The organism is Streptomyces sp. D2-8 (genome assembly GCF_023184515.1).
Classification (GTDB): Bacteria; Actinomycetota; Actinomycetes; order Streptomycetales; family Streptomycetaceae; genus Streptomyces.
Genome location: NZ_JAAHBP010000021.1, coordinates 57,672 through 113,664 on the forward strand (window position 1 = coordinate 57,672; position 55,993 = coordinate 113,664).

A 55,993-nucleotide genomic window follows, 5' to 3' on the forward strand; every position below is an offset into this window, starting at 1 on the left:
GGCCGGGACGTGTCCGCAGCTCGCAACCGTGGAACCCGAGGTGGAGGCCCTGCTGGTGAACACCGTCCACGGCCTCGACGAGCACTGGATCGTGCCGGTCGACGACTGCTACCGGATGATCGCCGTCGTACGCCGGGAGTGGCGCGGCCTGTCCGGCGGCGGCCGGATCTGGCCCGCCCTCGAGCAGTTCTTCGAGGACCTCACCGAGCGGCCATAGCCACGTACTCCGCAGGTCGGAGGCGAGGAAGGAGAGCATCCCATGGGCAACATCAGAGTGGGCCGGCCCCAGGCGAAGCCCGACACTCCCGGGCACGTCGCGGGCATGCACCAGGGCAACAAGGGACCGCGCGAGCAGCAGAAGGGGCACCACGAGGACGGCACCGCCGACGCGCGCCGCTCCACGGGGATCCACTGGAAGCGGCATGACGCCCTCGCGGAGACCATGCCGAACATCTCGCCGGGATGAACACCGTGATGAGGACGAGCAGGGAGTCGCCGTGATGAAACGAGCATGCAGACCCGCCGCGCGCAGGCGAGGCGGGGTGAGCGGACAGCGGGTGCTGAAGGCCGAGGCCGTCCTGGTGGGCGGTGTGGTGCTGGCCCTGCTGTGCTGGGAGTGGCCCAGCCTGAGGCGCGAGGTGCGGATCTGGCGGATGTCCGGCGGATTTCGCGCCGGCCACCGCTACCCGTGAGCCGGCCGTGCACGAACTGTCGATCGCGACCGCGATCATCGAGCGGGCCGACGAGCTGGCCCGGGCGGACGGGACGGACGCCGTCTCGAAGGTGACCGTCCGGGTCGGCGAGCTGGCGGGCGTCGTCCCCGACGCCCTCGGTTTCGCCTTCGAGGTGGCCCGCGACGGCACCGCCCTCGCGGGGGCGGACCTCGTCGTCGAGCAGATCCCCGCGCAGGCCTGGTGCGGCCCGTGCGCCGAGGAGTTCCCGGTGGGCATGCCCCCGTTCTTCTGGTGCCCGCGCTGCGACCAGCCCTCCAACGACCTGCGCAGCGGCCGCGAGCTGGAGATCACCGGGATCGAGCCGGTACCGGCATAGCGAACGAGCGAGGGGCCCCGCCGATCCGTCGGCGGGGCCGCTCGTCCTGTCCTGCGGTCAGCAGATGCGCGGCAGCTGCTCCCCGAGCGGCAGATCCACCACCCGCGTCCCGCCCAGCCCGGTGGCGACCACCACCATCCCGGGATGCTCGGCGACGCACTCGCCGATCAGCGTGGCCCCGGCACCCTGCGGATGGCCCCGCATCGCCGCCAGGACCTCCTCCGCCCGCGACGGGGGCACGAAGGCGACCAGCCGCCCCTCGTTGGCGACGTAGAGCGGGTCGAGCCCGAGGAACCCGCAGGCGTTCGCCACCGCGTCCGGCACGGGAATGGCACGCTCCTGCAACCGGACACCGGTCCCGGAGGCACGGGCGATCTCGTTCAGCGACGCGCCCAGGCCGCCCCTGGTGGGGTCGCGCAGCACATGGATGTCCGGGGTGACGGCCAGCACGGCCGCCACCAGATCCGCCAGCGGCGCGGTGTCGCTGGCGATCTCCACCCCGAACTCCAGCCCTTCCCGGACGCTCATGATCGCCACCCCGTGCAGCCCGATCGGGCCGCTGACGAGGACCGCGTCGCCGGGCCGTGCACGCTGGGGCCGGATGTCCACCCCGTCGGGCACGAGCCCCACACCGGCGGTGGTGACGTACACCCCGTCGCCGTGCCCGGACTCCACCACCTTGGTGTCACCCGTGGCGATCGTGACCCCGGCGGCCTCGGCGGCCGCCCCCATCGAGCGCGCGATCCGCTCGACGACCGTCAGCTCCACGCCCTCCTCCAGGACGAAGGCGGCGGAGAGGTAGGCGGGTTTCGCTCCGCTCATCGCGAGGTCGTTGACGGTGCCGTTGACCGCGAGGTCGCCGAGGCAGCCACCGGGGAAGAACAGCGGCCGGACCACGTAGGAGTCGGTGGAGAAGGCCAGCCGCGCGCCGCCCAGTTCGAGGACGGCGGAGTCGGCGAGACCGGCCAGCGTGGCGTTGCCGTAGGCAGGGGTGAAGATCTGCTCCATCAGCTCGGCCGACAGCGCACCCCCTCCGCCGTGCCCCATGACCACCACCCCCTGGTCGCGCAGCGGGGCGGGGCAGGTCCAGTTGGCCGGGTCGACCACGTCGGCGAGTTGTTCAGGCAACGGGAGCCACCTCCTGCGGTGCGGCCGTGCCGGCCTGCGGCGCCGCGGTGTTCATCCGGCGGTAGAGGTAATAGGCCGCGCAGGCGCCCTCGCTGGAGACCATGGTGGCGCCGAGCGGGGTGCGCGGGGTGCAGGTGGTGCCGAACGCGGCGCACTCGGTCGGCTTGATCAGGCCCTGGAGCACCTCGCCGGCACGGCACTCGGCGGGCTCCTCGGTACGGATCCCGCTGACGTCGAAGCGGTGCTCGGCGTCGTACGCGCGGAAGGCGTCGGTCAGCCGCCAGCCGCTGGAAGGGATCCGCCCGATGCCGCGCCAGGACCGGTCGGTGACCTCGAAGACCTCCTCGATCATCCGCATCGCGGCCGGGTTGCCCTCCTCACGCACCGCGCGCGGGTAGGCGTTCTCCACCCGGTGCTCGCCGCGCTCCAGTTGGCGGACCGCCAGGCGGATGCCCTCCAGGATGTCCAGCGGCTCGAAGCCGGTCACCACCAACGGCACGCGGAACCGCTCGGCCAGCTCCGGGTACTCGGCCATCCCCATCACGCTGCACACGTGCCCGGCGGCGAGGAAGCCCTGCACCCGGCACTCGGGCGCCGTCATGATCGCCTCGACGGCCGGGGGCACCCGCACATGCGACACCAGCAGGCTGAAGTTGGACAGTCCCAGCCGGCGCGCCTGGTGCACGGCCATCGCGTTGGCCGGGGCGGTGGTCTCGAAGCCGATCGCGAAGAACACCACCTCCCGGTCCGGGTTGCGGCGGGCCAGCTCCAGGGCGTCGAGCGGCGAGTACACCACCCGGACGTCGCCGCCCTCTCCCTTGACCCGGAACAGGTCGCGGTCGGTGCCCGGCACCCGGAGCATGTCGCCGAAGGAGCAGAAGATCACCCCGGGCCGCGAGGCGATCTCCAGCGCCTTGTCGATGACCTCCAGCGGCGTGACACAGACCGGACAGCCCGGTCCGTGGATCAACTCGACCTGCTCGGGCAGCAGCTGGTCGATGCCGTGCCGGATGATCGAGTGGGTCTGCCCGCCGCACACCTCCATCAGGGCCCAGGGCCGGGTGGCGGTGGCGCGGATCTCGTCCAGCAGGCGTCGTGCCAGGCGGGGGTCGTTGAACTCGTCGATGTACTTCACCGGGCCTCACTCCCGCCGTCCTGGGGCCCCGCCACCGCGGCGCCGCCCGCCTCCTTGGCCGCCTGCTCCCAGGCGTCCCCGAACTCCTCCTCCAGCAGCCCCAGTTCCTCGAACAGCTTCAGGGAGGCCAGGGCCGACTCCTCGTCCAGGCGCTGGAGCGCGAAGCCGACGTGCACGATGACGTACTCACCCACCTTGACGTCGGACACGTACTCCAGGCACGCCTGTTTCTGCACGCCGCCGAAGTCGATCAGCCCGGTGAGCGGATCGGCACTGTCGTCGATGGCCACGACCTTGCCGGGCACTGCCAAACACATGGGTCACTCCTCCTGTCGTAGGTGCGCCGCGACCACCAGCTGGCCGAGGGCCAGCCCGCCGTCGTTCGGCGGGACTTCGCCGTGACGGAGCACCGCGAAGCCGTCTTCGGCCAGTAGCTGCGCGCACTCCTCCTCCAGCAGCGCGTTGGCGAACACACCGCCGCTGAGGGCGACGGTGGCCAGGCCGGTGTCCTGACGCGCCCGCCGGCAGATCTCCGCCACGGCCCGCGCCACCGCATGGTGGAAACGGGCCGCGAGCACGGCGGCCGGGGTGCCGCGCCGCAGATCGGCGACCAGCGCACTCAGCACGGGCGCCGGGTCGAGCCCGCCGGCGAAGGCGTACGCCGACGTGTCGGCGCCCCAGGCCGTGGCGGCCGCCGCCTCCAGCTCCAGCGCGGCCTGCGCCTCGTACCCGGCGCGATGGCACACGCCCACCAGCGACGACACGGCGTCGAAGAGGCGGCCCATGCTGGAGGTCGCCGCACAGGCCAGACCGCGGGCCAACTGCCGTTCAAGAACGGCCAGTTCGTCCGGGACGCAGGCGGAAACGCACGGCAGGTCCGCGTCCCACGGCAGTCCAGCCGCCCACAGCCGGGCCAGGGCCAGACGACACGGGTTGGCCACGCCCGCGTCGCCGCCGGGCAGCGGGGCGGGGGACAGGTGGGCGTAGCGCCGGAAGCCGCTGTAGCCGGCGAGAAGGATCTCGCCGCCCCAGACGGTGCCGTCGTCTCCGTAGCCCGTGCCGTCGAACGCGACGCCGATCACGGGGGTGGTGCCGTCGAGGCCGTGCTCGGCCATCGCGGAGGCGATGTGCGCGTGGTGGTGCTGGACCAGCACGGGGGCGCGCCCGGCCAGCCGGGCGGCCCATCGCGTCGAGTGGTACCCGGGGTGCCGGTCGGCGGCGATCAGTTCGGGGCTCACACCGGTCAGGCCCCGCAGGTGTGTGTCCGCCCGCCGGGCCGCCTCCAGGGTGGCCAGGTCGCCCATGTCGCCGATGTGCGGGCCGAACCAGGCCTGGTCGCCCTCGCCGAGGCACAGGGCGTTCTTGAGATCGCCGCCCACGGCGAGAGCGGGCCGCACCGGGACCGGCAGCCGCAGCGGGCGGGGCACATACCCCCGGGACCGGCGCAGCACCTGCTCGGTGCCGTCGGGCCGCACCCGCAGCAGGGAGTCGTCGCAGGGCGAGGCGATGGGCCGGTCGTGGGCGAGCCAGGCGTCGGCCAGCCCGGCGAGCCGGGTGAGCGCCTCGTCGTCGTCCGTGACGATCGGTTCCCCGGAGCGGTTGCCGCTCGTCATGACCAGCATGCGCGGGCCGGGCGGATCACCGGGCAGGCCGAACAGCAGGGTGTGTACGGGCGTGTAGGGCAGCATCACGCCGAGGTGCGGGCTGCCGGGGCAGACGCCGGGTGCGAGGCCGTTCGCCTCCGGGCGCCGGCGCAGCAGGACGATGGGGCGCCGGGAGCCGGTGAGGGCAGCCCGTGCGGACGTGGAGAGCTCGGCGATCCGCCGTACGTCGTCGAGGTCCGCGCACATCACCGCGAACGGCTTGCCGCCGCGTGCCTTGCGGGTGCGCAGGGCCTCCACGGCCCGGGCGTCGGTGGCGTCGCAGGCCAGGTGGTAGCCGCCGAGCCCTTTGACGGCGACGATCCGCCCGGCGGCCAGCAGCGCCCGCGCCGATGCCAGGGCCTCGGCGTCCCGGGCCGGCCGGACCCCGCTCCCGGACGCCGGCACCAGGCGCAGCCGAGGGCCGCAGCCCGGGCAGGCCACGGGCTGGGCGTGGAAGCGGCGGTCGAGGGGATCGCCGTACTCCCGGGCGCACTCGGCGCACATCGGGAAGCCGGTCATGGTCGTGACCGCCCGGTCGTACGGCATGCCCGTGGCGATGGTGAAGCGGGGACCGCAGTGCGTGCAGGTGACGAACGGGTGCCGGTACCGGCGGTCGGCCGGATCGCCCAGCTCCCGCAGGCAGTCCGGGCAGGTCGCCGTGTCGGGCGGGAGCAGGGTGCTGCCGGGGGAGTGGTCGGTGGAGCGGATGCCGAAGGCGTCGCCGGCGCCGGTGGCGGGCAGGTCCTCGAACCCGACGCCGGTGACGGTGGCCAGCGGCGGAGGCTCCTTGGCCAGCCGGTCGCAGAAGTCGGCGACCCCGTCCGGCGGCCCCTCCACCTCGATGAGGACACCACCGGCCGTGTTGCTCACGAAGCCCCCGAGCGCGAGGTCGGTGGCGAGGCGGTGCACGAAGGGACGGAAGCCCACGCCCTGCACGGTGCCGCGCACGGTGACGCGACGGCGCACCGCCCGGGTGGCGGGCGCTGTCACGGGACGAGGCCGGCTTCGGCGCCCTCGTGCGTGTGCGTGTGGGTGTGCGGGCGGGGCGCCAACGGCGGCCGGTGGACGGGGGCCCCGTCCCGGACGGCGAGCACCCGTTCCAGCAGGGCGTCGACGCCGGCGCCGGTACGGGCGCAGGACCGCACCACCTCCACCCCCGGGTTGACCCGCTGGACGTTCGCCTCGAAGGCCGCCTCGTCGAACCCGGCCGGCCCGGCCAGATCCGTCTTGGTCAGCACCACCAGATGGGCGGACCCGAAGGCCGTGGGGTACTTCAGCGGCTTGTCCTCGCCCTCCGTCACCGCCATGAGCACGATCCGCAGGCTCTCGCCGAGGTCGTAGGACGCGGGGCAGACGAGGTTGCCGACGTTCTCCACGAACAGCAGCGACGTGCCCTCGGGCAGCCAGCTCTCCACGTGGCCGCGCAGCTGCCGCGCCTCCAGGTGGCACAGCCCGTCCGTCAGCAGCTGCTTCACCGGGGCTCCCGACCGGGCCAGCCGGTCGGCGTCGTTCTCGGTGGCCAGGTCGGCGGTGAGCGCGGCCACCGGCAGGCTCCGCTCCACCGCCCTGGCCAGCACCCGCCCGAGCAGTTCCGTCTTGCCGCTGCCCGGGCTGGACAGCAGGTTGACCACGCTCACCGCGCGCCGGGCCAACTCGTCACGCAGGTCCGCGGCCAGTCCGTCGTTCTTCGCCAGGACGGCCTGAGTGACCTCGTCCACGGAATCGCACATGGGCGCCGCTCCTCGCGGGTCGGTAGGGAAATCGTTCCGCTACCGATCCTCCGCGCCGCCGCTCACGGTGCCCGGCAGCCCGGCCGACGACAGGGCTGCGGATTCGTCCGGGCGGCTCAACGGGGGCGTGGCCGCGGGGTCGGTGAGCAGCACCGGCACCATGGTGTGCAGCGCCGCGGCGGCTCGCCCGACCGCCTCGCGCACCGTCGCGCTGATGCCCGGGGCGATGTCCTCGTCGGCGGGTGCCCGCAGCTCCGGCTCACAGGCCAGGACCAGGACGCGGGGGAGCGGCTCGTCGCCCAGGTGGGCGGCCAGGGCGAGGACCTTCGCCGGATCCATGCCGTGCGCCTCGGGCGGCGCGCCCGCCGTGGAGCCGTCGGGCATGTCCGGCTCGATCAGCGACAGTGTCCCGGGCTCGTGCCCGCGTACGGCCGCGTCGACCAGGACGGCCGTGTCGTAGCCGTCGAGCAGCTCGTACGCCAGGTCCATGCCGCGGATGCCGAAGTCCCGCACCCGCACCTCCGGCGGCAGCGGGTGCCGGTCCAGGGCGCGGATCACCTCGGGGCCGAAGGCGTCGTCCGCGAGGAAGATGTTGCCGACGCCCGCCACGAGCAGTCGCGCGCTCATCGAGCGTCTCCGGGGGCCAGCGGCCGGGAGGAGCCGGTCGGGAGCTTGCGGACGAAGGCGGAGCGCAGCGTGTGATAGGGCGCCCCGGGGTCGAAGAAGACGGCGCGCATACGGGCGAGTTCGGCCCGCCGGTATTCGGCGAGGGGCCGCTGGAGCTCGTCCGCGTGACGGGACGTGGCCTTGGCGGTGATCCGGCGCGGGAGATCCGGATCGGCGGCCAGGTCGGCGGCCAGGCGCTCGACCTCGGTGCCGAACTCCTGCGCCGCAACCGGCACCAGACGGTCCACCAGCCCGATCCGCTCGGCCGTCGCGGCGCTCACCGGCAGCGCCTCGGTCGTCAGCCGCTCGGCCGTCTCGGCGCCCACCCGGCGGGGGAGCGAGTACGTCCAGTACTCCGACCCGTACAGGCCCATGTTCCGGTAGTGCGGGTTGAGGACGCTGCCCCTTCGGCACCAGACCTCGTCGGCCGCCAGGGCGAGCATGACACCGCCGGCCGCCGCGTTGCCGCCGAGGGCCGCCACGACCAGCCGGTCGGTGGTGCGCAGCACCGCCTCGACCACGTCGTTCATGGCGTTCAGGTTGGACCAGGACTCGCTCGCCGGGTCGCTCGACGCCTCGATGACGTTGAGGTGGATGCCGTTGGAGAAGAAGTCGCGGGCGCCGCCGAGCACCAGCACCGAGGTGGGGCGGGTGAGGGCGTAACGCCAGGCGGCGAGCAGCCTGCGGCAGTGGGTGGTGCTCATGGCCCCGCCGGGGAACGAGAAGGCCAGGAAGCCGATGTGACCGCGCTGCCGGTAGCGGATGTCGGTCCAGGTGGTGCGGTCCGGGGGCAGCTCGAGCGGGGCGGCGATCTCCGGCAGCCAGTACGGGCGGTCGTTCGAACCCGGCATGCCCGGGCTGCTGCCGGGCGGGGCCGGGAAGTGGGAGAGCACCGAGGCCGCCGGGCGGCGGAACGGCGCCGGGTCACCGGAGCTCTTGCGGGGGCGCAGCTCCGGGATCCACACCGCGCCGTCCCGGGTGGCCCGGCAGACCGCGCCGGCCCGGGTCGCGAGCAGTTCCCCGGGTTCCCCGCGCAGCCGGTCCTCGGGGTGCCCGCCGTGCAGGAACACCTCCCGGTCGCAGATCTCGTCCCGGACGCCCGGCTGCGAGTCGGCACCGCGGAGCTTGCGCAGCACCGTCGCCGTGCTGTCGTTCTCCCAGTCGATCCGCCGCTGCTCCTGGCGGAAGAAGTCCCGCCACACCACGTGGATCCCGGGTTCGCTCTGCGGGCGCGGTTTGTACGACCCGTCGGCGTAGCGCCGCACGGCCAGCAGCACGGCGGCCGTGGCGGCGTCCGCGACCTCGTTGCGGTACACGTCGCTCTTGCCCGCCGGCGGCACCGGGAAGGTGCCGTCCGCCCACACGTCCCCCGCGTCCATGGCCGCCTCGGCCTGGAGCACCGTCACGCCCCACTCGGGCGCCTCCTCGGCGATCGCCCAGTCCAGCGACGACGGGCCCCGGTCACCGGGTGGCCCCGGGTGCACGATCAGGCAGGTGTGCTCCCGCCACACGTCCTCCGGCAGGGCCGACTTGAGCATCGGGGCGACGATCAGCTCCGGGCACACCTCGCGTACGGCGGCCCGGACGGCGTCGGGGCCGTGCGAGGCGAGCACGACGTCCACGTGGTGCCCCTCGTCCGACAGTTCGGCGCACACACGCTGGGACAGGCTGTTGAACGCACTGGCGACGAGCAAGATGTCCATGACATGGCATCGTCGTCCGTCGGGGGAGGGCCGTGAAGGACCACGGCGGCGTTTCGCCGTCCTCATCCGCTTCCGGCCGAACGGATACGCGGACCCTGCGGGAAAGCCGATCGGCCGTTGCTCGCGAACGTATTCGATATTACGGTCCTGCGGTGATCACCCGGCGCACGCCGGAGCGGGCGTCACGAGGGGACCTCACATGCGCAACCGGCCGGCGGGTCTCGCACCCGGACCCGTCCGTCCTGCGCGTGGGGTTGGACTTCTACCTCGCGACGTCGGCGTTCGAGTGGTACCCGGGCGTACGCCTGCACCCACGGGTAGCGGCTGGGAGCCGTTCGGGCCCGCCCTGGACGCCACGGTCCTGTCCGACGAGCACGCCGAGCACATCGAGGACGGCCACATCCGCTCCCTCGGCTTCACGGGTGCGTTCGCCGGCCTGTGGGCCTGGGACCTCACCGGGGGCGGCCATCACGCGGACTTCGACGAGGTGACGTACCGGGCCGGGCACTGAGCGCACAGGGGGTGCCGTTCGAACCGCCCTCCACGGCCCCGCGTCCCTCCGGCCCCCCTTGCCCGGGACGCACGCCTGGCGCACGCTGTTCGTATGGGTGCCCAGGAAGGCCCTACGCTCATCAACTCCGTCCAGCGGGCCATGCGGCTGCTGGAGGCGGTGAGCGCGCACGAGAACGGCGCGCCGGCCAAGCAACTGGCGCGCGAGACGGGTCTGCCCCTGGCCACCGCCTACCACCTGCTGCGGACCCTGGTGCACGACGGGTACGTGCGCAAGCTGGACGACGGCGGCTTCGTCCTCGGCGACAAACTCCAGACCCTGCAGTCCACGGGACGTGCGCAGGCGCTGCTCAGCCGCGTCCGGCCCACCCTCGCCGCGCTGCGGGACGAGCTCGCGACCGCCGCCTACCTCACCTTCTACGAGGAGGGCGAGATCCGGGTCGCCGAGATCGTCGACAGCCCCGGTACCCCCCGCGTCGATCTCTGGGTGGGCTTCGAGGACGCGGGGCACGCCACCGCACTGGGCAAGGCCGTACTGCGGGAACTGGACGAAGGGGACCGCCAGGACTACCTCTCCCGCCACCACCTCGCCGACCTCACCCCGCGGACGATCACCAGCCTCCCGGAACTGCTCCGGCGGCTGGATACCCCGCCCCTGGCCCCGGCCATCACGGACCTGGAGGAGTACGCCCTCGGCACGGTCTGCGTCGCCGTCCCGGTCTACAGCGGGGACACGCTCGGCTCCCTCGGTGTCTCGCTGCCGTCGAACCGGCTCTCCCGGCTGCCGGAGATCCGCGAGCGGCTGCTCCCGACCGCGAGCCGGGTGACCAGGAGCCTCTCGCTCACTATCTGAAAATCCGCTTCTTGCCGGTGTCCCCGCTCACCCCGTTCTCTGGATAAAGCAGACATTTCAGGGACGTGCCCCGCGCACAGGTGAGGACTGATACACAAACATGAGCCAAGCCCGAGACCACGGCGTCGACCACCAGCCGGTACGGCCGTTCGGCAACCGAGTGGCCGGTTCCAGGGCCTCGGCCCTCAGACGCGCCGTCGCGCAGCCGGCCGTCGGCAGGCCCCTCCTGCCCGTCCTGGTCGTCGCCCTCGTCGTGTCCGCCGACCTCGCCGGCGGAGCGGGGATGATCTGGCTGCCCCTGCTCGCGGCCGGGCCCGCCCTGGCGGCCACGACCAACGGGCCGCTCGGGGTCCTCTGCGTCGGCTTCCTCGCCGCGGCGCTCGGTGTGACGCTCGGGATCCGGGACGGAGTGCCGCTCCGGGAACTGTCCGCCGTGCTGTCGGCCCTGGCCGCCGTCACTCTCGCGAGCGGTCTGGCCAGTACCCTGCGCGGGCGCCGGGAACGGGTGCTCGCCGCCGTCCGCTCGGTCGCGGAGACCGCCCAGCACGCACTGCTCAGGCCCGTGCCGTCGACCGTCGGGCCGTTCCAGGTGGCCGTCCGCTACAGCGCGGCGGCGGCCGAGGCCCGAATCGGAGGGGACCTGTACGCGCTGATACCCACCCCGCACGGGGTGCGGCTGATCGTCGGCGACGTGCGCGGCAAGGGGCTGCCGGCCGTCGGGACCGCGGCGCTGGTGCTCGGTGTCTTCCGCGAGGCCGCCCACGACGAAGCCGATCTCCTCGCCGTGGTCGACAGGATCGAGCGGAGCCTCGCCCGCAACCTCGGACACGACGACTTCGTCACCGCCGTGGTCGCCGGATACCCGCGGGCCGGGCATCTGGAGGTGGTGAACTGCGGGCACGCGCCCCCGCTGCTGGTGCGGGCCTCCGGCGGCATCACCGCGGTGGAGCCCACCCACCCGGCCCCGCCCCTCGGGCTGCGCGCCCTCACCGGCCATACCCCCGGGCTCCAGGCGCTCCCCTTCGCCGACGGCGACCAACTGCTGCTCTACACCGACGGGGTCACCGAAGCCCGTGACGGCGACCGCTCCTTCTACCCCCTGGCCGAGGGCCTGAAGCGCCATGTCTCCCACGAGCCGGCCGCCACGGTCGGCGCGCTCCACGACGAACTGCTGGCACACGTGGGCGGCCGGCTGCACGACGACGCGGCCCTGCTCCTCATCCGCAAGCCGGCCGCACGCCTCGCCGAAGCAGAGGCTCCCGGGGCGGGCGACCTCGGCCCGACCGCTCCCGCCCCGGTGCGCGAGGCGAGGTGCTGCTCGTGAGAGCGGCGGCGGCCTGGCCGGGTCACGCCTCGCGCAGGTCCTTGACCCGGCGGAGTTTGCCGAGGGAGCGCTCCAGGGGCTCCGGTTCGACGATCGTCACGTCGGCGCTGATGCCGATGCCGTCCTTGACGGCCTTCGCGATCGTCCCGGCCGCGGCTTCGCGCTGCTCGGGGCCGGTGCCGGGACGGCTCTCGACACGGACGGTCATGTGGTCCAGGCGGCCGCGCCGGGTGAGCTGGATCTGGAAGTGCGGGGCGACGCCGGGCGTGCGCAGCACGATCTCCTCGATCTGGCTGGGGAAGACGTTCACCCCGCGCAGGATGATCATGTCGTCGCAGCGGCCGGTGATCTTCTGGATGCGGCGGAACGCGGGCCGGGCCGTGCCGGGCAGCAGCCGGGTCAGATCGCGGGTGCGGTAGCGGATGATCGGCAGGGCCTCCTTGGTCAGGGACGTGAAGACCAGCTCGCCCTCCTCGCCCTCGGGCAGCACCTCACCCGTGATCGGGTCGACGACCTCGGGGTAGAAGTGGTCCTCCCACACGTGCAACCCGTCCTTGGTCTCCACGCACTCCTGGGCCACACCGGGGCCGATCACCTCGGACAGGCCGTATATGTCGACGGCGTGGATGTCCATCCGCTCCTCGATCTCGCGGCGCATCTCCTCCGTCCACGGCTCGGCACCGAAGACGCCCACCCGCAGACTGCTGTCGCGCGGGTCGAGGCCCTGACGCTCGAACTCGTCGAGCAGCGTGAGCATGTAGGACGGGGTGACCATGATGATCTCGGGCCCGAAGTCCTGGATGATCTGCACCTGGCGCGCGGTCATGCCCCCGGAGGCCGGGATCACCAGACAGCCGGCGCGCTCAGCGCCGTAGTGCGCGCCGAGGCCGCCGGTGAACAGTCCGTACCCGTAGGAGATGTGCACCTTGTGGCCCGGGCGCCCGCCGGCGGCGCGGATCGAGCGGGCGACGAGGTCCGCCCACATCGACAGGTCGTTCTCCGTGTAGCCGACCACCGTGGGGCGGCCGGTGGTGCCGCTGGAGGCGTGTACGCGCCGCACCTGGTCCATGGGGACGGCGAACATCCCGAACGGGTAGGTGTCCCTGAGGTCCGCCTTCGTGGTGAACGGGAACCGGGAAAGGTCCCCCAGCGAACGGCAGTCGTCGGGGGAGACCCCGGCCGCGTCGAACTTCTTCCGGTACGCCTCCACGTTCTCGTAGGCGTGCCGCAGGCTCCGGCGCAGACGGTCGAGCTGGAGCTCCCGCAGCTGCTCGCGCGTCAGGCGCTCACCGTCGTCGAGCAGGTCGTGGGGGAGGGGCTCGCCGCGCCGCTGCCCCGTCGGCTCCGGGGCCCGGGAGGCTGTCGTCTCACTGGTCATTCGGACTCCTCCGGCCTCGTGCTCCCGATGCTCCGGCTGCGGCCCCGGAACTCCGCTATCACCTCGTCGCCCCGCCGGACACTCACGTCGTAGAGGCCGCTGCGCCCGAACCGGGTGCGCTCCTCGGCCCGCGCGACCAGCTCGTCGCCCTGGTGCGCCGGGGCCACGAAGGTGATGTCCGCGCCCGCCGCGACGGTCACCGGGCCGCGGCTGTTGCAGGCGCAGGCGAAGGCGCTGTCGGCGAGCAGGAAGACGTAGCCGCCGTGGGCGATCCCGTGCCCGTTCACCATCGCCGGGGTCACGGTCATCCGGAGCACGGCGGTTCCTTCGCCCTGCTCCAGCAGTTCGATCCCGAGCCCGCGGGAGGCCTCGTCCGCGGCGAACATCGCCTCCGCGGGCGGCGTCGCATCAGCGGTATGGGTCACTTCTCGCACCACCTCATAGCCCGACCGAATATTCGGTTAGCTTCGGCGCAGCCCAGTAATCCAGCCTCTCCGGCGACTGTCAAGGGTCGCCGTGCGGTGCCTGCCGGGGAAACGGCACGGACCCCCTACCAAGCCGGGCGGGGCTGCCCTATCATGGACCGAACGAATGGTCGGTTGGGAAGTGGGACGGATGGATACGACACGCTCCAGCCCCGCGGGGACGGACGGCGCCGAGCCGGTTCTCCAGCAGCACTTCGACGCGACGATCGCGCGGGACCAGCGAATCGAGCCGCGCGACTGGATGCCGGAGGGCTACCGGAAGACACTGATCCGGCAGATCGCGCAGCACGCGCACTCGGAGATCATCGGCATGCAGCCGGAGGGCGAGTGGATCACCCGCGCCCCGTCGCTGCGCCGCAAGGCCATTCTGTTCGCGAAGGTCCAGGACGAGGCCGGGCACGGGCTGTACCTGTACTCGGCGGCGGAGACGCTGGGCGCCGACCGCGCGGATCTGACCGAGCGGCTGATCGAAGGCCGGCAGAAGTACTCGTCGATCTTCAACTACCCGACGCTGAGCTTCGCGGACGTCGGGGTGATCGGCTGGTTCGTGGACGGCGCCGCGATCTGCAACCAGGTGCCGCTGTGCCGCTCGTCCTACGGGCCGTACGCGCGCGCCATGGTGCGGATCTGCAAGGAGGAGTCGTTCCACCAGCGGCAGGGCTACGAGCTGCTGATGACGATGATGCGGGGCACCGACGCCCAGCGCGAGATGGTGCAGGACGCTGTGGACCGCTGGTGGTGGCCCTCGCTGATGATGTTCGGCCCGCCCGACGACGCCTCACCCAACTCGGCGCAGTCCATGGCCTGGAAGATCAAGCGGCACAGCAACGACGAGCTGCGCCGGCGCTTCGTCGACATGACCGTCCCGCAGGCCGAGAAGCTCGGCGTGACGCTCCCCGACCCGGAGCTCCGCTGGAACGAGGAGCAGGGTCACCACGACTTCGGCACGCCCGACTGGGACGAGCTGATGCGGGTCATCAAGGGCGACGGCCCGTGCAACGACCAGCGGATCGAACGGCGCCGCACGGCCCACGAGGAGGGCGCCTGGGTGCGCGAGGCGGCCACCGCCCACGCCGCCAAGCAGGCGGCCCGCGAGCGGAAGGGAGCGGTGGCATGACCGCCGACAAGCAGGACTGGCCGCTGTACGAGGTGTTCGTACGCGGCAAGCGCGGGCTGAACCACGTCCACGTGGGCTCACTGCACGCCGCCGACGACCGCATGGCGCTCACCCACGCCCGCGACCTGTACACCCGGCGCAACGAGGGCGTCTCGATCTGGGTCGTGCGCTCGGAGCACATCGCCGCCTCCACCCGCGACGAGAAGGACCCCTTCTTCGCACCCAGCGCCGACAAGGTCTACCGGCACCCGACCTTCTACGACATCCCCGAAGACGTCCCGCACATCTGAAGGAGAGGGCATGAGTGACGAGCACGTCTACATGACCCTCGCCGAGGGACACGAGGACGACACCCGCTGGGCCTACGGCACCGGCTTCGAGGACCCCCTGCACGGCGTCGACATCACGGTGCCCGACGGAGTGGACGCCGGTGAACTGGCCGCCCTCTGCGTCACCCTGGCCGACGACGCCCTCGTCTCGGCACAGCGGCTGGCCGAGTGGACCACCCGCGCCCCCGAGCTGGAGGAGGAGGTGGCGCTGGCCAACATCGGGCTCGACCTGCTCGGCCAGGCCCGCCTGCTCTACGCCCGCGCGGGCCAGGCCGACGGCACCGGCCGCGACGAGGACGCCTTCGCCTACTTCCGTGACGCCGACGACTTCCGCAACGTACGCCTGGCGGAACTCCCCAACGGGGACTTCGCGTTCTCGATCGTGCGGCTGCTGGTGTTCGCCAGCTGGCGCCTCGCGCACTTCGAGCGGCTCACGGCCCACCGCGACCCGGTCCTCGCGGCGATCGCCGCGAAGGGCGTGAAGGAGCTGGCGTACCACCGCCAGTACGCCGCCGAGTGGGCCGTGCGCCTCGGCGACGGCACCGAGGAGTCGCACCGCCGGATGCGCAGGGCGCAGGAGCAGGTGGCGCCCTACCTGGGCGAGCTGTTCACGGCGTTCGACGTACGGGACGAGGTCGTCGCCGTGCTGCGCCAGGTCACCGAGGCGGCCGGGCTGCCCATGCCCGTCTACCGGCCGCTGCCCGGCTCGGGCCGCAGCGGGGAGCACACCGAGCATCTCGCCCCGCTGCTGGCCGAGTTGCAGGGCGTGGCCCGCGCCCACCCGGAGGGGACATGGTGACGACAGCCCTGGACGCGCGGCGGGCCCGGCACATCGCCGAGCAGGTGCCCGACCCCGAACTGCCCATGCTCACCCTGGCCGACCTCGGAGTGCTGCGCGAGGTGTCCCTGACCCCGGACGGCACGGTGATCGCGACCCTGACGCCCACCTACTCGGGCTGCCCGGCGATGGCGGAGATGCGCGCCGGCGTGGCAGCCCGGCTGCGGGACGCCGGGTACGCGCGCGTGGAGATCCGCACGGTCCTCGACCCGCCCTGGAGCAGCGACTGGATCACGGCGGCCGGCCGCCGCAAGCTCGCCGAGCACGGCATCGCCCCGCCCGGGGCCGCGCCCGCGCGAGCGGCCGGCCCGGTCCCGCTCGTGCTGTCGCCGACCCGCCGCTCGGTGCCCTGCCCCCGCTGCGGCCATCCCGACACCGAGGAGACCTCCCGCTTCGGCGCCACGTCCTGCAAGTCCCTGTGGCGCTGCCTCGCCTGCCGCGAGCCGTTCGAGTACGTCAAGGAGATCTGATGGAGGACCTGATCGAGCCGGCCCACGCCCCGGCGGCACGCCCGCGTGCGCGCCGACGTCCGGTCTTCCACCCCCTGCGGGTCGCGGCCGTGCAGCCGCTGTGCGAGGACGCGGCAGCCGTGAGTTTCGACATCCCGGCCGAGCTGACCGAGGAGTTCACCTTCGCGCCCGGCCAGTCGCTCACCCTGCGCCGCGACATCGACGGCCGCGACGAACGCCGCTCGTACTCGATCTGCGCCCCCGCCGGCACAGCGCCGCGCATCGGCGTCCGCGTGGTGCCGGGCGGCCTGTTCTCCTCCTGGCTGGTGCACGACGTGCGCCCCGGCGACACCGTCGAGGTGATGGCGCCCACCGGTGCCTTCACCCCCGACCTGACCACCCACGGCCACCACGTCCTGATCGCGGCCGGCTCCGGCATCACGCCCATGGTCTCCATCGCCGAGTCCGTCCTGGCCGCCGATTCCCGCTCGAACGTCACCCTCCTCTACGGCAACCGCCGCACCGGCACGGTGATGTTCGCCGACGAACTCGCCGACCTGAAGGACCTCTACCCGACGCGGTTCCAGATCGCCCACGTCCTCTCCCGCGAGCCCCGCGAGGCCGAGGTGCTCTCCGGCCGCCTCGACGCCGAGCGGCTCTCCGCGCTCGTCGACGCGCTGGTCGACGTGGAGTCCGCCGACCACTGGTGGCTGTGCGGCCCGCACGGCATGGTCCGCGCCGCCCAGCAGGTCCTGACCGGCCTCGGCGTGCCCGCCGACCGCGTCCACCAGGAGCTCTTCTACGCCGACGACGAGCCCGTACGCGAGGTCCACCACGCCGAGACCGGCCCCTCCGGCCCGGTCAGCCAGGTCACCGTCACCCTCGACGGCCGGTCGACCACCTCCGCTCTGCCCCGCGAGCGGTCCCTCCTCGAAGGCGCCCAGCAGACCCGCCCCGACCTGCCCTTCGCCTGCAAGGGCGGTGTCTGCGGCACCTGCCGCGCCCTGGTCACCGACGGCAAGGCCGACATGCGCCGCAACTTCGCCCTGGAACCGTCCGAGGTCGACGCGGGCTACGTCCTCACATGCCAGTCCTACCCGGTGTCCGAGGCACTGACGGTGGACTTCGACACCTGATCCCCCGACCGGTGCGCAGGCCTGCGGCCCCAGGCCTGCTCACCGTGGCGCTCCAGCGCGTACGCGCTGGAGTCGGCCGGCGAACCGGGCACCACCACCGTGCGGTGGTTGTAGGTGTGCAGGAAGTCATGCAGCCCTGGCTCGCCCTCGGTCCGCCAGCGACCCGGCCAGCTGTGGGCCGTGGCTCGCGGGATGCCCATCTCGGCTGCGACATGCGCAACCGGGCGCCCCGCGCTCGCGATCGATACACCTAGTCGGCGCGCAGGACCCGCAACGCCGTGAGGGCCACGTGGAGTTCGGTGCGGCGGTCGCCGGACTCGAGGTCGGTGTCGAGGAGGCGTTCGATGGTGCGCAGGCGCTGGTACATGGTCTCCCTGGACAGGCCGCCGCGACGGGCCGCCGTGGTCTTGTTGCCGGCGGCGTCGAGGTAGTGGCCCAGGGTCGTCAGCAGGTCGGTGCCGTGCCGGGTGTCGTGGTCGATGAGCCGGCCCAGCCGGCGTTCCGTGTAGTCCTGGATCCGGGTGTCCTCGCGCAGCGCGTACAGCAGCCGGCGCAGGTCGATGTCCGGCAGCTCGTGGAAGGAACGGTCCGCGGGCAGGGCCTGGCCGGGCGGGGTGGCCTCTATGACCCGGGCCGCCTCCCGGAAGGTGCGTGCGGTGTCGGCGAGGTCCGTCACCTCCGAACCGACGCCGACGATCGCCTCCGGGGCCAGCGTCAGCGCGGTGCGGCTCAGCCGTTCGGCCACGGGCCGCCAGGGCTGGGCGGGGCGCAGGGCGAGCAGGACGCCGAGGCGGCCGGGGGAGAGTTCGCCGACCAGGGCCGGGACGCCGGCCGACCTCAGCTCCCGGTGCAGCCGGGTCTCCGGCTCGGCGCCTTCCCCGCCGGGGCCCAGGTCCACGAGGATCGCCAGGAAGACACCGGCCTCCGTGGGCAGGCCCAGCGCGGCGCAGCGGGCGCGGACGTCCTCGGCGGAGTGGTGGCGCTGCTCCGCCAGCTCCCGCAGGGCGTTGCGGTGGGCCGTGTGCTCCCACGGCGTGGAGTGGATGAGCCGGGCCACGGTCAGGGCCATCGCCGTGCGCTCCAGGACGGTGATGTGCTCCGGCCCGAAGGCCGGCCCGTCGGCGGGCAGCATGGCCAGACGCCCCCAGCGTTCGCCCTGGTAGGAGACGGGGGCGGTGAGCCAGCTCTCCGGGCCGCCCACCTCGGTGTGGTCGCCGGGCACGGTCGCCCGGGAGCGCCGCTCCCAGTCCCCGAGTGCCTCCTCCACCGTGCTCCCCGAGGGCTCGCAGATCAGCGCCTGGTGCACCAGGTTCTCCAGCACGACCGTCCGGCCGCTCATCTCCGCCGCCGCGCGCACCACGTCCTCCGGCCCCGCCCCGCGCAACGTCAGGGCCGTGAACGCCTCGTGGATCCGCTGGGTACGCCGCATCGCGTCGGCCTGGTTGCCGAGGATCAGCGCGTGCACGACCTGGGTGACCTCCAGGAAGTTGACGTCCCGGGCGAGGGTGACCAGCGGCAGACCCCGGGCCCGGCAGGCCTGTACGAGGGCGTCGGGCGGCCGGTGGTAGCGCCGTACGAGTTCGATGACCAGGGCGGCCGCCCCCACCTCGGTCAGTTCGTCGACGTACCGCCGGACGCCCGCTGCGTCCTCGGGCAGGGGCATGCCCGTGGTCAGGACCAGCTCGCCGCCCTTGAGGAAGGAGGCCGGGTCCGTCAGCTCGGTGATGTGCACCCAGCGCACCGGCCGGTCCAGCCGGGCCAGTCCCGTGACGACCTGGGGCTGTCCGGCGGCCAGGACGGGCAGGGCGAGGACATCGGCGAGGGTCGGTGCGCGACCGGCCGGGGCGTGGCCGCGGTCGGTCGTCGGCGGGTGATCGTCCACGGTGCCTCCCTGCATGTCCGGTCACTCTGACAACTGGCACTGACCTGCGCAAGAGCTGTCAACGCGAGGGGCAAGCGGTACCCGGGGGGTTCGGCGGCTGACACAACGTCCGAACACGGGGTTCCGGCTGGACAGATCACGCGTTGTCGCCTTTCGCGGCGGCTTGGATGCTCGGATACCGGAGCTGAGCCAAGCAACCAGACCTCGACGTACGGCCGGGAGACCACATGACCGCACTGTCGCCGCACCTTCGCCAGGCCACGCCCGTCGTGGCGGCCCGGGGCGAGGGCGTCCACCTCTACGGTGAGGACGGCCGCCGCTACCTCGACTTCACCGCCGGCATCGGCGTCACCAGCACCGGGCACTGCCACCCCAAGGTCGTGGCGGCGGCGCAGGAGCAGGTGGGCACGCTGATCCACGGCCAGTACACGACCGTCATGCACCAGCCGCTGCGCCGCCTCGTCGACAAGCTGGGCGAGGTACTGCCGTCCGGCCTGGACAGCCTGTTCTTCACCAACTCCGGCAGCGAGGCCGTAGAGGCGGCGCTGCGGCTGGCCCGCCAGGCCACCGGACGGCCCAACGTCATCGTCTGCCACGGCGGCTTCCACGGCCGTACGGTCGCCGCCGCCTCCATGACGACCTCCGGCATCCGCTTCCGGTCCGGGTTCTCGCCGCTGATGAGCGGCGTGGTCGTCACCCCGTTCCCGACGGCCTTCCGGTACGGCTGGGACGAGGAGACCGCCACCCGATTCGCCCTGCGGGAACTCGACTACACCCTCCAGACGATCTCCTCACCCGCCGACACGGCAGCGATCATCGTCGAGCCGGTCCTCGGCGAGGGCGGCTACGTCCCCGCGAACCGCGCCTTCATGGAAGGGCTGCGGGAGCGGGCGGACCGGCACGGCTTCCTGCTGATCCTCGACGAGGTGCAGACCGGCGTCGGCCGCACCGGCCGCTTCTGGGGCCACGACCACTTCGGCGTCACCCCCGACATCCTCGTCACCGCCAAGGGCCTGGCCAGCGGCTTCCCCCTCTCCGGCATCGCCGCCTCGGAGGAACTGATGACGAAGGCCTGGCCCGGCTCGCAGGGCGGCACGTACGGCGCGAACGCCGTCGCCTGCGCCGCCGCCTGCGCGACGCTGGACGTCGTACGCGACGAGATGCTCGTCGAGAACGCCGAAGCGATGGGCAAGCGGCTCCGCCAGGGCCTGGAGGCCGTGGCCGACCGGGCCCCGGGCATCGGCGACGTCCGCGGCCTCGGCCTCATGCTCGCCACCGAGTTCGTCACCGAGGACGGCGGTCCCGACCCGGAGACGGCCGCCCGCGTCCAGCGCGCGGCCATCGACGAGGGGCTGCTCCTGTTGCTGTGCGGCGCCTGGAACCAGGTCGTCCGCATGATCCCGGCACTCGTGATCGACGAGACGGGCGTCGACGAGGGCCTCCAGGCCTGGGCGAACGCGGTCGAGGCCGGCACATCGGGAGCCGGGGACCGATGACCACCGCCACCCGCGACCTGGCGGGTCTCGCGGCCCGTATCGCCGAGCTCGCGCCCGGTCTGCGGGTGGAGACCGGCCCGGGGGCCACCGGCCCGTACGCCTACGACGCCTCCAACTACCGCGTGCTGCCCCGGGCGGTGGCCTTCCCGCGCACCGCCGACGACGTGGTCGCGGTGCTGCGGGCCTGCCGTGCGGCGGGCGTGCCGGTCACGGCCCGGGGCGGCGGCACGAGCATGGCGGGCAATGCCGTCGGGCTCGGCGTGGTCCTGGACTTCTCCCGGTACATGAACCGGATCCTGGACATCGACGCCGAGGCGCGTACCGCCCGCGTCGAGGCGGGGGTGGTGCTGGACGCGCTGCGCAGTGAGACCGCCCTGCGGGGGCTGGACTTCGGGCCTGATCCGTCCTCGCACAGCCGGTGCACGCTGGGCGGGATGATCGGCAACGACGCGTGCGGGAACCGGTCGGTGCGCGACGGGCGGACCAGCGGGCATGTCGTGGAGCTGGAGATCGTGACGGCTGACGGCGTGCGGGCCGTGGCCGACCACGCCGGGCTGCACGCGCTGGACCCGGCCGACGCCGGTGCTGTCGCCCGGCTGGAAGCCGACCTCAAGCGTCTGGTCGGTGAGAACCTGGCGTTGATCCGGACCGAGCTGGGGCGCATCCCGCGTCAGGTCTCGGGCTATCAGTTGCAGCATCTGCTGCCGGAGAACGGCTTCGACCTGGCCCGTGCTCTGGTGGGCACCGAAGGCACCTGTGCGGTCGTCACCGCCGCGACGGTCCGCCTGGTGGCGACCGCACAGGCATCCACACTCCTCACGCTCGGCTACGGCGATGTGGTCGAGGCGGCCGAGGACGTGCCGGAGATCCTGCGCTTCGCGCCCAGCGCGGTGGAGGGCATGGACGAGGCGATCGTCGCGACCATGCGCGCCCGCCGCGGCCCCGACTCCGTCACCGGCCTGCCCGAGGGCCGGGCGTGGCTGTACGTCGAACTCGAAGGCGACGACCAGGCCACCGTGAACGCCCGGGCCGAAGAGCTGCTCGATGCGCTCAAGGCCCTGGGACGGCTGACCGGTGGCCGGGTCGTGGAGAGCCCGGCCGAGCGGCGTTCGCTGTGGCGGGTGCGGGAGGACGGGGCCGGACTGGCGGCCCGGCTCGTCGACGGCGGGGAGTCCTGGCCCGGCTGGGAGGACGCGGCCGTCGCCCCGGCGGACTTGGCCGCCTACCTGCGCGGCTTCCGCAAGCTGCTCGCCGCGCACGAGCTGACCGGTGTGCTGTACGGGCACTTCGGCGCCGGATGCGTCCATGTGCGGATCGACTTCGACATGGCCACGGACGCAGGCCGGACGGTCATGCGCCGGTTCCTGTCGGAGGCCGCCGCGTTGGTCGTCGAGCACGGCGGCACGCTGTCGGGTGAGCACGGTGACGGACGGGCCCGCAGCGAACTGCTGAAGGTCATGTACAGCCACCGCATGATCGCCGCGTTCGGCGCCTTCAAGAAGGCATTCGACCCCGAAGGGCTGCTCAACCCCGGTGTCATCATCGACCCGGCTCCGCTGGACACCGACCTCGCACTGCGCGAACTGCCGCTCGTGGACACGACGTTCGGCTTCCCGCACGACGAGGACGGCTTCGCCGGTGCCGTGCGTCGCTGTGTCGGGGTCGGCCGCTGCCGCAGTGACGCGGGCGGGGTGATGTGCCCGAGCTACCGGGCCACGGGCGAGGAGAACGACTCCACCCGCGGCCGGGCCCGCATGCTCCAGGAGATGGTCCGCGGCGAAGCCGTCAGCGACGGCTGGCGCTCCACCGAGGTCAAGGACGCCCTCGATCTGTGCCTGTCCTGCAAGGCCTGCTCCAGCGACTGCCCGGTCGGTGTCGATATGGCCACCTACAAGGCGGAGTTCCTCCACCAGCACTACAAGGGCCGCCTGCGGCCCCGCTCCCACTACTCCCTCGGCTGGCTGCCCCGGACCTCCGCCCTGGCCGGGTACGCGGCCCGCCCGGTCAACCTGCTGCTGCGCGGACCGCTCGGCAAGCTCCTGGCCCGCCTGGGCGGCGTCACCACCAAGCGCAGAATCCCCGCCTTCGCCTCCCGCCGCACCCTGCGCAAGACCCTCCGCGCTGCGAAGACCACCGAACCGGCCAAGGCCATCCTCTTCGTCGACAGCTTCACCCGCGCCTTCCGCCCGCAGGTGGCGGCGTCGGCGAGCCGCGTGCTCGCCGACGCCGGCATCCCCTGCACACCGCAGGACGGCCTGTGCTGCGGACTGACCTGGGTGAGCACCGGCCAGCTGTCCACGGCCCGCAGAGTCGTGGCCCGCACGGTCGCCGCCCTGGACAACGGCGACGACCGGCCCGTGATCGTGGCCGAACCCAGCTGCGCCGCCGCCCTCAAACGCGACGTACCCGAACTCCTCGGCACCGAGGCCGCCCGGCGCGTCGCCGCCCGCGTCCACACGTTCACCGGGGCACTGAGCGACCTGGCCGACCAGGGCTGGACCCCGCCGCCGCTGCCCGAGAACGTCGTGCTCCAGACCCACTGCCACGAGTACGCCACCTTCAAGGGCCGCCACCCCGCCGGCCTCCTGCGCCGCCTCGGCGTACGGAAGGTCGACGAGGCCGAGGGCTGCTGCGGACTCGCCGGCAACTTCGGCTTCGAAGCCCAGCACTACGACACCTCCATCGCCGTCGCCGATCTCGCCCTCACACCGCGCCTCGACGCACTCGACGGACGACCCGTCATCGCCGACGGCTTCAGCTGCGCCACCCAGATCGACCACCTCGCCGGTGACCGGGACGTCCGCGCCCTGCACCTTGCCGAACTCCTCGACCCCGCCGCCGATCAACCAGGAGAGACGACATGACCGAGGTACTGACTCAGCTGTTCATCGGCGGTGCCTGGGTGGACGCCGCGGACGGTGCCACCATGCCCGTCGACGACCCCGCCACCGGCGAGATGCTCTGCCACGTCGCCGACGCCGGCCCGAAGGACGCCCGGCTCGCCGAGGAGGCGGCCGTCCAGGCCCAGCAGGACTGGGCCCGCACCGCACCCCGGGCACGCAGCGAGATCCTGCGCCGCGCCTACGAGCTCATCCTGGAGCGCACCGACGAGCTCGCCCACCTGATGACGTCCGAGATGGGCAAGCCGCTGACCGAGGCCAGGGGAGAGGTGGCGTACGCCGCGGAGTTCCTCCGCTGGTTCTCCGAGGAGGCCGTCCGTATCGACGGCGGCTGCGGCACCCTGCCCGACGGCCGCAACCGCATGCTGCTCTCCCGCCGCCCGGTCGGCCCCTGCCTGCTGATCACGCCGTGGAACTTCCCGCTGGCCATGGGCACCCGCAAGATCGGCCCCGCCATCGCGGCGGGCTGCACGATGATCCTCAAGCCCGCCCCGCAGACCCCCCTGTCCAGCCTCGCGCTGGCCGGGATCCTCGAAGAGGCAGGCCTGCCGGACGGTGTGCTGAACGTCGTCACCACCTCCCGCGCCGGCGAGGTGTGCGAGCCGCTGCTGCGCGGCGGCCGGATCCGCAAACTGTCCTTCACCGGCTCCACCGCCGTCGGCCGGCTGCTGCTCGCGCAGTGCGCCGACACCGTCGTACGCACCTCGATGGAGCTGGGCGGGAACGCGCCCTTCATCGTCTTCGACGACGCCGACCTGGACGTGGCCGTGGACGGGGCGATGGTCGCCAAGATGCGGAACATGGGCGAGGCCTGCACGGCGGCGAACCGCTTCTTCGTGCACCGGTCGGTGGCGGACGAGTTCGGCCGGCGGCTCGCCGAGCGGATGGGCGCCCTCGTGGTGGGCCCCGGCACCCGCAACGGCGTCGACGTCGGCCCTCTGATCGACAGCACCGGACGCGCCAAGGTGGAGGAACTGGTCGCCGACGCGGTGGAGCGCGGCGCCCAGGTGCTCGCCGGCGGACGCACGCCGGAAGGGCCCGGCTTCTTCTACCCGCCGACCGTGCTGGCCGGCGTCGACCCCGGCAGCCGTCTGATGGACACGGAGATCTTCGGCCCGGTCGCCGCGATCCTCACCTTCGACGACGAGGACGAGGTCCTGCGCCGCGCCAACGACACGCCCTGGGGCCTCGTCGGCTACGTCTTCACCCAGGGACTGGACCGCGGCCTGCGCGTCAGCGAGGGACTGGAGGTGGGCATGGTCGGGCTGAACACCGGCCTCGTCTCCAACCCGGCGGCCCCGTTCGGCGGGGTCAAGCAGTCCGGGCTCGGGCGGGAAGGCGGCCGGGTCGGGATCGACGAGTTTTTGGAGTACCAGTACGTGGCCGTGCCCGTGCGATGACGCCGTCCCCGCCCCACTGACGGGCGATGACCGTTGGGGATTACCGATGGGGAATGAAGACATGAATCAGTCTTCATGTGTTCCTGTATGGTGGGTGGCCACGCGCTCCCCGCCAGAAGGACCCCTGATGACCTCCACGCTCACGCCTCAGCCGGTCGAACGGGCGAAGCCCGCACGTACCGGGGCGGTGGCCCGGCGGCGTACCCGCGTCCTCGCGCTCCCCGAGGCGCGCTGGGCCGCCGCGGCCACCGCCTTCTTCCTGCTCGCCCTGCCCTTGCAGTTGACCGGCGCCCCCGCCTGGACCTGGGGAACGCTGTACGCCTTGTCGTACGTCACGGGCGGCTGGGAGCCGGGGTGGGAGGGGCTCAAGGCGTTGAAGGACCGCACCCTCGACGTCGACCTGCTGATGGTCGTCGCCGCCCTGGGCGCGGCCGCGATCGGGCAGGTCATGGACGGCGCCCTGCTCATCGTCATCTTCGCCACCTCGGGCGCGCTGGAGGCCCTGGCCACGGCCCGCACCGCCGACTCCGTCCGCGGCCTGCTCGACCTGGCCCCCGCCACGGCCACCCGGCTGAGCCCCGACGGAGGTGAACAGACCGTCTCCGTCGAGGAGCTGACGGTCGGCGACACCGTCCTCGTACGCCCCGGGGAGCGCGTCGGCGCCGACGGCCGGGTGCGCGACGGGGCGAGCGAGGTGGACCAGGCGACCATCACCGGCGAGCCGCTGCCCGTGCCGAAGGAGCGGGGCGACGACGTCTTCGCGGGCACCCTCAACGGCACCGGCGCGCTGCGGATCCGGGTCGAGCGCGACGCGTCCGACTCGGTGATCGCCCGGATCGTCCGCATGGTGCAGGAGGCGTCCGAGACGAAGGCGCCCACGCAGCTGTTCATCGAGAAGGTCGAACAGCGCTACTCGCTGGGCATGGTGGCCGCGACCCTGGCCGTCTTCCTGGTGCCGCTCGCCTTCGGCGCGCAGCTCACCGACGCGCTGCTGCGCGCCATGACGTTCATGATCGTGGCCTCCCCGTGCGCGGTCGTGCTGGCCACCATGCCGCCCCTGCTGTCGGCCATCGCCAACGCCGGACGGCACGGCGTTCTCGTGAAGTCGGCCGTGGTGATGGAACGGCTCGGCCAGGTGGACGCGGTCGCCCTGGACAAGACCGGCACGCTCACCGAGGGCAGCCCGCGAGTCACCGACATCCGGCCGCTGCCCGGATCCGGCCTGGACGAAGGCGAGTTGCTGACGCTGGCGGCCGCCGCCGAGCGGCCCAGTGAACACCCGCTGGCCCGGGCGGTGGTGGACGCGGCCCACGAGCGCGGCCTCGACCTGCCCGATGCGGAGGACTTCACCTCCGCGCCCGGCGTGGGAGTCACCGCCGTCGTCGGCGGCCGCACGGTCGCGGTGGGCGCCCCGGCCCGGCTGCTGGACGACGCCGTGGGCACGGCCGTGGAGCTGGAGGAGTCCGGCCGGACCGCCGTCCTGGTCGTCGTCGACGGCACCCCGGCCGGACTGCTCGGCATCGCCGACCGGCTGCGCCCGGACGCCGCCGCCACGGTCGCCTCCCTCGCCCGGCTCACCGGCACCGCCCCGGTCCTCCTCACCGGCGACAACGCCGGCGCCGCCGCACACCTCGGCGCCGAGGCCGGCATCGACGACGTGCGCGCCGGGCTGCTGCCGCAGGACAAGCTGGCCGCCGTCCAGGAGATGGAGAGCGCCGGCCGCAAGGTGCTGGTCCTCGGGGACGGCGTCAACGACGCGCCCGCCCTGGCCGCCGCGCACACCGGGATCGCCATGGGCCGGGCCGGCTCCGACCTGGCCCTGGAGACCGCGGACGCCGTCATCGTGCGCGACGAACTCGCCGCGGTCCCCGCCACCGTCGCCCTGTCCCGCCGCGCCCGCAGGCTGGTCGTGCAGAACCTCGTGATCGCCGGGGTGTTCATCGCCGGACTGGTCGTCTGGGACCTGGCCGGTGACCTGCCGTTGCCGCTGGGCGTCGCGGGCCACGAGGGCTCCACGGTCCTGGTCGGCCTGAACGGGCTGCGGCTGCTGCGGGAGGGTGCCTGGCAGCGGGCCGCCGCCGAGGGAAGCGGCTGAGCGGCGCCGGTCAGCCGGCCGGCGGAGGGCCGCTGCTGGCCCGCACCACCAGGTCCACGGAAACGAGGGTGTCGACGCCGGTCCGCTCGCCCGGGCCGTCGATCCGGTCGAGGAGAAGCCGCAGCGAGCGGGTGCCGATCTCCGCGAAGTCGGTGCGGACGGTGGTCAGCGGCGGCAGGAAGTGCGCGGCCTCGGGGATGTCGTCGTAGCCGACGACGCTGACCTCCCCGGGGACGGACCGCCCGGACTCGTGCAGGGCGTGCAGCAAGCCGAGCGCCATCTGGTCGTTGGAGGCGAACACCGCCGTCACCTCCGGACGCCGGGCCAGCCGACGGCCCAGGTCGTAGCCGGAGTCGGCGCTCCAGTCCCCGACGAGAGGAGCCGGAACGGCGGCACCGGCGGCCCGGAGCGTCGACTGCCAGCTCGCCAGCCGGTGATCGGCGGAGGTCCAGCCGCTCGGGCCCGCGATGTGCCCGACGGTGGCGTGCCCGAGGCCGAGGAGGTGCTCGGTGGCCTTGCGGGCGCCGGTGCGCGAATCGCCGGTGACCAGGGGGGTGGCGTCGTCGAGCGCGTTCTCCAGCACCACCAGGGGAGTGCCCAGACCGGTCGTCTCCGCGAGGGCCTTGCCCACCCACAGCTGGGGCGCGATCGCGATCACACCGTCCGCCCCCTCCGCCGACAGCCGGTCCACGGCCTCGACGACGGTGCCGTGGTCGGCCGTGTCGAGGGCGATGGAGCTGACGAGGTAACCGGCCTCCTGGGCAGCCGTGTTGATCGCGGTCAGAATCGAGGCGGGCCCGTACCGGGCGGCGTCGAAGGAGATGACCCCGAGCATCCGGGTCCTGCCACTGGCCAGGGACCGCGCACTGCGGCTGGGCCGGTAGCCGAGCGTGCGCATGGCCTCCAGGACCGCCTCGCGCGTCTCGGGACGGACGGCCGGATGATCGTTGAGCACCCGCGACACGGTCTGCTTGGAAACCCCTGCCATCCGGGCCACGTCGGCCATCACCGGCCGCGCCCCCGCGAAGTTGCGCCTGCTACGGCCCTTGGGAACAGGACCGTCGGGGGCGCTCGGTGTCATGGCGGATGAATCCTCGATGTCGGTACGGCGGCCCTGAACCCGCCCGGCAGGAGCACAGCATAGGCCGGGCGGCGCCCGGAAGCCCCTCAGCCGGACCGGACCGTCCAGCGGCGCGTGACCACCCACTCCGCGTCCAGCACCCGAGCCTCCCGCCAGGCGTCACCACGCTGCCCCGGCACATGCACGGGCGCGTTCGCGGCCAGCGGCAGCACCCTCAGCCGCAGTCCGTCCGTGAGCGGCGCCCCGACCGGCAGCCGGTCCAGCCCGATGTCCCAGGCCCGGCCCGAGTAGAACTGGTCGGCGACCAGCACGTCTCCCACGTAGGCCCGCGCCAGGTCCCCCGTCCAGCGCAGCCGCAGCAGCACACCCGAGGGGTCCCGCAGCAGGTCCTGCGGTACGTCGACCCGGTACTCGGCGGCGGCCGCCGCCACGTCCTTCTCGGACGGCACACTCGCCCGGCCCCGCACGCCGGTCACCGGCTCGGGCGCCGGGCCGCCGGGCCTGACGGACGTGACGGTCGCGGCAGTGCCCGCGAGAGGTCCGGCCTCGATCGTGAAGCGCGAGAACACACCGTCCGCCGACTCCCGGACGGAGGCACCCGCCACCACCGGGGCGGCATCCGGTGCGGGCAGCACCGCGAACGACGGCTCGGCGGCCGGAGTGTGCAGCCGCACCGCGCGACGCCGCTCGTCGAAGACGACACCGTCCCCGCACAGCACCAGCCGCTCGGCACCCCATGCCGGACCCCGGTAGACGGTGCGGGCCGTCACCGCGTCCAGGACCAGCAGGCCCACGCGCGAACCGTCGGCCGCCTCCACCTCGACCAGGGCGTCGGTGCCGGGCCGCACCCCGCTGACCAGGAGCCGGCCGGCGAGCGGCGTGATCTCCCCGGACGGCGCGGCGACGGACGTCACCGTGTCGGCGTCCAGGGCGAGTTCGGGCGCGATGCCGTCGGTCGCGGCCAGCACCAGGACCGTACGACCGTCCGCCTCGACGGTGCACACGGGCTGCGCCGTGGCCCACTCCAGCCGCAGCCCGGCCACGTCCAGCCGGAGCGGCCAGCAGAAGTACGCGCCGGAGGGGACCGTGACGGGAGTGCTCGGCAGCGTCAGCGAGGGCGCGAGCGGGAAGTCGATCGTGAAGGCCGTGTCCGGGTGGTTCGGCAGCGGCTCGTGCGGCTGGTGGTTGGTCACGAACAGGAAGCCCGAGGTGCCGTCGGTCCGCACCGCCCAGCGCAGGGTGTCCCGGTCGTGCTGCCCGGTCGGCGACTGCTCGGGCAGCACGGACCGCATGGGCGCGATCCGGTGCCCGAAGCCGGCCAGCAGCAGGTGCTGGAGGCGCAGTTCGTGGTACGAGGGCCGCACCTGTCCGTACTCGCCGAGCGGGGCCTGGAAGTCGTAGGTCAGGACGGGCAGGTCATTGGGGTAGCCGGTGGCGTGCGACTCCTGCAGGGAGGTCAGCTCGCCGGCCGGGTTCGTGCCGCCGTGGAACATGTAGTAGCCCTGCCACACCGAGCCGCAGCCGATCTTCGTGAGCCCGAGGGCACCGACATCGGCGGCCTCCACCCGGGGCCGCCGGTGATAGGCCACCGCCATGCCGCCGCCCAACTCGCAGGTGGCCCAGGGAAATCGCTCGGTCGACGTGGCGGCGTCCGGCGTGCCCGTGGGCCGCAGATCGGCGCCGATGCCCTCGTCGTCGCGCTCGTGGGTGAAGAAGAAGTGCTTGCGGCAGGGGTCGGGCCAGCCGCCGTCCGCCTCCGTCCAGAACGCCTCGGGATAGCCGCCGTACAGCGGAAGCAGGTCCTCGCCCGGGAGCCGGACCCCGCCCCAGGCGGTCGACGTCCACAACGGCGCGCTCAGCCCGGCCTCCTGGGCCAGCCGCTTCAGCGTGCGCAGATGGCCGGGCCGGTCGTGGAGCTCGTTCTCGATCTGGATCGCGACGACCGGGCCGCCGCTCGCCCGCTCAAGGCCCCTCAGCTGCTCCGCGATCTCCGTGAACCAGGCGCGCACGGGCTCCAGATAGGCCGGGTCGTCGGTGCGTGGTGCGCGGGTCCGGCCCAGGAGCCAGTCGGGCAGGCCGCCGTTGCGTACCTCCGCGTGCGACCAGGGGCCGATGCGGGGGACGAAGTCCAGGCCGTGGCGGGCGCACAGCGTGGCGAAGCGCCTGAGATCGCGGTCACCGTCGAAGCGGACCCGGCCCTCGGCCTCCTCGTGGTGGATCCAGATGACGTAGGAGGCGACGGCGGTCACCCCGCCCGCCCTCATCTTCAGCAGCTCCTCCTCCCATTCCCCGTTCGGGTAGCGGGAATAGTGGAACTCGCCCGAGACCGGGAACCAGGGGCGGCCGCCCCGGGTGAGCCAGCCGCTGGTGACCTCGATCGGGTCGGGCACGCCGGGCGCGTCCGTGAAGGGCAGACGACCGGTCGGCGGGGGAGCGGCGGGCGGGGGAACGCGCAGGAGATGTGTCACCAGGTGTTCTCCGGGCCGAGGTCGGGGGTGTCGGTGAGCAGCGCGCGGGTGGCGGTGCTGCCGTGCAGCTCCAGCAGGAGGAGTGCGTTGGAGCCCGGACGCAGCACCGGCGCGGGAACGTACAGCGTGCGCTGCGGGCCGCGGTTCCAGTAGCGACCCAGGTGGAAGCCGTTGACCCAGGCCTGGCCCTTCGACCAGCCGGGCAGGGAGAGGAAGGCGTCCGCGGGGGTGTCGACGCCGAAGGTGCCGCGGTGGAAGGCCGGCACGGTGATCGCCGCCTCTCCGGCCGGGGCGAACGGCACGGTGTCCAGGTCGTCCAGCGGCAGCGGGCGGCAGTCCCAGCCCGTCAGGTCCGTGCCGTTGAGGGAGACGGGTCCGAGCAGGCCCTTGGGTGCGCCGATCCGGGGGCCGTAGTTGACGCCGCCCATGTTCTCGACGAGGACCTCCAGCGTCGCCCCGGGACGTGGCACGCGCACGGGCAGCGACGCGTCGTGGCGTTCGCTCTCCAGCACGCCGACGGGCGCGCCGTCGACGAAGACCTGGGCACGGTCACCGACCCCGCGGGCGAAGTGCAGCAGGCCGTCGCCGTCGGCCGGGAGGGTGGTGCGGTAGAGCGCGTAGCCGGTGCGCTGCCCGAGCTCGTCCATGGTCACGGGCGCGTCGGTGTGCACGGGCGCGGCGAGCGAGCGGGCGAGCGGCAGGAGATCAGACCTGTCGCTCAACTCCACGACAGTGGGCGGAAGTTTGGGGCTCGGCACCGGGGCGGGCTCGTCGGGAACGCCGGCATGGCGCGCGATGACCTCGCGGAACGCGTGGTACTTCGGGCCCGGGTCGCCGCACTCGGTGAGGGCGGCGTCGTAGTCGTAGGACGTGACGGTGGGCGTGTAGGCGTGCTTGTGGTTGGCGCCGTTGGCGAAGCCGAAGTTGGTTCCGCCGTGGAACATGTAGATGTTGACGGACGCCCCGGCCGACAGCAGCCGGTCCAGGTCGGCGGCGGCGTCGGCCGCGTCCCGGACATGGTGGGGGCCGCCCCAGTGGTCGAACCAGCCGATCCAGAACTCGGCGCAGAACAGCGGGCCTTCGGGCCGGTGCTCGCGCAGTCGTCCCAGCGACTGCTCGACGCGGCTGCCGAAGGTGCCGGTGGTCAGGACGCCGGGCAGACTTCCGGTGGCCAGCTGCCCGGGGTCGGCCTGGTCGCAGGTGAACAGCAGCTCCTCGACGCCGCGGGAGCGGAACGCGTCGGCGAGGTGCTTCAGGTAGGTGCTGTCGTCGCCGTAGGCCCCGTACTCGTTCTCGACCTGAACGGCGATGACGGGACCGCCCGCCGCCGCCAGGTGCGGTCCGAGCGCGGGCAGCAGCAGGTCGAGGTAGCGGTCGAAGGCTCCGGTGAAGCGGGGGTCGTTGGTGCGCAGCCGGATGTCCGGGTCGGAGGTCAGCCAGTCGGGCAGGCCGCCGCCGTCCCACTCGGCGCAGATGAACGGCCCCGGGCGCAGCAGCACCCGCAGCCCTTCGTCCCGGGCGAGCCGGAGGAACCGGGGCAGGTCGAGGAAGCCGTCGAGGACGAGGGGGCCCTCGGGGCCGGGCTGGTGGTGGTTCCACGGGATGTACGTCTCCACCGTGTTGAGGCCCATCAGCCGCGCCTTGCGCAGCCGGTCGGACCACAGACCGGGATGGACGCGGAAGTAGTGCAGCGCGCCGGAGATGATCCGGAACGGCTCGCCGTTCAGCAGGAATCCGTCGGACGTCGTCGTCAGGGCGGGCATGCGGAAGCTTCCCTTCTGTATGGGGGAGGGGAGTCAGCGGGAGCGGGTGCCGCGGATCAGCCAGAGCGTGGCGGCCAGGCAGAGCGCCGAGACACCGCACAGCAGGAGCGGCACGGCGCGGACCCCGGACCACTCGATGGCCTTGCCCAGCGCCGGCCCCGCGGCGACACCGCCGACCATCGAGGCCGCGATGACCAGGGCACCGGCCCGGCGGGCCCGCGGGGCGGCGCGGTTCAGCCAGGGCAGGCCGGTGGGGAAGACCGGCGCGATGAACAGACCGACACCGGCGTACGCGTAGGGCGCGAGAGCCGGGACGGTCGCGGCCAGCAGACACACCGTCATGCCCGCGCACGAGACGGTGATGATGGCCTGGGCGGAGAAGCGCAGCGCGAGCGGGGCGACCAGGAAGCGGCCGACGGTCATCATCAGCCAGTACACGGAGGTGGCGGTGGCGGCGACACCGGCGCTGTAGCCGACGGTCTCCAGGTGGGTGGGCTCCCAGCCGCCGACCCCGGCCTCGACGCCGACGTGCAGGACGTAGAGGACGACGAAGACGGCGAGCACGGAGCCGAGGCTCCGCCCGAGGACGGCTCCGCCGCCGGCCCGTTCCCCGGCCGGGGCGGGCACGTGGCTCTGCACGCCCCCCAGACACAGCAGCAACGGCAGGTTGGCGAGGGCGAAGGCGAGGAAGACGGCCGGGTAGTGCTCGGAGCCGACCGCGCCGATCACGGCGGGGCCGAGGATGGCGCCGATGCCGAAGTGCGCGTTGAGGATGTTCAGCATCGCGGTCGAACGGTGGCCGAACCCCACGGCGAACAGCTGGTTGAGGCCGTAGTCGATACCGCCGAAGCCGAACCCGGCGAGGAGGGCCGCCGCCAGGGCGGTGGGCCAGTCGGGCGCCAGCGCGAAGCCGCCCGCGCCGACGGCCATCAGCAGATACGAACTGCCGAGGATCCGCCGGTTGCCGACCCGCCCGTAGAGCCGGTCGAACAGCAGCACCCCGGCCACACCACCGACGAAGTGAGCGCTCAGCCCCAGCCCCGCGGCGGAGGGCGACAGCCCGAACTCCGCACGGAAGGCCGGGATCGCGGGCCCGTACAGGGCCTGCAACGCCCCGATGAGCACGAAGCCGGCACAGGAGGCCACGACGGCGGCCCTGCTGAAGACGGGGCCGGGCGGTGCGGGGGAGAGACGGGCAACGCGCTCTTCGATCACGCGGACTCCGGGGGACGGGCCACCGTGTGGGTGGGTGGAGGGCACAGTCGCGTACGTCGGGATCAGACGAGCGATGTTACCGGTAACATTTCCCTCGTCAACACCCCTCGGCAGCCCGGGCGTTCCCCTGCCCCCCACAAGATCTCCTCCGGGCCCCCGCGAACCCCGAAGATCCACCAGGATTGCCCCGTTCCCGTTCGGGTACGCGACCAGGACCGTGCCCGGGGCGGATCCTGCCCCGGGTGGGCCGCACGACCGCCGCTATCAGGGAATCTGCCATGGAGACACCCGCAAACGACCCCACGCCCACGCCCGCCCAGCGGGCTCTGGACGTCCTCGCCGAGAACACCGAGGACACGGCGGCTCTGGACGCGCTCGCCAGCAGCGACGTGCTCATCCCCGTGCCCGACGACGCAGGCGACGCCGACGCCGCCAATCCCTCGGCGGTGGCGCTGCCGGTGCTGGAGCAGCCGGGCGGCGAACCGGTGGTGCCCGTGTTCACCTCAGAGATGGAGATGGCCGGGCTGCTGCCGTTCGTCTCCCGCTACCGCCTGGTGCCCCTCGGCGCCCTCGCCGCGCAGTGGCCGGCCGACGACCTGTCGCTCACCATCGACGGCAGCTCGGAGCACCGCCTGACCCTGACCTCGGAGGGAGTCCGCACCCTGCTGGCCCGCTAGGGCTGGCCTGTCGTTTGGATCAGACCGCAGACGCGGGGTCTGGCACGCGCCTCTGCCGCGTTGTCGTCGGTTGCCGACGCTCCGCGTCGACGCCCTCCTCCGCCTTGCAGAGACACGCACCAGACCCCGCTCACCGGCGTTGAGAAGCACCGTCGCTTTCCTGCGACCTGATCCAAACGACAGGCCCTAGTAGGGCGACCGACCCGATCCGGGCCTGGGCGGCCCTCCGCCCAGCGTCCGGGCCAGCGCTGCCCGCTGCAAGGGCAGCACCTCCGCGTGCAGGTCACGGCCCTTGGACGTCAGGGCGACCCACACGCCCCGCCGGTCCTCCTTGCACACGGACCGCGCCACAAGACCGTCCTTCTCCAGCCGGGCGATCAGCCGCGACAGCGCGCTCTGGCTGAGATGGACCCTGCCTGCGAGGTTCTGCACCCGGCACTGCTCGCCCTCCTCGGGCGCCGCGGTGGCGAGCAGGTCCAGCACCTCGAAATCGGACGCGCCGAGACCGTGCGGATGCAGCGCACGGTCGATCTCGCACATCGTGCGCGCGTGCGCCGACAGGATGTCCCGCCACCGGTCCTCGAGCTGCCCACCAGCCGTTTTCACCGCCATATGGGAACGGTACACCGGTGCAGGGTTCAATGACCGTGCATGGACCACGCCTCCCCGGAGGCGCTACGTGGACTCCCGCTTCACCAGCTCCGTCGGCAGGATCACCGCCGCCGGATCCTCGCCCCCGATCTGCGCGAGCAACACCCGCACCATCTCGGAGCTGATGCGGTCCCAGGGCTGCCGGATGGTCGTCAGCTCGGGGCTGGAGGCCACGGCGGCCGGCGAGTCGTCGAAGCCGCCGACCGCCACGTCCTGCGGCACCCGCCGCCCGGCCCGGTGGAGGGCCGTGAGCACTCCCTGCGCCATGAGGTCGGAGGCCACGAACACCGCGCCGACGTCCGGGGCCTGCGCCAGCAGCCGCTCGGCACCCGCCTCGCCGCTGGCCCGGCTGTAGTCGCCGGAGACGACCAGCCGCTCGTCGTACTCCAGGCCCGCCTGCGCGAGCACCTCCTGGTAGCCGGCGAGGCGTTCGACCCCGCCGGGCGTGTCCAGCGGGCCGGTCACCATGCCCACCCGGCGCCGCCCGAGCGACAGAAGGTGGCGCACCATGTCGCGGGCCCCGTCCCGGTCGTCGGCGGCCACGTAACTCACCTTGGAAGCCACCCCGATCGGCTTCCCGCACGCCACCAGCGGCACCCCCGCCTCGCGCAGCTGCTCGGCGACGGGATCACCGGAGTGGCTGGAGACCAGCAGCACCCCGTCGACGTGCCCGGCCGTGATGTACCGCGTGATGCGCCGCCGTTCGTCCTCGGTGCCCGCCAGCATCAGCAGCAGCGGCACGTCGTGCGCGGCGAGCGCCTGGGTGCAGCCGCGCAGCAGGACGTTGAAGTTGGGGTCCTCGAAGAACCGCTCCTGCGGCTCCGTGAGCAGGAAACCGATCGAGTCGGACCGACCGGTGATCAGGGAGCGGGCGTGCCGGTTGACCACGTAACCCGTTCTGCGGATGGCCGCATTGACCGCCTCCTGGGCGGCCGGGCTGACGTAGTGGCCGCCGTTGAGGACGCGTGAGACGGTGCCGCGCGAGACCCCCGCCTCGCGCGCCACGTCGTGGATCGTGGGCGGCCTGCGCCTGCCTCCCGTAGCGTTCACGGTCATGACTTTACGGCTCCGGAGAGCAGATCCAGACTCCAGAACCGCTGGATGACCAGGAAGAGGGCGACCAGCGGAAGCACCGCGAGGAACGCGCCCGTGATCACCAGCGTGTACAGCGCCGGGGTGTTGGCGCCCTGCTCCAGCAACGTGAACAGGCCGAGCGTGATCGGGAACTTCTCGTCGTCGCTGAGCATGATGTACGGGAGCAGGAAGTTGTTCCAGATGGCCACGAACTGGAACAGGAACACCGTCACCATCCCGGGGATCATCATCGGCAGCGCGATGCGCGTGAAGATCCGCCACTCGCCCGCCCCGTCCATCCGCCCCGCCTCGACCACGTCGGCGGGCACCGCGGCGGCGGCGTAGATCCGCGCGAGGTAGACGCCGTACGGCGAGAGGATCTGCGGCAGCAGGACGGACAGGTAGGAGTCGGTGAGGTCGGTCTCGGCCAGCAGCAGGTACTGCGGGATGGCCAGGATCACCGGCGGCATCAGCACACCCGCGAGCAGCACGTTGAAGATCGTCTCGCGGCCGCGGAAGCGGTACGTCGCGAGCGCGTAGCCGCTGAACGCCGAGACGCACGTCGACAGCAGGGCACCGAGGACGGCGTACAGGGCGGAGTTGCCCATCCACTGCCAGTAGACGCCGTCGCGGTAGGCGCTCAGATCCTGGACGTTGGCGGCGAAACCCGTGCCGGGCAGGAACGTGAACGTGGAGAACAGCTCACGGCCCGACTTGGTCGCGGCGATGACCACCCAGGCCACCGGCAGCAGACAGTAGACCGCCCCGAGCAGCAGGGTGACCGTGGGGATCAGGGCGATCCGGCGGCGCAGCGGCGGGCGGCCCCGGTCGGTGCCGGGCGTGCTGCCCGCCAGGGGCTCTGTCTGGGGGACGGCAACGGAGCTCATCGAGCGGCCTCCTGCTTCTGACGACGGTTCGCGGCTCGCAGGAAGCCGAAGGACAGGAGCAGCGTGGCGAAGGCGATGATCACGGCCTGCGCGGACGCCCCGTGGATGTCGCCCTCACCGAACGCGTCCCGGTGCACCTTCATCAGCGGACTCCACGTCGTGGACACGGAGTTGGTGAGCGGCTTGAGGGTGGTCGGCTCGCTGAACACCTGGAGCGTGGCGATGATCGAGAAGAAGAACGTCAGCACCAGCGAGGGCGCCACCATCGGGATCTTGATCCGCAGCGCGATCTGGAGCGGGGTGGCGCCGTCCAGCTTCGCCGCCTCGTACACCTCCACCGGGATCGCCTGGAGCGAGGTGTAGATGACGATCATGTTGAAGCCGGTGCCGCCCCAGACCGCGATGTTCGACAGGGCCAGGTACAGCGGCCCGCCGTCCAGCAGGTCCGGTTGCGGCAGCCCCAGCCTGTCGAGCACGAAGTAGAAAGGGCTGACGTCCGGCAGGTAGAGGAAGCCCCACAGCAGCGCCGCCACCACACCGGGGACGGCGTACGGCAGGAAGATCGCGAGCCGGGTGAAGGGCGCGAGCCGCACCTTGTCGGAGTCGAGCATCAGCGCGAACAGCAGGGCCAGGCCGAGCATCACGGGGACGACGATGCAGCCGTACCCCAGGACGCGCAGGGCGCCGTGCAGCAGTTCGCTGTCGGAGAGGGCGTCGGTGTAGTTCTCCAGGCCGGCCCAGACCTCCTTGCGGGCGCCGGAGCCGAGGCCGAGACCGGAGACCTTCACCTTGCGGAGGCTGAGCCAGAGCGCGTAGCCGATGGGCAGTGCGAAGAACAGCGCGAACAGGATCGTCGCGGGGAGGAGGAAGACGTAGGGGGCGCTTCGCGCTCGCTTGAGGGTGGAAGAGGGGCGGTCGTACGGGGCCCCCTTGACCCCGTACGACCGCCGGCGTGCCGTGCTGTTCACTCCGCGACCTCGAAGCCTTGCTTCTTCATGTCGGCGACGGTGTCGTCCTGCATCTCGCCGAGCGCGGCGCCGAAGTCCGACTTGTTCTTGGCGGCGGCGCCGAAGGCGTCCTTGAAGGTGGTGTAGGCGACGTTCACGTTCGGGCCCCAGGCGGACGGCGCCGTGGTCTGCGCGATGTCGGCGGCCTTGGTGTAGAAGTCGGCCTGGTGGGAGAAGTAGGCCGGCGGCTCGAGGAAGGCGCCGCTGGTCTGGGCGCTCTTGGCGGCCGGGTAGATGCCGCTCTCCTTGGCCAGTGCGTTGAGGGCGTCGCCGTCGGTGTTCAGCCAGGCGGCGAACTCGGCGGCGGCCTCCTGGTGCCGGGAGTCCGTGGTGACGGCGGTGGAGGAGCCGCCCCAGCTGCCGGTGCGGTTCTCGCTCGCGGACCACTGGGGGAGCGGGGCCATGGCCCACTTGCCCTTGGTCCGGGGGGCGGCCGTGGTCAGCGTGCCCGGTGCCCACACGGCGCTGACCCAGGCGATCTGCTTGCCGGTGTCGAGCGCCTTGTTCCAGGCCGGGGTGTACATCGGCTGGTTGTCGATGGCGCCTTCCTTGACCAGGCCGCCCCAGAACGTGGCGACCTTCCGCGTCGCCGCGTCGTCGATGGCGACCTTCCACTGGTCGCCGGAGGTCGTCCACCACTTGGCGCCCGCCTGCTGGGCGAGGCCCGCGAAGAGGCCGGAGTCATTGGCGGAGAAGGTGGTGAGGTCCTTGTCGGGGGCGGCCTTCTTGAGCTTGCGGGCGGTCTCCGCGAACTCGTCCCAGGTGGTCGGCACCGTCAGGCCGTACTGCTTGAACAGGTCCTCGCGGTAGTAGAACATCATCGGGCCGATGTCCTGCGGGACCGCGTAGACCGCGTCCGTGCCCAGCGTCGTCTGCTGCCAGACGCCGTCGGCGAACTTGTCCTCCGCGTCGCCCACGTTCTTCGCTATGTCCGCCAGGGCGTCGTTGCTCACCAGCGTGGGCAGCGCCTGGTACTCCGCCTGCACCAGATCGGGCGCCTTGCCGGCCTTGTGCGCGGTGAGGATCTTGGTGACAAGTGTGTCGCCGGACGCCTGCTTCTTCACCGTGACGGTGATCCGGTCCCTCTTGCCCGGCCCCTTGTTCCACAGGTCCACGACCCTGTCCATGCCCGGCGTCCAGGACCAGTAGGTCAGCGAGACCGGCCCCGAGGTCTCACTGTCTCCGGATTCCGTGCCGCAGGCGGCGAGGGCGGTGGCGCCGAGCGCCATGGCGACGGCGGATGTCACGAGGCGACGGCGCTTCGTGTACGGCATGGATATCTCCCCTGACCTGGGCCCCCGCCCGCTGCGGGGACCTGCCATGCTTCTGTGAGCGTTCACAGTAGAGAAACATCTCGGACACTTGTCAATGGTTGTTGCTGTGCGGTTATGTGGGCCTGCGCACCGCGTTGGCGTGTGTGCACGTTCCCAATTGATCGATCGACCGGGAGACCATCCATGCCGGAGACCACCCCCAGGGGCCTCGCCAGGCTCGCCTTCGGTGGGGACTACAACCCCGAGCAGTGGCCGGAAAGCGTCTGGCAGGAGGACGTCCGGCTGATGCGGGAGGCCGGCGTCACGATGGTGAGCGTCGGGATCTTCTCCTGGGCGCTGCTGGAGCCCTCACCCGGCCGCTACGACTTCGGCTGGCTGGACCGGCTCCTGGACCTGCTGCACGAGCACGGCATCCGCGTCGACCTGGGCACCCCCACCGTCGTCCCGCCCGCCTGGTTCTACCGGGCCCACCCCGAAGCGCTGCCCGTGACCGCCGAGGGCGTGCGCTACGAGTTCGGCTCCCGCGCGGCCATCTGCCACAGCAACGCCGACTACCGCGCGGCCGCCGCGTCCATCACCACCCGGCTCGCCGAGCGCTACGGCGACCACCCCGCGCTGGCGATGTGGCACGTCCACAACGAGTACGGCGTCCCCGTCTCCGCCTGCTACTGCGACTCCTGCGCCGCCCACTTCCGCCACTGGCTGGCGACCACGTACGGCACGGTCGACGCGGTCAACGAGGCCTGGGGCACGGCCTTCTGGGGCCAGTGCTACGCGGACTTCGACCAGGTCAACCCGCCCCGGCTCACCCCGGCGGCCGTCAACCCCGGCCAGGCGCTGGACTACAAGCGGTTCGCCGACGCCACCATGCGCGAGAACTTCGTGAGCGAGCGGGACATCCTGCACCGTCTCTCGCCGGGCGTCCCGGTCACCACCAACTTCATGACGGCCCTGAGCCAGTGCGACTCCGTCGACTACTGGGCATGGGGCCGCGAGGTCGACCTCGTCACCAACGACCACTACCTGATCACCGACGGCCGCCGCACCCACGTCAACCTGGCGATGGCCGCCGACCTCACCCGCTCCGTCGCCGGTGGCGCCCCCTGGCTGCTGCTGGAGCACTCCACCTCGGGCGTCAACTGGCAGCCCCGCAACCCCGCGAAGGCTCCCGGCCAAATGGCCCGCAACTCCCTCGCCCACGTGGCGCGCGGCTCCGAGGGCGCGATGTTCTTCCAGTGGCGCCAGTCCCGGCGCGGCGCCGAGAAGTTCCACTCGGCGATGCTCCCGCACGGCGGCACCGACACCCGCGTCTGGCGCGAGGTCGTCGAACTGGGCGCGTTCGTCGAGGCGTTGAGCGAGATCCGCGGCACCCGCACCGAGGCCGACGTGGCCGTGCTGTGGGACTGGCACTCCTGGTGGGCGCAGAACCTCGACTGGCGCCCCAGCGTCGACCACGACGCCCGCGAGCGCGCCGACGCCTTCTACGAAGCCCTCTACGACCGTCACCTCACCGTGGACTTCGCCCACCCGGAAGCCGACTTGTCGAGGTATCCCCTTGTCGTCGTACCGGCTCTGTACCTGATGACGGAAGCGGCCGGGCGCAACCTCACGGCCTACGTCGAGAACGGCGGCACGCTGGTCGTCTCGTACTTCTCCGGCATCGTCGACGAGCACGACGCCGTCCACGAGGGCGCCTACCCGGGGCCCCTGCGGGACGTCCTCGGCCTCACCGTCGAGGAGTTCTCACCGCTGCTGCCCGGCGAACGGGTGCGCGTCACCGGCCCCGGCGGAACCGAGCTGGACGCCGACGTGTGGACGGAGTTCGTGGTGCCGCGCGGCGCCGAGACCGTCCTGACCTACGCCGACGGCCTCACCGCCGGTCTGCCCGCCGTCACCCGGCACCGCCTCGGCGAGGGCACCGCCTGGTACGTCTCCACCCGGCTCGGCGCCGACGGCCTCGGCACACTGCTCGGCCGGGCGGGCGAGGACGCGGGGCTCGCCCCGCGCGCCGATCTGCCCCGGGACGTCGAAGTGGTCCGCCGCACCGGCGCGTCGGGCACCTACCTGTTCGCCGTCAACCACACCGGCTCGGACGCCAAGGTGCCGCTGGAGGTCCCCGGCACCGAGCTGCTGACCGGTGACCGCGCCGCCGGCCGCCTGGCGGTCCCGGCCGGAGCCGTCCGGGTCGTCCGGCTCGACGGCTGAACCGACTCCCTCCGCCCGCGCGGGCCACGAGCCGCGGGCGGAGGGGCCCTCACCTGCCTCCGGGTGAGAGGCACTCCCCAACCCCCACGTCGAAGGGACGACGGACGACGATGTTCCATCCCAGACGCACCCTCAGGGCCCTGTTGCTCCCGCTCGCCGCAGGCCTCGCCCTCACCGCCCTGCCCGCCACCTCCGCCCATGCCGCGAGCACACTGGCCAACGGCGGCTTCGAAGCCGACGGCGCGGGCGCCGCGACCCCGAGCGGCTGGTCCGAATACGGCGACACCGGCGCCTCGTTCACCGAGCCCGGCGGCCACGGCGGCACCCACCGCCTGAGCCATTGGGCCTCCACCGCCTACAAGGTGGAGACCTACCAGTACCTGTCCGGACTCGCCAACGGGAACCACAAGCTCACCGCCTGGGTGCGCTCCGGCGGCGGGCAGAAGTCCGCGTACCTGGCGCTGAAGAACTGCGGCGGCGCCGAGCAGCGCACCGACCTGCCGGTCTCGGCCAGTGGGTGGATCCGGATCGTCGTGCCGGTCCAGGTGACCGGCAACCGGTGCACGATCAGCATCAACAGCGACGCGAACGCGGGCAACTGGATCAACGTCGACGACCTGACCTTCACGTCGGGCACGTCCGGTACGTCGATCAAGGGTGCCGACATCTCGTCGCTGGCCAAGAGCGAGGCCAAGGGCGGCGTCTACCGGAACAGCTCGGGCACCGCCGGCGACCCCCTGGCCGTCCTCAAGTCCAACGGCATGAACTACGCGCGCCTCAAGGTCTGGGTGAACCCGGCCGACGGCTACAACAACAAGGCCCGAGTCCTGGCCACGGCCAAGCGCGTCAAGGCGCAGGGCATGAAGCTGCTGGTCGACTTCCACTACTCGGACTTCTGGGCCGACCCGGGACGCCAGGACAAGCCCGCCGCCTGGGCCGGACACTCGTACGCTCAACTGAAGACGGACGTGTACGACCACACGTACGACGTGCTGAACGCCCTGAAGGCGCAGGGCACCACCGCCGACATGGTCCAGGTCGGCAACGAGATCAACGGCGGCATGCTGTGGAACGAGGGATCCACCTCCCACTGGACGCAGCTGGCCGGTCTGCTCAACTCCGGCTACGACGCGGTCAAGGCGGTCAACCCCTCCACCACCGTGGCACTGCACCTCGCCGAGGGCGGTGACCTGGAGGGCACCCGCTGGTGGTTCGACAGCGCGCGCTCGAACGGCGTGAAGTTCGACGCGATCGGCCTGTCCTTTTACGGCTACTGGCACGGCACCCTGGCCGACTTCCAGACCACGCTCGACGACGCGGCCTCCCGCTACGGCAAGCCGGTCTTCGTCGCCGAGACCGCCTACCCGTTCCGCCTGGACGGCGAGGACGCCCACGAGAACATCATCAACACCGCTGACGAGCTGGTCTCCGGATACCCGGCGAGCGTGTCCGGCCAGACCAGGTGGATGAACGACATGATGAGCATCGTGGAGGCCGTCCCGAACGGCCGCGGACTCGGCGCCTTCTACTGGGAGGCGACCTGGACCGCGGTCGCCGGCAACGGCTGGGACCCGACCGACGCGGCCTCCGGCAACGCCTGGGAGAACCAGGCGCTGTTCGGCTACGACGACCGGGCGCTGACGTCGATGTCCTGGTTCCGGCACCGCTGACCCCCCGGAAGAAGGGCCCCGGCTTCCCGGGGTCCTTCTCCTCGTCGCCCGCCTGCCCGAACTCCGCTCCGCGATCCGGCAGTTCGGTATCGGTCAACGATGCCGAAGCCCGGGACGCCACGGTGTCCGCTGCGAGACAGTGGGAACACGCGGTGAGAGGGCGAGCCGCGAGGCAGGGGCACGACATGCTGAGGACACCCACGGACGAGACCCGGCTCCGCATCCTGGCCTGGCTGAAGCAACCCGCTCCCGCGGCGGACGGTGTCACCGCGGACGCCGTCGCCGAGCGGTTCTCGATACCGCGCCCGGTCGCCGTCACCCATCTCCGGCTGCTCGAGGCCACCGGCATGCTGCGCACCAGCAGGTCCGCGGGCCGCGTGCGCTACCACCGCGACGACATGCGGATCGCCGAGGTCGCCCGGATGTTTGAGAAGGGCTGGTAGGCGACCCGGTACAGCGGTATCGCCCCCGATGGTGAAGGACACGCGCGCAATGGACCGTCCCACGGAACTCGTCCCCTGCCACTACGTCGCGGTGGGCCCCGGCCCCGAGGACGTGGTCGCCGACCCGCGCGGCCGCGTCCTCACCGGCGTCGCGGACGGCCGCATCCTGCGGCTCGACGCCCTCGCCGACCCGGTACAGGCCCGCGTCGAGGTGATCGCCGAGACCGGCGGCAGGCCGCTCGGGCTCGAACTCCTCCCGGACGGCGACCTGTTGGTGTGCGACGCCGAACGAGGACTGCTGCGCGTCGACACCGGCGACGGCACGGTCCGGATCCTCGCCGACTCGGTGGCGGGGGAGCCGCTGCGCTTCTGCAGCAACGCCGTGTCCCTCTCCGACGGCAGCGTCTACTTCACCGTCTCCAGCCGCCGGTACCCCCTGGAGCACTGGATCGGCGACATCGTCGAACACACCGGGACCGGACGGTTGCTGCGACTCGCCCCCGGCGGTGACACACCCGAGGTGGTGCTGGACGGCCTGCAGTTCGCCAACGGGGTCGCCGTCGGCGCGGACGAGTCCTTCCTCGTCATCGCCGAGACCGGCGCGTACCGGCTCCTGCGCCACTGGCTCACCGGACCGAAGGCCGGGCGGAGCGAGCCGTTCGCCGAGAACCTGCCGGGCATGCCCGACAACCTCTGGCGCGGCGCACCCGACGGACCGATCTGGGTCGCGCTCGCCGGACCCCGCGTACCGGCCCTCGACCTGCTCCACCGCCGCGCGCCCGGCGTCCGCGCCGCCGCCGCGCGCATGGCCGTACGCGCCCCGTTCCGTCCCACCGGCACGCTCGCCCTCCAGGCCTTCGACGACGAGGGCCGCGTCGTCCACCACCTCGCCCGCCGCCGCTCCGGCTACCGCATGGCCACCAGCGTCTGCGAAGCGGGCGGGCGCCTGGTCCTGGGCAGCGTCTGGGAACGGGGCGTGGCGGTCTGCGAGCCACCTGCCCCGAAGTGACGTCGCCGCCCGCCTCGGAGTGACCCCACCCCGCCCCGGGGTTAACCTGAACTCCGGCCGCGACCCTCTCGCGGCGCGGCGGTGGGGCCCGCCGTACCCGAACCGCGGCAAGGACGCCGCCAACGGTCCCTACTTGCGACGGCACGCGCCCGCGCGGCCCCGGGCTCCCGGCGAGTAGGAGACACACCCCATGACATCCCCCGAGAGCCTCCGCGTTCCGGCCGCCACCCCCCGGCGGCCTTCCTGGCGAGCCCAGGCACCCGCCGTCGCGGTCGTGGCGCTCGGCGGGGGAGCGGGGGCGGCCGCCCGCTACGCCGCCTCCCTCTGGTGGCCCGCGTCCGCGGGCGGCTTCCCCTGGACGACCTTCTGCGTCAACATCGCCGGCTGCGCCGTGATCGGCGTGTTCATGGTGGTCCTCACCGAGGTCCGGACGGCGCACCCCCTCGTCCGCCCCTTCTTCGGCACCGGCGTCCTCGGCGGCTTCACCACCTTCTCGACGTACGCCGTCGACATCCGGAAACTCATCGACGGCGGCCATGCCGGAACCGGTCTGGTCTACCTCGCCGCGACCCCGCTCGCGGCGCTCACAGCGGTGTGGCTCGCGGCCGGGACGACCCGCCGTGTCCTGCAAGGGAGGCAACGATGACGAGGCTGACCGGCAGAGCCCTGCGCCTGACCGTGTTCATCGGCGAGAGCGACACCTGGCACCACAAGCCCCTCTACTCGGAGATCGTCCACCGGGCCCACACGGCGGGTCTCGCGGGTGCCAGCGTCTTCCGTGGCATCGAGGGCTTCGGCGGCTCCTCCCTGATCCACACCTCGCGGCTGCTGTCCCTCAGCGAGGACCTGCCGGTCGCCGTGGTGATCGTCGACACCGAACCACGGGTCCGCGCCTTCCTGCCGCAGCTCGACGAACTGGTCACCGAGGGGCTGGTGACGCTCGACGACTGCGAGGTCATGCGGTACAGGAGCCGCGCGGACGCCCCGGGCGGAACCGATGCGAAGGGTAAGAATTCGTTGTGAACTGGCTGCTGGTCGTCGGCGGCGCGCTGGTCGGCGCCCCGCTGCGCTACCTCACCGACCGGGCGGTCCAGGCGCGCCACGACTCGGTCTTCCCCTGGGGCACCTTCACGGTGAACGTCACCGGCTCCCTGATCCTCGGCCTGCTCACCGGAGCCGCCACCCACCTTCAGCTGCTGCTCGGCACCGGTCTGTGCGGGGCGCTGACGACCTACTCGACGTTCTCCTACGAGACCCTGCGGCTGGCGGAGACCGGGGCTCGCCGCCAGGCGGCCGTCAACGTGGCGGCGACCGTGGTGGCCGGCGTCGGGGCGGCGTTCGCGGGGGCAGCGCTCGTGCGCATGTGAGGCCGTCCGCGAGGGGTGGGGGGCGGGTGGGGCGTGCAGGTGAGAGCCGTCCTTGCCCGCGTGCAGTAGGACTGTCCCCTCCGCTCCCCGCCTCCCTCGACCAGAACTGGATCCCATGAGCGTCATCAGTGTCGGTCAGGCCGTCGTCCTCGGAGCCGTCGAGGGGGTGACCGAGTTCCTGCCCGTCTCCTCCACCGGCCATCTGAAGATCGTCGAGGGGCTGATGGGCATCCCCGTCGACGACGACGCCGTGGTCGGGTTCTCGGCCGTCATCCAGGTCGGCGCGATCGCCGCGGTGCTCGTGTACTTCTTCAAGGACATCGTGCGGATCGTGTCCGCCTGGGGGAGGGGCCTGCGCGACCGCGAGGAGCGGTACCACCACGACTACAAGTTCGCCTGGTGGGTGATCTGCGCGACCCTCCCGATCGTCGCCGTCGGACTCGCCGCAAAGCCGCTCATCGAGGGCCCGCTCGCCTCGCTGTGGGTGGTCGCCGGCTCGCTGATCGTCGGCAGCGGCGTGATGTGGGCGGCGGACCGGATGGGCCGGCACAAGCGCGGCGAGGACGACACCTCGTTCAAGGACGCCATGCTGGTCGGCGGCTCCCAGATCCTCGCCCTGCTCTTCCCCGGCTTCTCCCGCTCCGGCGCCACCATGTCCACGGCGCTGATCCTCGACCTGGACCGCGTCGCCGCCACCCGGCTCTCCTTCTTCCTCGGCATCCCCGCCCTGACCGGCGCCGGCCTCTACGAGCTCAAGGACGCCCTGGGCGCCGGGGTGGGCGCGGCGCCACTCGCGGTGGGCACGGCCGTGTCGTTCGTCGTGGCCTACGCCTCCATCGCCTGGCTGCTGAAGTTCGTCGCCAAGCACTCGTTCAACGCCTTCGTGATCTACCGGATCGTCGTGGGAGTGCTGCTGTTCGGCCTGCTCGGAGCGGGTGTGCTGCACAGTTGAGTGTTCTGCCGGGAGGAGCCGTCGTCTGTCTGCGGCGCCATCGTGGCTCGTCGCGCAGTTCCCCGCGCCCCTTTGGGACACCCCTTGACAGCACAAGCCGTCGCCCGGAGTATCTCTCCCGTGAACCTGTCAGACAGCCGGACAGCCGGACAGCCCGTGAAGCGGGTCAGTGCCATGGAAGCGGTACTGGCCTACCTGCGCGACGCCATCGAACGGGGCGAGTACGCCATCGGCGACAAGCTCCCCTCCGAGGCGGAGCTGTGCCGGACCCTCGAGGTCTCCCGGCCGGTGCTGCGCGAGGCGCTGCGGGCGCTGCAGACCATGGGTCTGACCGTGTCCAGGACCGGCAAGGGCACCTTCGTCGTGGCCAGCACCGTCGAGGACCCCACCTTCGGCGACTACGCCGCCAGCGACCTGCTGGAGGTGCGCCGCCACGTCGAGATCCCGGTCGCCGGGTACGCGGCCCGGCGCCGCACCCCGGAGAACCTCGACCACCTCGCCCACCTCCTGGACCGCATGGAACGGGAGACGGACACCACGGCCTGGGTCGCCATGGACACGCTGTTCCACCTCGCCGTCGCCGAGGCCGCCCAGAACCCGGTCTTCCGCCGGGTCATCGAGGAGATCCGGGACGCGCTGGCGCGTCAGTCGGCCTTCCTCAACGAGTTGGGCGGACGCCGCGAGCAGTCCAACCGCGAGCACCGGGCGATCGTCGAGGCGCTGATCGACGGTTCCGAGAACGACGCGGTGGAGGCCATGTCCCACCACCTCGACCGCGTCGAGACCACCCTCACCGACATCGTGCGTTCCCCGCGCACGGACTCGGATCTCCCCACGGAAGGCGAACCTCAGGCGTGAGCGAGCAGTCCCTGCACGACGATGTGCAGAAACGTTCCGGCCATGTCGACGCCGGCGACGAGGGGTACAGCAAGTCCCTCAAGTCCCGGCACGTCAACATGATCGCCATCGGCGGCGCCATCGGCACCGGCCTCTTCCTCGGCGCCGGCGGCCGCCTCGCCGACGCCGGCCCCTCCCTCTTCATCGCCTACGCGGTCTGCGGCCTCTTCGCCTTCCTCGTCGTACGCGCCCTCGGCGAACTCGTGCTGTACCGGCCCTCCTCCGGCGCGTTCGTGTCCTACGCCCGCGAGTTCATGGGGGAGAAGGGCGCCTACACCGCCGGCTGGATGTACTTCCTCAATTGGGCGACCACCGGCATCGCCGACATCACCGCCGTCGCCACGTACACCCACTACTGGGGCATGTTCTCCGACATCCCGCAGTGGGTGATCGCGCTGATCGCGCTGGCCGTGGTGCTCACCGTGAACCTGATCTCGGTGAAGATCTTCGGCGAACTGGAGTTCTGGTTCGCCATCATCAAGGTCGGCGCGCTGGTCCTCTTCATGTGCATAGGCATCTTCCTGCTGGTCACCCAGCACCCCGTCGACGGGCACCAGCCGGGCCCGTCCCTGATCAGCGACAGCGGCGGCGTCTTCCCGCACGGCCTGCTGCCGATGCTGCTGATCATCCAGGGCGTCGTCTTCGCCTACGCCTCCGTCGAGCTGGTCGGCGTCGCCGCCGGTGAGACCGAGAACCCCGAGAAGATCATGCCGAAGGCGATCAACTCGATCATGTGGCGCGTCGGCCTGTTCTACGTCGGCTCGGTCGTCCTGCTGTCGATGCTGCTGCCCTGGAACAAGTACACCGCCGGCGAGAGCCCCTTCGTGACGGTGCTGTCCAACATCGGCATCCCGGCGGCCGGCGACGTGATGAACCTCGTCGTCCTCACCGCGGCGATGTCCTCCCTCAACTCCGGCCTCTACTCCACCGGCCGCATCCTGCGCTCCATGGCCATGGCCGGGTCCGCGCCCAGCTTCACCTCCGTGATGAGCCGCAGCCAGGTCCCCTACGGCGGCATCCTGCTCACCAGCGGCATCTGCGTCCTGGGCGTCGGCCTCAACTTCGTCGTGCCCGCCAAGGCGTTCGAGATCGTGCTGAACTTCGCCGCGATCGGCATCCTCGCCACCTGGGGCCTGATCATGATCTGTCACCTCCTCTTCTGGCAGAAGACCCAGAAGGGCGAGCTGACCCGCCCGGGCTACCGGCTGCCGGGCTCCCCCTGGACCGAGATCGTGACGCTGGTGTTCCTCGCCTCCGTCCTGGTCCTCATGTACGCCGACGGCGGCGCGGGACGCACCACCGTGCTGTGCCTGCCGCTGATCGTCGGGGCTCTGGTCGCCGGATGGTTCGCCGTCCGCGGCCGTGTCGCGCGCAAGTCCACCACCGGATCCGGCGCGTGACAGACGCGCCGCTCCACGAGAAGCAGGCAGTGATGTTCAGCAGTTCTCCCGCGGACGCACCCCTTGTCCGTGAACCCGTCCACGCCCCCGTCGCCCACCTCATCCGCGGCGGAATCGTCGAAGGCATCCACTACGGCTCCGTCGTCGTCCTCGACGCCGACGGAGAGGTCCGGCTCCAGATCGGAGACATCGAGGCCGCCTTCTACCCGCGCTCCGCGATCAAGCCCGTCCAGGCCGTGGCCATGGCCCGGGCGGGGCTGCCGCTCGACGGCGAGCTGCTGTCGCTGACGGCGGCCAGCCACTCCGGCGAGGAACGCCACCTCGCCGGGGCCCGGCGCATCCTCGAACTCGCCGGGGTCACCGAGGACCACCTGCGCAACGTCCCGGACCTGCCGTTCGACCCGGTCGTCCGGGACGCCTGGGTGCGCGAGGGCCGGATGCCCTCACGGCTCGCCCAGAACTGCTCCGGCAAGCACGCGGCCATGCTCTACACCTGCACCCTCAACGGCTGGCCCCTGGAGAACTACCTCGACCCCGGCCACCCGCTCCAGCAGGCCATCGCGGAGATCGTCGAGGATCTCACCGGGCAGCGCATCGCCCGGGTGACCGTCGACGGCTGCGGCGCGCCCCTGTACTCCATCTCCCTGCACGGCCTGGCCCGCGCCACCGCCCGGATCGCCACCGCCGCGCCGGGTACGCCCGAGGCCCGGGTGGCCGACGCCATGCGCGAGCACGCCGAGATGGCCTCCGGCTCCGGCCGGGACGTCGCCGCGCTGATGCGGGCCGTGCCCGGGCTGCTCACCAAGGACGGCTTCGAGGGCGTACAGGTCGCCGCGCTGCCCGACGGGCGGGCCGTCGCCGTGAAGATCGCCGACGGTGCGAACCGGGCGCGGATCCCGGTGGCTGCCGCCGCGTTGGCGTGGGCCGGCGTCGACCCGGAGCTGCTCACCGAGTTTCGGGGCGAGCCGCTTCTCGGCGGTGGGCGCGAGGTCGGGCGAGTGCGGCCCGTCCGTTCGCTGGAGCCGGTCGCCGGTCCGGCCCGCGTCTGACGCACCGGCGGCCGCGGGCCGCATGCGGCTGGTCGCGCCGTTCCCCGCGCCCCTGAGGGGCGCGCACCCACCCACCCTCACGTTCCCTCAGAAAGAGGACCCTCACCGTCATGACCGCCGCCACCCGCTCCGAGCACGACCTGCTCGGCGACCGTGACGTTCCCGCCGACGCGTACTGGGGTGTGCACACCCTGCGGGCCACGGAGAACTTCCCCATCACGGGCATGCCCATCTCCGCCTACCCGCACCTGATCGACGCCCTCGCCGCCGTCAAGGAGGCCGCCGCCCTCGCCAACGAGGAACTCGGCCTGCTGGACCCGAAGAAGGCCGCCGCCATCGTCGAGGCCTGCCGTGAGATCCGCGACGGCAAGTTGCACGACCAGTTCGTCGTCGACGTCGTCCAGGGCGGCGCCGGCACCTCCACCAACATGAACGCCAACGAGGTCGTGGCGAACCGGGCGCTGGAACTGCTGGGCCACGCCAAGGGCGAGTACCGGTTCCTGCACCCGAACGAGGACGTCAACCTCGGCCAGTCCACCAACGACGTCTACCCGACCGCCGTCAAGATCGCGACGGTGTTCGCGGTGCGCGGGCTGCTCGACGCGATGTCCGTCCTGCAGGACACGTTCGCCCACAAGGCCGTCGAGTTCCGCGACGTGCTCAAGATGGGCCGCACCCAGTTGCAGGACGCGGTACCCATGACCCTCGGCCAGGAGTTCTCCGCGTATGCCGTCATGCTGGACGAGGACCGGGCCCGGCTCGCCGAAGCCGTCCAGCTGATCCATGAGATCAACCTCGGCGCCACCGCGATCGGCACCGGCCTCAACGCCCACGCCGGATACGCCGAGGCGGCCCGCCGCCACCTCGCGGCCATCACCGGCCTGCCCCTGGTGACCGCGGCCAACCTGGTCGAGGCGACCCAGGACTGCGGCGCCTTCGTCCAGATGTCCGGCGTGCTCAAGCGCATCGCGGTCAAGCTCTCCAAGAGCTGCAACGACCTGCGGCTGCTGTCCTCGGGCCCGCGCGCCGGCCTCGGCGAGATCAACCTGCCGCCCGTGCAGGCCGGTTCGTCCATCATGCCCGGCAAGGTCAACCCGGTGATTCCCGAGGTCGTCAACCAGGTCGCCTTCGAGGTCATCGGCAACGACGTCACCATCACCATGGCCGCCGAGGCGGGACAGCTCCAGCTCAACGCCTTCGAGCCGATCATCCTGCACTCCCTGTCGGAGTCCATCACGCATCTGCGGAGCGCGTGCGTGACCCTGGCCGAGCGCTGCGTGTCCGGCATCACCGCCAACACCGAGGCGCTGCGCACGAGCGTCGAGAACTCCATCGGGCTGGTCACCGCCCTCAACCCGCACATCGGCTACACGGCCGCCACCGACATCGCCAAGGAGGCCCTCGCCACCGGCCGAGGCGTCGCCGAACTCGTCCTGGAGAAGGGCCTGCTCCCCGCCGAGACACTCGCCGGCCTGCTGCGCCCCGAGGTCCTGGCGGGCAGCGGCCGGACTCCGGCCTGACCCACGAGAGCGCACCGGGACCGGCAGAGGGACAATGGTGATCATGACATCGTCGACGACCTTCCAGCCGGTCCTGGAGCGCATCGCGGAGGAGATCGAGCGGACCCCCGGCCGTGGCCGGCCCGCCGACTACATCCCGGCGCTCGCCGCCTGCGACCCGCGCCGCTTCGGCATGGCCGTCGCCGACCTCGACGGCACGGTGTACGGGGTGGGGGACTGGCGGCAGCCGTTCTCCGCGCAGTCCCTGACCAAGGTCTTCACCCTCGCCCTCGACCTGGCCCGCGAGGGCGACGCCCTGTGGGAGCACGTGGGCCGCGAGCCCTCCGGCAACCCCTTCAACTCCCTCGTCCAGCTGGAGTACGAGAACGGCATCCCGCGCAACCCGTTCATCAACGCGGGCGCCCTCGTCGTCACCGACCGGCTGCACACCCGTACCTCAGACGCCTCGGGCGAGCTGCTGGCGTTCCTGCGCGCGGAGAGCGGCAACCCGGAGCTGACCTTCGACAAGGAGGTCGCCGCGTCCGAGTCCGCCCACGGTGACCGCAACGCCGCGCTCGGCCACTTCATGGCGTCGTACGGCAACATCGACAACCCCGTTCCGACGCTCCTGGAGCAGTACTTCCAGCAGTGCTCGATCGCCGCGTCCTGCGCCGACCTCGCCCTGGCCACGAGCTTCCTCGCCCGGCACGGCATCCGCGCCGACGGCACCCGCCTGCTCAGCCGCAGCCAGGCCAAGCAGATCAACGCGATCATGCTGACCTGCGGCACGTACGACGCGGCGGGCGACTTCGCGTACCGCGTGGGCCTGCCCGGCAAGAGCGGTGTGGGCGGCGGCATCATCGCGGTCGTACCCGGCCGTTGCACCCTGTGCGTGTGGAGCCCGGGCCTGGACGAGCGGGGCAACTCGGTGGCGGGCGTGGCGGCGCTCGACCGGTTCACGACCCTGACGGGCCTGTCCGTGTTCTGACCCGCGGCGCGCCCGGGACCCTCGGCCGAGGAACTCCTCCGGTGCCCCCATGCCGGTAGGACCGTCACCGCGACGCAAGCTCATCGGCCGGTGATCACCGGCCGGTCACACGCAGTCCGCCCCCCGGAGAGGGGAGCGTCCCCTTGCGGCCATGCGCCGTTGACACGCTGCCCGAGTGTTGGCCATGGCTTTCCCCGTCGATCTCCGTCGCTGCCAGATACTCGGTCTGGCCGGTACCGCCTGCCTCGCCCTGGGCGGTGAGACGGCCGGCGCCCTGCCCGTGGGGGACCTTCTCCACCCGGCCTCCGCTCGCGCCGCCCTCGGCCTGGTCGGCGGGTACTTCGGCGTCGTCCTGCTGATCGCTGCCTGGGCGCTGCTGGGCCGGCTGGTCCGCGGGCCGCGACCACCCGCTCCCCGCGCCCTGCTGCTCGTCCTCGCCGTCTGGGCGGCGCCGCTGCTGCTCGCCCCGCCGCTGTTCAGCCGGGACGTCTACAGCTACCTCGCCCAGGGGGCGATGGTCGAGGCGCACATGGACGTCTACGCGCACGGGCCGTCCCGGCTCGGCGGTCCGCTCGCCGACGAGGTCGCCCCGCTCTGGCGGCACACCGGCGCCCCGTACGGCCCGGTGTTCCTCGCCGTCGCCGCGGCCCTGTCGGGTCTGACCCGCGGCGAACTGCCCGCCGGACTGTTCGGGATGCGGCTCGTCGCCCTCGCCGGCGTGGCCCTGATGGCGGCCGCCCTGCCGCGCCTCGCCCGCCACAGCGGCGCCGACCCGTCCGCCGCGCTGTGGCTGGGCGCCCTCAACCCGCTCGTCCTGCTGCACCTGGTCGCGGGCGCCCACAACGACGCCGTCATGCTCGGCCTGCTCGGCGTCGGCCTGGTGGCCGCGCTCGGCCGGTGGCCGGTCCTCGGCGCCGTCCTCGTCACCCTCGCCGCCCTGGTCAAGGCGCCCGCGGTGCTCGGTCTCGCCGCCGTCGTCGTCCTCCAGGTCCGCGCGGGCCGCAGCCCGGTGAAGGCCCTGGTGACGACCACCGTCGCGGCCGCGGTGACGACCGTCGCCGCGACGGCCGTGGCCGGCACCGGATACGGCTGGGTCGGCGCCCTGAACACGCCCGTCTCTCCCCAGAACTGGGCCCTGACCACCCTCCTCGGCCGCGCCACCCAGGCCCTGCTGGAGCACCTGGGCAGCGATCTCGCCCCCCTCGCGATCCCCGTCTGGCACGCGCTGGGCATCGTGACCGCCGTGGTCGCGATCGTGTTGATCTGGCTGCGGCTGCGCCTGCGGCCGGTGTACGCGCTCGGCCTGTCCCTGGCGACGGTGGCCGCGCTCGGCCCGGCGGTCCGCCCCTGGTACGCCCTGTGGGGCCTGTTCCTCATCGCCGCCGCCGCACCCAGGACGTCCGTACGCCCCCGCACGGCGGCGGTGACCGGTGTGCTCGCGCTGTGCGTCCTGCCCAGCGGCGGCCCGGCGGACACGGGGCAACTCGTCCTGGCCGTCTCCGGCGGCGCCCTCGCGGTCGTCGTCCTGTGCCAGGCCCACCAGGCCGAACTCGCCCCGGCGCTGGGACGTGCCGCATGACCCCGGGCCCGCCGCGCACCGACCGGGGCCGGCTGCTGCTGGTGCTCGCCCTCGCCACGCTGGTGACGGTCTTCACCGCGACCGTGCCGCTGCTGCGCGACTGGTTCGACCTGCGCGTCTACTACGGCAGCATCGACACCTGGGCCCACCACGGCGGCCGCATCTACGACTATCGGGTGCCCGGCACGTCCTACGGCTTCACCTACCCGCCGTTCGCCGCGGTCGCCATGGCGCCGATGGCCCTGCTGGGTCTGCACACCGCGATCGCCGCCGCCCTGGTGCTCAACCTGGCCGCCCTGGCGGTGATCCTGCGCCTGCTCGCCGGACCGGACCGGCGGCGCCACGGCTGGTTCGGCTGGGCCCTGATCGCCTGCCTGCTCGCCCTGTTCGAACCGCTCCGCGACACCTTCAGCTTCGGCCAGGTGAACCTGCTACTGCTGGCGCTCGTCCTCACCGACGCGACGCTGCTCGCCACCGGGCGCGGACGCCTGGCGGGTGCCGGCATCGGGCTGGCGGCCGCCATCAAACTCACGCCCGCGCTGTTCATCGGACTGCTGCTGGTGGCCGGACGGCGGCGCGCGGCGGCGGTCGCGACGGCCGTCGCCCTCGGGGCAACGGCCCTCGCGGCCGGGGTGGATCCGGACGCCTCGCGCTTCTACTGGACCGAGGCGCTGTGGGACACCGACCGCGTGGGGCGCCTCGGTTACGTCTCGAACCAGTCGGTGCAGGGCATCCTGGCCCGGCTCGGCGTCGAGGACCGGGCCGTGTGGGCGGTGGTGGTCCTGCTGATCCTCGGCGTGTGGGCCGTGCGGACGCGCCGTGCCGCCGTGGCGGGGGACTGGACGGCGGCGTTCGCGCTGACCGGCCTCGCCGCCTGTCTCGTCAGCCCGATCACATGGGTACACCATCTGGTGTGGCTGCTGCCGTCCTTCGCCGTGCTGGTCCGCGCGGGGCGCCGCCGGGTCGCGGGCGCCCTGTACGCGGTGCTGTGCACGAGCGTGGTGTGGCTGTGGTGCGACGACGCGTCCGGCGTCGACGGGTTCCTGGGCGGCAACACCTACGTCTGGATCACCCTGGGCCTGCTGCTGTGGCTGCCGGTGGGTCAGCTCCGTCCGGGTCTGCGGACCGGAAGCCGCAGCACCAGCACCACGATCGCCGCGCCCGTACCGGCGGCGCCGGCGATCAGCCACGCCCTCGTCCAGACGGACCCGTGCTCCTCCGGTACGGCCGCCGCGACCGCGGGCGGCGTCGTCGCCGGCCGTGCGGGCGTGGCCGGCGCGCCGAGCGAGCCCACCGCCTCGACCCTCCCGGCCGACTCGAAGCCCCAGTCGAGCAGCGAGCGCGCCTCCTCGTACACGGCGGACCCGCCGCCCTCCTGAGGATTCATCACCGTCACGACCAGGGTGCGCCCGTCCCGCCGCGCCGCCGCGACGAGCGTGCTGCCGGCCTTGCTGGTGTAACCGTTCTTGATCCCGATCAGCCCCCGGTACGGCTTCACCCCCTTGGCGCCGCTCAGCAGCCGGTTGGTGTTGAGGATCGGGTACGACCAGCCGCCGCCACCGGGGAACTTGGCCTCGACGGTGGCGCAGTA

At 72.5% G+C, this 55,993-nt stretch carries 51 protein-coding genes and 2 pseudogenes (2 of these 53 only partly in view); 32 read left to right on the forward strand and 21 right to left on the reverse strand.

Going from position 1 to position 55,993, the window contains the following annotated elements:
- The 4 genes in view from G3I77_RS30650 to hypA are tightly spaced (at most 42 nt apart) and all read left to right on the forward strand, a layout consistent with a single transcriptional unit that may run on beyond the window.
- Positions 1 to 217, forward strand: partial view of a DUF5947 family protein gene (locus G3I77_RS30650; protein ID WP_248508698.1) — the 3' portion only. Its footprint begins 380 nt before the window's first position; 217 of the gene's 597 nt are visible here — the last part of the coding sequence; its start codon lies off the left edge, out of view; the stop codon is at positions 215 to 217.
- 42 nt (positions 218 to 259) lie between these two features.
- Positions 260 to 466, forward strand: a complete 207-nt coding sequence (locus tag G3I77_RS30655; RefSeq protein ID WP_031142147.1) for a hypothetical protein — start codon at positions 260 to 262, stop codon at positions 464 to 466.
- 34 nt (positions 467 to 500) lie between these two features.
- A complete protein-coding gene (locus tag G3I77_RS30660; RefSeq protein ID WP_248508700.1) occupies positions 501 to 692 on the forward strand; it encodes a hypothetical protein in 192 nt (63 codons plus the stop codon).
- Between the two features lie 7 nt (positions 693 to 699).
- Complete coding sequence (gene hypA / locus G3I77_RS30665) at positions 700 to 1,050, forward strand: hydrogenase maturation nickel metallochaperone HypA (protein ID WP_248508702.1); 351 nt, start codon at positions 700 to 702, stop codon at positions 1,048 to 1,050.
- A gap of 57 nt (positions 1,051 to 1,107) precedes the next feature.
- Here the strand turns inward: hypA and hypE are convergent, their stop codons facing one another.
- Genes hypE through G3I77_RS30700 form a run of 7 tightly spaced genes read right to left on the reverse strand, consistent with a single transcriptional unit; the run spans position 1,108 to position 9,055 of the window.
- A complete protein-coding gene (gene hypE / locus G3I77_RS30670; RefSeq protein ID WP_282574161.1) occupies positions 1,108 to 2,178 on the reverse strand; it encodes a hydrogenase expression/formation protein HypE in 1,071 nt (356 codons plus the stop codon).
- Positions 2,171 to 3,313, reverse strand: a complete 1,143-nt coding sequence (hypD, locus tag G3I77_RS30675; RefSeq protein ID WP_248508704.1) for a hydrogenase formation protein HypD — start codon at positions 3,311 to 3,313, stop codon at positions 2,171 to 2,173. The genes hypE and hypD overlap by 8 nt, the downstream gene beginning before the upstream one ends.
- A complete protein-coding gene (locus tag G3I77_RS30680) occupies positions 3,310 to 3,630 on the reverse strand; it encodes a HypC/HybG/HupF family hydrogenase formation chaperone (RefSeq protein ID WP_248508706.1) in 321 nt (106 codons plus the stop codon). Before G3I77_RS30680 ends, hypD begins: the two co-directional genes overlap by 4 nt.
- Positions 3,631 to 3,633: 3 nt before the next feature.
- Positions 3,634 to 5,946 (reverse strand): carbamoyltransferase HypF, encoded by a 2,313-nt coding sequence (gene hypF / locus G3I77_RS30685; protein WP_248508708.1) that lies wholly within the window; start codon positions 5,944 to 5,946, stop codon positions 3,634 to 3,636.
- Entirely contained in the window at positions 5,943 to 6,686 is a 744-nt protein-coding gene (gene hypB / locus G3I77_RS30690; RefSeq protein ID WP_248508710.1) for a hydrogenase nickel incorporation protein HypB, read from the reverse strand. Before hypB ends, hypF begins: the two co-directional genes overlap by 4 nt.
- Before the next feature lie 39 nt (positions 6,687 to 6,725).
- Positions 6,726 to 7,313: a hydrogenase maturation protease gene (locus G3I77_RS30695; protein WP_248508712.1), complete on the reverse strand. Its 588-nt coding sequence runs from the start codon at positions 7,311 to 7,313 to the stop codon at positions 6,726 to 6,728.
- Positions 7,310 to 9,055 (reverse strand): enoyl-CoA hydratase-related protein, encoded by a 1,746-nt coding sequence (locus tag G3I77_RS30700; RefSeq protein ID WP_248508714.1) that lies wholly within the window; start codon positions 9,053 to 9,055, stop codon positions 7,310 to 7,312. The genes G3I77_RS30695 and G3I77_RS30700 overlap by 4 nt, the downstream gene beginning before the upstream one ends.
- Positions 9,056 to 9,341: 286 nt before the next feature.
- Between G3I77_RS30700 and G3I77_RS30705 the strand changes: the two genes are divergently transcribed.
- From G3I77_RS30705 to G3I77_RS30715, 3 genes are all read left to right on the forward strand, one after another.
- Entirely contained in the window at positions 9,342 to 9,566 is a 225-nt protein-coding gene (locus G3I77_RS30705) for a hypothetical protein (RefSeq protein WP_248508716.1), read from the forward strand.
- A 93-nt stretch (positions 9,567 to 9,659) separates the two neighbouring features.
- Positions 9,660 to 10,418 carry an IclR family transcriptional regulator gene (locus G3I77_RS30710; RefSeq protein ID WP_248508718.1) on the forward strand — a complete coding sequence of 253 codons (759 nt, stop codon included), beginning with the start codon at positions 9,660 to 9,662 and terminating at the stop codon, positions 10,416 to 10,418.
- Positions 10,419 to 10,518: 100 nt separating this feature from the next.
- On the forward strand, positions 10,519 to 11,742 hold the full coding sequence (locus tag G3I77_RS30715) for a PP2C family protein-serine/threonine phosphatase (RefSeq protein ID WP_248508720.1): 1,224 nt from the start codon (positions 10,519 to 10,521) through the stop codon (positions 11,740 to 11,742).
- Between the two features lie 22 nt (positions 11,743 to 11,764).
- Here G3I77_RS30715 and paaK read toward each other — a convergent pair whose 3' ends face one another.
- Both paaK and paaI read right to left on the reverse strand, forming a co-directional pair.
- Entirely contained in the window at positions 11,765 to 13,120 is a 1,356-nt protein-coding gene (paaK, locus tag G3I77_RS30720) for a phenylacetate--CoA ligase PaaK (RefSeq protein WP_248508722.1), read from the reverse strand.
- Positions 13,117 to 13,506 carry a hydroxyphenylacetyl-CoA thioesterase PaaI gene (gene paaI / locus G3I77_RS30725; protein WP_248508953.1) on the reverse strand — a complete coding sequence of 130 codons (390 nt, stop codon included), beginning with the start codon at positions 13,504 to 13,506 and terminating at the stop codon, positions 13,117 to 13,119. Before paaI ends, paaK begins: the two co-directional genes overlap by 4 nt.
- Before the next feature lie 229 nt (positions 13,507 to 13,735).
- Here paaI and paaA point away from each other — a divergent pair, with 229 nt between their 5' ends.
- Genes paaA through paaE form a run of 5 tightly spaced genes read left to right on the forward strand, consistent with a single transcriptional unit; the run spans position 13,736 to position 17,474 of the window.
- Positions 13,736 to 14,722, forward strand: coding sequence for a 1,2-phenylacetyl-CoA epoxidase subunit PaaA (gene paaA, locus G3I77_RS30730; RefSeq protein WP_248508724.1), 987 nt, complete (start codon positions 13,736 to 13,738; stop codon positions 14,720 to 14,722).
- Positions 14,719 to 15,012 carry a 1,2-phenylacetyl-CoA epoxidase subunit PaaB gene (paaB, locus tag G3I77_RS30735; RefSeq protein ID WP_248508726.1) on the forward strand — a complete coding sequence of 98 codons (294 nt, stop codon included), beginning with the start codon at positions 14,719 to 14,721 and terminating at the stop codon, positions 15,010 to 15,012. Before paaA ends, paaB begins: the two co-directional genes overlap by 4 nt.
- Positions 15,013 to 15,022: 10 nt before the next feature.
- Entirely contained in the window at positions 15,023 to 15,850 is an 828-nt protein-coding gene (gene paaC, locus G3I77_RS30740; protein WP_248508728.1) for a 1,2-phenylacetyl-CoA epoxidase subunit PaaC, read from the forward strand.
- Entirely contained in the window at positions 15,844 to 16,359 is a 516-nt protein-coding gene (paaD, locus tag G3I77_RS30745) for a 1,2-phenylacetyl-CoA epoxidase subunit PaaD (protein ID WP_248508735.1), read from the forward strand. Before paaC ends, paaD begins: the two co-directional genes overlap by 7 nt.
- A complete protein-coding gene (gene paaE, locus G3I77_RS30750) occupies positions 16,359 to 17,474 on the forward strand; it encodes a 1,2-phenylacetyl-CoA epoxidase subunit PaaE (RefSeq protein WP_248508736.1) in 1,116 nt (371 codons plus the stop codon). Before paaD ends, paaE begins: the two co-directional genes overlap by 1 nt.
- Before the next feature lie 125 nt (positions 17,475 to 17,599).
- On the opposite strand, the pseudogene G3I77_RS30755 reads toward paaE, so the two are convergent.
- Positions 17,600 to 17,716 (reverse strand): annotated as a pseudogene (locus G3I77_RS30755) (helix-turn-helix domain-containing protein); the annotation flags it as partial.
- Between the two features lie 8 nt (positions 17,717 to 17,724).
- Positions 17,725 to 19,371, reverse strand: a complete 1,647-nt coding sequence (locus G3I77_RS30760) for a PucR family transcriptional regulator ligand-binding domain-containing protein (protein WP_282574163.1) — start codon at positions 19,369 to 19,371, stop codon at positions 17,725 to 17,727.
- Between the two features lie 212 nt (positions 19,372 to 19,583).
- Between G3I77_RS30760 and G3I77_RS30765 the strand changes: the two genes are divergently transcribed.
- From G3I77_RS30765 to G3I77_RS30780, 4 genes are all read left to right on the forward strand, one after another.
- Positions 19,584 to 20,852, forward strand: a complete 1,269-nt coding sequence (locus G3I77_RS30765) for an aspartate aminotransferase family protein (protein ID WP_248508746.1) — start codon at positions 19,584 to 19,586, stop codon at positions 20,850 to 20,852.
- Positions 20,849 to 23,716, forward strand: a complete 2,868-nt coding sequence (locus tag G3I77_RS30770; protein ID WP_248508748.1) for an FAD-binding and (Fe-S)-binding domain-containing protein — start codon at positions 20,849 to 20,851, stop codon at positions 23,714 to 23,716. The genes G3I77_RS30765 and G3I77_RS30770 overlap by 4 nt, the downstream gene beginning before the upstream one ends.
- The gene (locus tag G3I77_RS30775; RefSeq protein WP_248508750.1) at positions 23,713 to 25,152 is read left to right on the forward strand and encodes an NAD-dependent succinate-semialdehyde dehydrogenase; all 1,440 of its coding nucleotides are present in this window, start codon (positions 23,713 to 23,715) and stop codon (positions 25,150 to 25,152) included. The genes G3I77_RS30770 and G3I77_RS30775 overlap by 4 nt, the downstream gene beginning before the upstream one ends.
- Positions 25,153 to 25,279: 127 nt before the next feature.
- Complete coding sequence (locus G3I77_RS30780; protein WP_248508752.1) at positions 25,280 to 27,247, forward strand: heavy metal translocating P-type ATPase; 1,968 nt, start codon at positions 25,280 to 25,282, stop codon at positions 27,245 to 27,247.
- A gap of 10 nt (positions 27,248 to 27,257) precedes the next feature.
- On the opposite strand, the gene G3I77_RS30785 is transcribed toward G3I77_RS30780, so the two are convergent.
- From G3I77_RS30785 to G3I77_RS30800, 4 genes are all read right to left on the reverse strand, one after another.
- Complete coding sequence (locus G3I77_RS30785; RefSeq protein WP_248508754.1) at positions 27,258 to 28,328, reverse strand: LacI family DNA-binding transcriptional regulator; 1,071 nt, start codon at positions 28,326 to 28,328, stop codon at positions 27,258 to 27,260.
- Positions 28,329 to 28,414: 86 nt separating this feature from the next.
- Complete coding sequence (locus tag G3I77_RS30790) at positions 28,415 to 30,799, reverse strand: beta-galactosidase (protein ID WP_248508954.1); 2,385 nt, start codon at positions 30,797 to 30,799, stop codon at positions 28,415 to 28,417.
- The gene (locus G3I77_RS30795; protein ID WP_248508756.1) at positions 30,793 to 32,559 is read right to left on the reverse strand and encodes a glycoside hydrolase family 35 protein; all 1,767 of its coding nucleotides are present in this window, start codon (positions 32,557 to 32,559) and stop codon (positions 30,793 to 30,795) included. The genes G3I77_RS30790 and G3I77_RS30795 overlap by 7 nt, the downstream gene beginning before the upstream one ends.
- A 33-nt stretch (positions 32,560 to 32,592) precedes the next feature.
- Positions 32,593 to 33,774 (reverse strand): sugar MFS transporter, encoded by a 1,182-nt coding sequence (locus tag G3I77_RS30800; RefSeq protein WP_248508758.1) that lies wholly within the window; start codon positions 33,772 to 33,774, stop codon positions 32,593 to 32,595.
- Between the two features lie 278 nt (positions 33,775 to 34,052).
- Between G3I77_RS30800 and G3I77_RS30805 the strand changes: the two genes are divergently transcribed.
- Positions 34,053 to 34,451, forward strand: a complete 399-nt coding sequence (locus G3I77_RS30805) for an SseB family protein (RefSeq protein ID WP_248508766.1) — start codon at positions 34,053 to 34,055, stop codon at positions 34,449 to 34,451.
- Between the two features lie 186 nt (positions 34,452 to 34,637).
- Here the strand turns inward: G3I77_RS30805 and G3I77_RS30810 are convergent, their stop codons facing one another.
- From G3I77_RS30810 to G3I77_RS30830, 5 genes are all read right to left on the reverse strand, one after another.
- Positions 34,638 to 35,063 carry a MarR family winged helix-turn-helix transcriptional regulator gene (locus tag G3I77_RS30810; protein ID WP_248508767.1) on the reverse strand — a complete coding sequence of 142 codons (426 nt, stop codon included), beginning with the start codon at positions 35,061 to 35,063 and terminating at the stop codon, positions 34,638 to 34,640.
- 63 nt (positions 35,064 to 35,126) lie between these two features.
- Positions 35,127 to 36,158, reverse strand: a complete 1,032-nt coding sequence (locus tag G3I77_RS30815) for a LacI family DNA-binding transcriptional regulator (RefSeq protein ID WP_248508768.1) — start codon at positions 36,156 to 36,158, stop codon at positions 35,127 to 35,129.
- Entirely contained in the window at positions 36,155 to 37,063 is a 909-nt protein-coding gene (locus tag G3I77_RS30820; protein WP_248508770.1) for a carbohydrate ABC transporter permease, read from the reverse strand. Before G3I77_RS30820 ends, G3I77_RS30815 begins: the two co-directional genes overlap by 4 nt.
- Positions 37,060 to 38,031 (reverse strand): carbohydrate ABC transporter permease, encoded by a 972-nt coding sequence (locus tag G3I77_RS30825; RefSeq protein ID WP_248508772.1) that lies wholly within the window; start codon positions 38,029 to 38,031, stop codon positions 37,060 to 37,062. Before G3I77_RS30825 ends, G3I77_RS30820 begins: the two co-directional genes overlap by 4 nt.
- Entirely contained in the window at positions 38,028 to 39,344 is a 1,317-nt protein-coding gene (locus G3I77_RS30830) for an ABC transporter substrate-binding protein (RefSeq protein ID WP_248508784.1), read from the reverse strand. Before G3I77_RS30830 ends, G3I77_RS30825 begins: the two co-directional genes overlap by 4 nt.
- A 183-nt stretch (positions 39,345 to 39,527) precedes the next feature.
- Here G3I77_RS30830 and G3I77_RS30835 point away from each other — a divergent pair, with 183 nt between their 5' ends.
- The 15 genes from G3I77_RS30835 (at position 39,528) to G3I77_RS40955 (ending at position 55,781) form a co-directional block, all read left to right on the forward strand.
- A complete protein-coding gene (locus G3I77_RS30835; protein ID WP_248508786.1) occupies positions 39,528 to 41,549 on the forward strand; it encodes a beta-galactosidase in 2,022 nt (673 codons plus the stop codon).
- 110 nt (positions 41,550 to 41,659) lie between these two features.
- Positions 41,660 to 43,219 (forward strand): arabinogalactan endo-1,4-beta-galactosidase, encoded by a 1,560-nt coding sequence (locus G3I77_RS30840; protein ID WP_248508788.1) that lies wholly within the window; start codon positions 41,660 to 41,662, stop codon positions 43,217 to 43,219.
- A gap of 185 nt (positions 43,220 to 43,404) precedes the next feature.
- Entirely contained in the window at positions 43,405 to 43,662 is a 258-nt protein-coding gene (locus G3I77_RS30845) for a helix-turn-helix transcriptional regulator (RefSeq protein WP_248508790.1), read from the forward strand.
- Between the two features lie 49 nt (positions 43,663 to 43,711).
- A complete protein-coding gene (locus tag G3I77_RS30850) occupies positions 43,712 to 44,671 on the forward strand; it encodes an SMP-30/gluconolactonase/LRE family protein (RefSeq protein WP_248508792.1) in 960 nt (319 codons plus the stop codon).
- 190 nt (positions 44,672 to 44,861) lie between these two features.
- The gene (gene crcB / locus G3I77_RS30855; protein ID WP_248508794.1) at positions 44,862 to 45,317 is read left to right on the forward strand and encodes a fluoride efflux transporter CrcB; all 456 of its coding nucleotides are present in this window, start codon (positions 44,862 to 44,864) and stop codon (positions 45,315 to 45,317) included.
- Entirely contained in the window at positions 45,314 to 45,694 is a 381-nt protein-coding gene (locus tag G3I77_RS30860) for a DUF190 domain-containing protein (RefSeq protein ID WP_248508796.1), read from the forward strand. The genes crcB and G3I77_RS30860 overlap by 4 nt, the downstream gene beginning before the upstream one ends.
- Positions 45,691 to 46,038 (forward strand): CrcB family protein, encoded by a 348-nt coding sequence (locus tag G3I77_RS30865; protein ID WP_248508798.1) that lies wholly within the window; start codon positions 45,691 to 45,693, stop codon positions 46,036 to 46,038. Before G3I77_RS30860 ends, G3I77_RS30865 begins: the two co-directional genes overlap by 4 nt.
- Before the next feature lie 115 nt (positions 46,039 to 46,153).
- Positions 46,154 to 46,990 carry an undecaprenyl-diphosphate phosphatase gene (locus G3I77_RS30870; RefSeq protein ID WP_248508800.1) on the forward strand — a complete coding sequence of 279 codons (837 nt, stop codon included), beginning with the start codon at positions 46,154 to 46,156 and terminating at the stop codon, positions 46,988 to 46,990.
- Between the two features lie 120 nt (positions 46,991 to 47,110).
- Positions 47,111 to 47,848, forward strand: a complete 738-nt coding sequence (locus G3I77_RS30875) for a FadR/GntR family transcriptional regulator (RefSeq protein ID WP_248508802.1) — start codon at positions 47,111 to 47,113, stop codon at positions 47,846 to 47,848.
- The gene (locus G3I77_RS30880) at positions 47,845 to 49,287 is read left to right on the forward strand and encodes an amino acid permease (RefSeq protein WP_248508804.1); all 1,443 of its coding nucleotides are present in this window, start codon (positions 47,845 to 47,847) and stop codon (positions 49,285 to 49,287) included. Before G3I77_RS30875 ends, G3I77_RS30880 begins: the two co-directional genes overlap by 4 nt.
- A 32-nt stretch (positions 49,288 to 49,319) precedes the next feature.
- Positions 49,320 to 50,336 (forward strand): asparaginase, encoded by a 1,017-nt coding sequence (locus G3I77_RS30885; protein WP_248508955.1) that lies wholly within the window; start codon positions 49,320 to 49,322, stop codon positions 50,334 to 50,336.
- A 110-nt stretch (positions 50,337 to 50,446) separates the two neighbouring features.
- Positions 50,447 to 51,856, forward strand: coding sequence for an aspartate ammonia-lyase (gene aspA / locus G3I77_RS30890; RefSeq protein WP_248508806.1), 1,410 nt, complete (start codon positions 50,447 to 50,449; stop codon positions 51,854 to 51,856).
- Between the two features lie 34 nt (positions 51,857 to 51,890).
- Positions 51,891 to 52,823 carry a glutaminase gene (locus tag G3I77_RS30895; RefSeq protein WP_248508810.1) on the forward strand — a complete coding sequence of 311 codons (933 nt, stop codon included), beginning with the start codon at positions 51,891 to 51,893 and terminating at the stop codon, positions 52,821 to 52,823.
- Positions 52,824 to 53,007: 184 nt separating this feature from the next.
- Positions 53,008 to 54,402: a polyprenol phosphomannose-dependent alpha 1,6 mannosyltransferase MptB gene (mptB, locus tag G3I77_RS30900; protein WP_248508811.1), complete on the forward strand. Its 1,395-nt coding sequence runs from the start codon at positions 53,008 to 53,010 to the stop codon at positions 54,400 to 54,402.
- Positions 54,399 to 55,781: a glycosyltransferase 87 family protein gene (locus G3I77_RS40955; protein WP_308311430.1), complete on the forward strand. Its 1,383-nt coding sequence runs from the start codon at positions 54,399 to 54,401 to the stop codon at positions 55,779 to 55,781. Before mptB ends, G3I77_RS40955 begins: the two co-directional genes overlap by 4 nt.
- A gap of 59 nt (positions 55,782 to 55,840) precedes the next feature.
- Here G3I77_RS40955 and G3I77_RS30910 read toward each other — a convergent pair.
- Positions 55,841 to 55,993, reverse strand: a pseudogene (locus tag G3I77_RS30910) (D-alanyl-D-alanine carboxypeptidase family protein); its annotated part runs 684 nt beyond the window's last position; the annotation flags it as partial.

What these genes read in the sequence shown, in the direction of transcription:
- G3I77_RS30655 (WP_031142147.1), top strand. Translation starts at nt 260, where the DNA reads ATGGGCAACATCAGAGTGGGCCGGCCCCAGGCGAAGCCCGACACTCCC.
- G3I77_RS30660 (WP_248508700.1), top strand. Translation starts at nt 501, where the DNA reads ATGAAACGAGCATGCAGACCCGCCGCGCGCAGGCGAGGCGGGGTGAGC.
- G3I77_RS30680 (WP_248508706.1), bottom strand. Translation starts at nt 3,630, where the DNA reads ATGTGTTTGGCAGTGCCCGGCAAGGTCGTGGCCATCGACGACAGTGCC.
- hypB (WP_248508710.1), bottom strand. Translation starts at nt 6,686, where the DNA reads ATGTGCGATTCCGTGGACGAGGTCACTCAGGCCGTCCTGGCGAAGAAC.
- G3I77_RS30695 (WP_248508712.1), bottom strand. Translation starts at nt 7,313, where the DNA reads ATGAGCGCGCGACTGCTCGTGGCGGGCGTCGGCAACATCTTCCTCGCG.
- G3I77_RS30700 (WP_248508714.1), bottom strand. Translation starts at nt 9,055, where the DNA reads ATGGACATCTTGCTCGTCGCCAGTGCGTTCAACAGCCTGTCCCAGCGT.
- G3I77_RS30710 (WP_248508718.1), top strand. Translation starts at nt 9,660, where the DNA reads ATGGGTGCCCAGGAAGGCCCTACGCTCATCAACTCCGTCCAGCGGGCC.
- G3I77_RS30715 (WP_248508720.1), top strand. Translation starts at nt 10,519, where the DNA reads ATGAGCCAAGCCCGAGACCACGGCGTCGACCACCAGCCGGTACGGCCG.
- paaK (WP_248508722.1), bottom strand. Translation starts at nt 13,120, where the DNA reads ATGACCAGTGAGACGACAGCCTCCCGGGCCCCGGAGCCGACGGGGCAG.
- paaI (WP_248508953.1), bottom strand. Translation starts at nt 13,506, where the DNA reads ATGTTCGCCGCGGACGAGGCCTCCCGCGGGCTCGGGATCGAACTGCTG.
- paaA (WP_248508724.1), top strand. Translation starts at nt 13,736, where the DNA reads ATGGATACGACACGCTCCAGCCCCGCGGGGACGGACGGCGCCGAGCCG.
- paaB (WP_248508726.1), top strand. Translation starts at nt 14,719, where the DNA reads ATGACCGCCGACAAGCAGGACTGGCCGCTGTACGAGGTGTTCGTACGC.
- paaC (WP_248508728.1), top strand. Translation starts at nt 15,023, where the DNA reads ATGAGTGACGAGCACGTCTACATGACCCTCGCCGAGGGACACGAGGAC.
- paaD (WP_248508735.1), top strand. Translation starts at nt 15,844, where the DNA reads ATGGTGACGACAGCCCTGGACGCGCGGCGGGCCCGGCACATCGCCGAG.
- paaE (WP_248508736.1), top strand. Translation starts at nt 16,359, where the DNA reads ATGGAGGACCTGATCGAGCCGGCCCACGCCCCGGCGGCACGCCCGCGT.
- G3I77_RS30760 (WP_282574163.1), bottom strand. Translation starts at nt 19,371, where the DNA reads ATGCAGGGAGGCACCGTGGACGATCACCCGCCGACGACCGACCGCGGC.
- G3I77_RS30765 (WP_248508746.1), top strand. Translation starts at nt 19,584, where the DNA reads ATGACCGCACTGTCGCCGCACCTTCGCCAGGCCACGCCCGTCGTGGCG.
- G3I77_RS30770 (WP_248508748.1), top strand. Translation starts at nt 20,849, where the DNA reads ATGACCACCGCCACCCGCGACCTGGCGGGTCTCGCGGCCCGTATCGCC.
- G3I77_RS30775 (WP_248508750.1), top strand. Translation starts at nt 23,713, where the DNA reads ATGACCGAGGTACTGACTCAGCTGTTCATCGGCGGTGCCTGGGTGGAC.
- G3I77_RS30780 (WP_248508752.1), top strand. Translation starts at nt 25,280, where the DNA reads ATGACCTCCACGCTCACGCCTCAGCCGGTCGAACGGGCGAAGCCCGCA.
- G3I77_RS30785 (WP_248508754.1), bottom strand. Translation starts at nt 28,328, where the DNA reads ATGACACCGAGCGCCCCCGACGGTCCTGTTCCCAAGGGCCGTAGCAGG.
- G3I77_RS30795 (WP_248508756.1), bottom strand. Translation starts at nt 32,559, where the DNA reads ATGCCCGCCCTGACGACGACGTCCGACGGATTCCTGCTGAACGGCGAG.
- G3I77_RS30805 (WP_248508766.1), top strand. Translation starts at nt 34,053, where the DNA reads ATGGAGACACCCGCAAACGACCCCACGCCCACGCCCGCCCAGCGGGCT.
- G3I77_RS30810 (WP_248508767.1), bottom strand. Translation starts at nt 35,063, where the DNA reads ATGGCGGTGAAAACGGCTGGTGGGCAGCTCGAGGACCGGTGGCGGGAC.
- G3I77_RS30815 (WP_248508768.1), bottom strand. Translation starts at nt 36,158, where the DNA reads ATGACCGTGAACGCTACGGGAGGCAGGCGCAGGCCGCCCACGATCCAC.
- G3I77_RS30820 (WP_248508770.1), bottom strand. Translation starts at nt 37,063, where the DNA reads ATGAGCTCCGTTGCCGTCCCCCAGACAGAGCCCCTGGCGGGCAGCACG.
- G3I77_RS30830 (WP_248508784.1), bottom strand. Translation starts at nt 39,344, where the DNA reads ATGCCGTACACGAAGCGCCGTCGCCTCGTGACATCCGCCGTCGCCATG.
- G3I77_RS30835 (WP_248508786.1), top strand. Translation starts at nt 39,528, where the DNA reads ATGCCGGAGACCACCCCCAGGGGCCTCGCCAGGCTCGCCTTCGGTGGG.
- G3I77_RS30840 (WP_248508788.1), top strand. Translation starts at nt 41,660, where the DNA reads ATGTTCCATCCCAGACGCACCCTCAGGGCCCTGTTGCTCCCGCTCGCC.
- G3I77_RS30845 (WP_248508790.1), top strand. Translation starts at nt 43,405, where the DNA reads ATGCTGAGGACACCCACGGACGAGACCCGGCTCCGCATCCTGGCCTGG.
- G3I77_RS30850 (WP_248508792.1), top strand. Translation starts at nt 43,712, where the DNA reads ATGGACCGTCCCACGGAACTCGTCCCCTGCCACTACGTCGCGGTGGGC.
- crcB (WP_248508794.1), top strand. Translation starts at nt 44,862, where the DNA reads ATGACATCCCCCGAGAGCCTCCGCGTTCCGGCCGCCACCCCCCGGCGG.
- G3I77_RS30860 (WP_248508796.1), top strand. Translation starts at nt 45,314, where the DNA reads ATGACGAGGCTGACCGGCAGAGCCCTGCGCCTGACCGTGTTCATCGGC.
- G3I77_RS30870 (WP_248508800.1), top strand. Translation starts at nt 46,154, where the DNA reads ATGAGCGTCATCAGTGTCGGTCAGGCCGTCGTCCTCGGAGCCGTCGAG.
- G3I77_RS30885 (WP_248508955.1), top strand. Translation starts at nt 49,320, where the DNA reads ATGTTCAGCAGTTCTCCCGCGGACGCACCCCTTGTCCGTGAACCCGTC.
- aspA (WP_248508806.1), top strand. Translation starts at nt 50,447, where the DNA reads ATGACCGCCGCCACCCGCTCCGAGCACGACCTGCTCGGCGACCGTGAC.
- G3I77_RS30895 (WP_248508810.1), top strand. Translation starts at nt 51,891, where the DNA reads ATGGTGATCATGACATCGTCGACGACCTTCCAGCCGGTCCTGGAGCGC.
- mptB (WP_248508811.1), top strand. Translation starts at nt 53,008, where the DNA reads ATGGCTTTCCCCGTCGATCTCCGTCGCTGCCAGATACTCGGTCTGGCC.
- G3I77_RS40955 (WP_308311430.1), top strand. Translation starts at nt 54,399, where the DNA reads ATGACCCCGGGCCCGCCGCGCACCGACCGGGGCCGGCTGCTGCTGGTG.